50 protein-coding genes and 5 pseudogenes (1 of these 55 running past the window's edge) are annotated in these 57,072 nt (G+C 71.0%); 30 read left to right on the top strand and 25 right to left on the bottom strand.

The features are described 5' to 3' along the window. Window positions 1-111: 111 nt before the first annotated feature. Both OHB56_RS38280 and OHB56_RS38285 read left to right on the top strand, forming a co-directional pair. A complete protein-coding gene (locus OHB56_RS38280; RefSeq protein ID WP_406358486.1) occupies window positions 112-1,035 on the top strand; it encodes an integrase in 924 nt (307 codons plus the stop codon). Continuing rightward, window positions 923-1,249 carry a tyrosine-type recombinase/integrase gene (locus OHB56_RS38285; RefSeq protein ID WP_406359299.1) on the top strand — a complete coding sequence of 109 codons (327 nt, stop codon included), beginning with the start codon at window positions 923-925 and terminating at the stop codon, window positions 1,247-1,249. Before OHB56_RS38280 ends, OHB56_RS38285 begins: the two co-directional genes overlap by 113 nt. 211 nt (window positions 1,250-1,460) lie before the next feature. Here the strand turns inward: OHB56_RS38285 and OHB56_RS38290 are convergent, their stop codons facing one another. Continuing rightward, on the bottom strand, window positions 1,461-2,849 hold the full coding sequence (locus tag OHB56_RS38290; RefSeq protein ID WP_406358488.1) for an HNH endonuclease: 1,389 nt from the start codon (window positions 2,847-2,849) through the stop codon (window positions 1,461-1,463). A gap of 124 nt (window positions 2,850-2,973) precedes the next feature. Here OHB56_RS38290 and OHB56_RS38295 point away from each other — a divergent pair. Next, window positions 2,974-3,321, top strand: a pseudogene (locus OHB56_RS38295) (contact-dependent growth inhibition system immunity protein); the annotation flags it as partial. Between the two features lie 45 nt (window positions 3,322-3,366). Here OHB56_RS38295 and OHB56_RS38300 read toward each other — a convergent pair. Continuing rightward, window positions 3,367-4,260: an IS5 family transposase gene (locus OHB56_RS38300; protein WP_406359014.1), complete on the bottom strand. Its 894-nt coding sequence runs from the start codon at window positions 4,258-4,260 to the stop codon at window positions 3,367-3,369. A 313-nt stretch (window positions 4,261-4,573) separates the two neighbouring features. Here OHB56_RS38300 and OHB56_RS38305 point away from each other — a divergent pair. Continuing rightward, a pseudogene (locus OHB56_RS38305) lies at window positions 4,574-4,678 on the top strand (hypothetical protein); the annotation flags it as partial. Window positions 4,679-4,724: 46 nt separating this feature from the next. Continuing rightward, a pseudogene (locus tag OHB56_RS38310) lies at window positions 4,725-5,885 on the top strand (IS3 family transposase). Between the two features lie 187 nt (window positions 5,886-6,072). On the opposite strand, the gene OHB56_RS38315 reads toward OHB56_RS38310, so the two are convergent. Further along, on the bottom strand, window positions 6,073-6,336 hold the full coding sequence (locus OHB56_RS38315; protein WP_406358490.1) for a hypothetical protein: 264 nt from the start codon (window positions 6,334-6,336) through the stop codon (window positions 6,073-6,075). Between the two features lie 184 nt (window positions 6,337-6,520). Here OHB56_RS38315 and OHB56_RS38320 point away from each other — a divergent pair, with 184 nt between their 5' ends. Next, window positions 6,521-7,249 (top strand): hypothetical protein, encoded by a 729-nt coding sequence (locus OHB56_RS38320; RefSeq protein ID WP_406358492.1) that lies wholly within the window; start codon window positions 6,521-6,523, stop codon window positions 7,247-7,249. A gap of 276 nt (window positions 7,250-7,525) precedes the next feature. On the opposite strand, the pseudogene OHB56_RS38325 reads toward OHB56_RS38320, so the two are convergent. The 3 genes and pseudogenes from OHB56_RS38325 to OHB56_RS38335 all read right to left on the bottom strand — a co-directional run. Then, window positions 7,526-7,636 (bottom strand): annotated as a pseudogene (locus OHB56_RS38325) (IS5/IS1182 family transposase); the annotation flags it as partial. 47 nt (window positions 7,637-7,683) lie between these two features. After that, window positions 7,684-8,751 (bottom strand): tyrosine-type recombinase/integrase, encoded by a 1,068-nt coding sequence (locus OHB56_RS38330; protein ID WP_406358494.1) that lies wholly within the window; start codon window positions 8,749-8,751, stop codon window positions 7,684-7,686. Window positions 8,752-8,871: 120 nt separating this feature from the next. After that, window positions 8,872-9,846 carry a YafY family protein gene (locus tag OHB56_RS38335; RefSeq protein WP_326751139.1) on the bottom strand — a complete coding sequence of 325 codons (975 nt, stop codon included), beginning with the start codon at window positions 9,844-9,846 and terminating at the stop codon, window positions 8,872-8,874. A 79-nt stretch (window positions 9,847-9,925) separates the two neighbouring features. Between OHB56_RS38335 and OHB56_RS38340 the strand changes: the two genes are divergently transcribed. Next, entirely contained in the window at window positions 9,926-10,660 is a 735-nt protein-coding gene (locus OHB56_RS38340; protein ID WP_326751138.1) for an alpha/beta fold hydrolase, read from the top strand. A 26-nt stretch (window positions 10,661-10,686) separates the two neighbouring features. Then, window positions 10,687-11,763: a winged helix DNA-binding domain-containing protein gene (locus OHB56_RS38345; RefSeq protein WP_406358497.1), complete on the top strand. Its 1,077-nt coding sequence runs from the start codon at window positions 10,687-10,689 to the stop codon at window positions 11,761-11,763. 54 nt (window positions 11,764-11,817) lie between these two features. Here the strand turns inward: OHB56_RS38345 and OHB56_RS38350 are convergent, their stop codons facing one another. Continuing rightward, entirely contained in the window at window positions 11,818-13,890 is a 2,073-nt protein-coding gene (locus OHB56_RS38350; protein WP_406358499.1) for a transposase, read from the bottom strand. Continuing rightward, window positions 13,887-15,038: a DUF4158 domain-containing protein gene (locus tag OHB56_RS38355; RefSeq protein ID WP_406358501.1), complete on the bottom strand. Its 1,152-nt coding sequence runs from the start codon at window positions 15,036-15,038 to the stop codon at window positions 13,887-13,889. The genes OHB56_RS38350 and OHB56_RS38355 overlap by 4 nt, the downstream gene beginning before the upstream one ends. A gap of 133 nt (window positions 15,039-15,171) precedes the next feature. On the opposite strand from OHB56_RS38355, the pseudogene OHB56_RS38360 reads away from it, so the two are divergent. Continuing rightward, a pseudogene (locus OHB56_RS38360) lies at window positions 15,172-15,594 on the top strand (AMP-binding enzyme); the annotation flags it as partial. Window positions 15,595-15,628: 34 nt separating this feature from the next. Here OHB56_RS38360 and paaK read toward each other — a convergent pair. Next, entirely contained in the window at window positions 15,629-16,924 is a 1,296-nt protein-coding gene (gene paaK / locus OHB56_RS38365) for a phenylacetate--CoA ligase PaaK (protein WP_326756895.1), read from the bottom strand. Between the two features lie 218 nt (window positions 16,925-17,142). Further along, window positions 17,143-18,981 (bottom strand): sulfatase, encoded by a 1,839-nt coding sequence (locus OHB56_RS38370; protein ID WP_406358503.1) that lies wholly within the window; start codon window positions 18,979-18,981, stop codon window positions 17,143-17,145. Window positions 18,982-19,330: 349 nt separating this feature from the next. Here OHB56_RS38370 and OHB56_RS38375 point away from each other — a divergent pair, with 349 nt between their 5' ends. The 3 genes from OHB56_RS38375 to OHB56_RS38385 all read left to right on the top strand — a co-directional run bounded on the left by OHB56_RS38375 (window position 19,331) and on the right by OHB56_RS38385 (window position 21,303). Beyond that, window positions 19,331-19,573: a DUF397 domain-containing protein gene (locus tag OHB56_RS38375; RefSeq protein ID WP_042172421.1), complete on the top strand. Its 243-nt coding sequence runs from the start codon at window positions 19,331-19,333 to the stop codon at window positions 19,571-19,573. Between the two features lie 186 nt (window positions 19,574-19,759). Continuing rightward, window positions 19,760-20,665, top strand: a complete 906-nt coding sequence (locus tag OHB56_RS38380; protein WP_406358505.1) for a universal stress protein — start codon at window positions 19,760-19,762, stop codon at window positions 20,663-20,665. Window positions 20,666-20,805: 140 nt separating this feature from the next. Next, entirely contained in the window at window positions 20,806-21,303 is a 498-nt protein-coding gene (locus tag OHB56_RS38385; protein WP_055597009.1) for a hypothetical protein, read from the top strand. Between the two features lie 83 nt (window positions 21,304-21,386). On the opposite strand, the gene OHB56_RS38390 is transcribed toward OHB56_RS38385, so the two are convergent. Together OHB56_RS38390 and OHB56_RS38395 are read right to left on the bottom strand one after the other, a co-directional pair. Then, on the bottom strand, window positions 21,387-23,375 hold the full coding sequence (locus tag OHB56_RS38390; protein ID WP_406358508.1) for an N-acetylmuramoyl-L-alanine amidase: 1,989 nt from the start codon (window positions 23,373-23,375) through the stop codon (window positions 21,387-21,389). A 340-nt stretch (window positions 23,376-23,715) separates the two neighbouring features. Beyond that, complete coding sequence (locus tag OHB56_RS38395) at window positions 23,716-24,855, bottom strand: aminoglycoside phosphotransferase family protein (protein ID WP_055597007.1); 1,140 nt, start codon at window positions 24,853-24,855, stop codon at window positions 23,716-23,718. Window positions 24,856-25,089: 234 nt separating this feature from the next. Between OHB56_RS38395 and OHB56_RS38400 the strand changes: the two genes are divergently transcribed. Beyond that, a complete protein-coding gene (locus tag OHB56_RS38400) occupies window positions 25,090-26,583 on the top strand; it encodes a hypothetical protein (protein WP_406358510.1) in 1,494 nt (497 codons plus the stop codon). Window positions 26,584-26,690: 107 nt separating this feature from the next. Here the strand turns inward: OHB56_RS38400 and OHB56_RS38405 are convergent, their stop codons facing one another. The 4 genes from OHB56_RS38405 to OHB56_RS38420 form a co-directional block, all read right to left on the bottom strand. Next, complete coding sequence (locus tag OHB56_RS38405; RefSeq protein ID WP_406358512.1) at window positions 26,691-28,133, bottom strand: PP2C family protein-serine/threonine phosphatase; 1,443 nt, start codon at window positions 28,131-28,133, stop codon at window positions 26,691-26,693. Window positions 28,134-28,530: 397 nt separating this feature from the next. After that, a complete protein-coding gene (locus OHB56_RS38410; RefSeq protein ID WP_326751131.1) occupies window positions 28,531-29,625 on the bottom strand; it encodes a chemotaxis protein in 1,095 nt (364 codons plus the stop codon). Window positions 29,626-29,693: 68 nt separating this feature from the next. Continuing rightward, window positions 29,694-31,274, bottom strand: coding sequence for an alpha/beta hydrolase (locus tag OHB56_RS38415; RefSeq protein ID WP_406358515.1), 1,581 nt, complete (start codon window positions 31,272-31,274; stop codon window positions 29,694-29,696). Between the two features lie 475 nt (window positions 31,275-31,749). Beyond that, window positions 31,750-32,235, bottom strand: a complete 486-nt coding sequence (locus tag OHB56_RS38420) for a nucleoside deaminase (protein WP_055597060.1) — start codon at window positions 32,233-32,235, stop codon at window positions 31,750-31,752. Between the two features lie 117 nt (window positions 32,236-32,352). On the opposite strand from OHB56_RS38420, the gene OHB56_RS38425 reads away from it, so the two are divergent. Continuing rightward, window positions 32,353-33,177 carry a GNAT family N-acetyltransferase gene (locus OHB56_RS38425; protein WP_406358517.1) on the top strand — a complete coding sequence of 275 codons (825 nt, stop codon included), beginning with the start codon at window positions 32,353-32,355 and terminating at the stop codon, window positions 33,175-33,177. A 198-nt stretch (window positions 33,178-33,375) separates the two neighbouring features. Here OHB56_RS38425 and OHB56_RS38430 read toward each other — a convergent pair whose 3' ends face one another. From OHB56_RS38430 to OHB56_RS38440, 3 genes are all read right to left on the bottom strand, one after another. Further along, window positions 33,376-33,639: a GlsB/YeaQ/YmgE family stress response membrane protein gene (locus OHB56_RS38430; protein ID WP_326751128.1), complete on the bottom strand. Its 264-nt coding sequence runs from the start codon at window positions 33,637-33,639 to the stop codon at window positions 33,376-33,378. Window positions 33,640-33,798: 159 nt separating this feature from the next. Continuing rightward, window positions 33,799-34,239 (bottom strand): SPW repeat protein, encoded by a 441-nt coding sequence (locus OHB56_RS38435; protein WP_326751127.1) that lies wholly within the window; start codon window positions 34,237-34,239, stop codon window positions 33,799-33,801. An 82-nt stretch (window positions 34,240-34,321) separates the two neighbouring features. Then, entirely contained in the window at window positions 34,322-35,305 is a 984-nt protein-coding gene (locus OHB56_RS38440; protein ID WP_326751126.1) for a LysR family transcriptional regulator, read from the bottom strand. Window positions 35,306-35,442: 137 nt separating this feature from the next. On the opposite strand from OHB56_RS38440, the gene OHB56_RS38445 reads away from it, so the two are divergent. From OHB56_RS38445 to OHB56_RS38480, 8 genes are all read left to right on the top strand, one after another. After that, window positions 35,443-35,526 carry a putative leader peptide gene (locus tag OHB56_RS38445; RefSeq protein WP_350851021.1) on the top strand — a complete coding sequence of 28 codons (84 nt, stop codon included), beginning with the start codon at window positions 35,443-35,445 and terminating at the stop codon, window positions 35,524-35,526. Between the two features lie 177 nt (window positions 35,527-35,703). Beyond that, entirely contained in the window at window positions 35,704-36,822 is a 1,119-nt protein-coding gene (gene sfnG, locus OHB56_RS38450; RefSeq protein WP_326751125.1) for a dimethylsulfone monooxygenase SfnG, read from the top strand. A gap of 77 nt (window positions 36,823-36,899) precedes the next feature. Beyond that, window positions 36,900-38,117, top strand: a complete 1,218-nt coding sequence (locus tag OHB56_RS38455) for an acyl-CoA dehydrogenase family protein (RefSeq protein WP_326751124.1) — start codon at window positions 36,900-36,902, stop codon at window positions 38,115-38,117. Window positions 38,118-38,294: 177 nt separating this feature from the next. Continuing rightward, window positions 38,295-38,855 carry an NADPH-dependent FMN reductase gene (gene ssuE / locus OHB56_RS38460; protein ID WP_326751123.1) on the top strand — a complete coding sequence of 187 codons (561 nt, stop codon included), beginning with the start codon at window positions 38,295-38,297 and terminating at the stop codon, window positions 38,853-38,855. Continuing rightward, entirely contained in the window at window positions 38,852-40,045 is a 1,194-nt protein-coding gene (locus OHB56_RS38465) for an SfnB family sulfur acquisition oxidoreductase (RefSeq protein ID WP_406358521.1), read from the top strand. The genes ssuE and OHB56_RS38465 overlap by 4 nt, the downstream gene beginning before the upstream one ends. A gap of 26 nt (window positions 40,046-40,071) precedes the next feature. Further along, complete coding sequence (locus OHB56_RS38470) at window positions 40,072-41,220, top strand: LLM class flavin-dependent oxidoreductase (protein WP_406358523.1); 1,149 nt, start codon at window positions 40,072-40,074, stop codon at window positions 41,218-41,220. 236 nt (window positions 41,221-41,456) lie between these two features. Beyond that, window positions 41,457-42,365, top strand: coding sequence for a glycoside hydrolase family 19 protein (locus OHB56_RS38475; RefSeq protein ID WP_326751121.1), 909 nt, complete (start codon window positions 41,457-41,459; stop codon window positions 42,363-42,365). A gap of 98 nt (window positions 42,366-42,463) precedes the next feature. Further along, window positions 42,464-43,846, top strand: a complete 1,383-nt coding sequence (locus tag OHB56_RS38480) for a phospholipase (protein ID WP_406358526.1) — start codon at window positions 42,464-42,466, stop codon at window positions 43,844-43,846. Between the two features lie 55 nt (window positions 43,847-43,901). Here OHB56_RS38480 and OHB56_RS38485 read toward each other — a convergent pair whose 3' ends face one another. Next, window positions 43,902-44,363 (bottom strand): pyridoxamine 5'-phosphate oxidase family protein, encoded by a 462-nt coding sequence (locus OHB56_RS38485; RefSeq protein ID WP_406358528.1) that lies wholly within the window; start codon window positions 44,361-44,363, stop codon window positions 43,902-43,904. Between the two features lie 153 nt (window positions 44,364-44,516). On the opposite strand from OHB56_RS38485, the gene OHB56_RS38490 reads away from it, so the two are divergent. Next, window positions 44,517-44,909 carry a VOC family protein gene (locus tag OHB56_RS38490; RefSeq protein WP_406358530.1) on the top strand — a complete coding sequence of 131 codons (393 nt, stop codon included), beginning with the start codon at window positions 44,517-44,519 and terminating at the stop codon, window positions 44,907-44,909. A gap of 87 nt (window positions 44,910-44,996) precedes the next feature. Then, window positions 44,997-46,073, top strand: a complete 1,077-nt coding sequence (locus OHB56_RS38495; protein ID WP_326751117.1) for an adenosine deaminase — start codon at window positions 44,997-44,999, stop codon at window positions 46,071-46,073. Here OHB56_RS38495 and OHB56_RS38500 read toward each other — a convergent pair. Both OHB56_RS38500 and OHB56_RS38505 read right to left on the bottom strand, forming a co-directional pair. Then, window positions 46,055-46,570, bottom strand: coding sequence for a mycothiol transferase (locus OHB56_RS38500; RefSeq protein WP_326751116.1), 516 nt, complete (start codon window positions 46,568-46,570; stop codon window positions 46,055-46,057). The genes OHB56_RS38495 and OHB56_RS38500 overlap by 19 nt on opposite strands. A gap of 94 nt (window positions 46,571-46,664) precedes the next feature. Beyond that, window positions 46,665-47,549, bottom strand: a complete 885-nt coding sequence (locus tag OHB56_RS38505) for a LysR substrate-binding domain-containing protein (protein ID WP_326751115.1) — start codon at window positions 47,547-47,549, stop codon at window positions 46,665-46,667. Between the two features lie 145 nt (window positions 47,550-47,694). Between OHB56_RS38505 and mgrA the strand changes: the two genes are divergently transcribed. The 5 genes from mgrA to OHB56_RS38530 all read left to right on the top strand — a co-directional run bounded on the left by mgrA (window position 47,695) and on the right by OHB56_RS38530 (window position 53,542). Then, a complete protein-coding gene (gene mgrA / locus OHB56_RS38510) occupies window positions 47,695-48,687 on the top strand; it encodes an L-glyceraldehyde 3-phosphate reductase (RefSeq protein WP_406358533.1) in 993 nt (330 codons plus the stop codon). Window positions 48,688-48,985: 298 nt separating this feature from the next. After that, window positions 48,986-49,396 carry a hypothetical protein gene (locus OHB56_RS38515; protein WP_326751113.1) on the top strand — a complete coding sequence of 137 codons (411 nt, stop codon included), beginning with the start codon at window positions 48,986-48,988 and terminating at the stop codon, window positions 49,394-49,396. Window positions 49,397-49,459: 63 nt separating this feature from the next. Then, window positions 49,460-51,793, top strand: a complete 2,334-nt coding sequence (locus tag OHB56_RS38520) for an FHA domain-containing protein (protein ID WP_406358535.1) — start codon at window positions 49,460-49,462, stop codon at window positions 51,791-51,793. 7 nt (window positions 51,794-51,800) lie between these two features. Further along, complete coding sequence (locus OHB56_RS38525; protein WP_406358537.1) at window positions 51,801-52,460, top strand: hypothetical protein; 660 nt, start codon at window positions 51,801-51,803, stop codon at window positions 52,458-52,460. Next, window positions 52,457-53,542 (top strand): serine/threonine-protein kinase, encoded by a 1,086-nt coding sequence (locus tag OHB56_RS38530; protein ID WP_406358539.1) that lies wholly within the window; start codon window positions 52,457-52,459, stop codon window positions 53,540-53,542. The genes OHB56_RS38525 and OHB56_RS38530 overlap by 4 nt, the downstream gene beginning before the upstream one ends. 57 nt (window positions 53,543-53,599) lie before the next feature. On the opposite strand, the gene OHB56_RS38535 is transcribed toward OHB56_RS38530, so the two are convergent. Continuing rightward, on the bottom strand, window positions 53,600-54,883 hold the full coding sequence (locus OHB56_RS38535) for a streptophobe family protein (RefSeq protein ID WP_406358541.1): 1,284 nt from the start codon (window positions 54,881-54,883) through the stop codon (window positions 53,600-53,602). Window positions 54,884-55,051: 168 nt separating this feature from the next. Between OHB56_RS38535 and OHB56_RS38540 the strand changes: the two genes are divergently transcribed. Continuing rightward, on the top strand, window positions 55,052-56,302 hold the full coding sequence (locus OHB56_RS38540; protein ID WP_406358543.1) for a DUF6777 domain-containing protein: 1,251 nt from the start codon (window positions 55,052-55,054) through the stop codon (window positions 56,300-56,302). 19 nt (window positions 56,303-56,321) lie between these two features. On the opposite strand, the gene OHB56_RS38545 is transcribed toward OHB56_RS38540, so the two are convergent. Beyond that, a complete protein-coding gene (locus OHB56_RS38545; RefSeq protein WP_406358545.1) occupies window positions 56,322-56,777 on the bottom strand; it encodes a PRC-barrel domain-containing protein in 456 nt (151 codons plus the stop codon). Beyond that, window positions 56,777-57,072, bottom strand: the 3' portion of a protein-coding gene (locus OHB56_RS38550) for a PRC-barrel domain-containing protein (RefSeq protein ID WP_326751106.1). Its footprint extends 289 nt past the window's final position; 296 of the gene's 585 nt are visible here — the last part of the coding sequence; its start codon lies off the right edge, out of view; the stop codon is at window positions 56,777-56,779. Before OHB56_RS38550 ends, OHB56_RS38545 begins: the two co-directional genes overlap by 1 nt.

Raw genomic sequence — 57,072 nt, forward strand, 5'->3', positions numbered from 1 at the left:
TCCAGGTCAGCAAACGGTCAGCATCGAGTCGGACGGTGTCCGGCTTGCTGACCTGCACGTACGACGTGGGTCTGCCGGGCCGCCCATCGCCCTGCCCGGAAGGCTTGACACGTGGCTCGACAGCTCGCTCGTGGAATGGGGTCGTTCTTCAAGGAGTGCGGTTGTTCCAGGCCGACCCGTTGCCCGCACCCGTACACGATTCGGTTCCGGGACGCTCTCGGCAAGCAGCGTGAAGAGGCCGGCTACGACACGCAGGACGACGCGATCGAGCGCCTCACGCAGATTTACGCGGAGAAAAAGAAGACGGCGCCGTCCGTTGCCGAGGCCCGCCGGGAACTCGGCCAGCAGACGGTCGCGGAATACGCGAAGCAGTGGCGGCCGCGGCAGCGGAGGATGACGGAGTACTCCACGGGCTGGCACGTGGACAGCTCCATCAACGTGCACATCATCCCCCGTCTCGGATCAAGAAAGCTGAACTCGGTCACGCCGATCGTGGTCGAGCGTTTCCTGGACGAGTTGGAGGCCGATGGGGTGGGCCGCGGAAACCAGGTGAACATCTTCCGCACTCTGAAGGCGATCTTGCGGGACGCCTATGGCAAGGGGGCCATGGCGGACGATCCTGTGAAGGGGGTCCAGGAGCCGGAGTACGTCCGCCAGAAGGTGGTCATCCCGCCCCTCGCCTACGTAAAGAAGGCGCTGACTGCCGCTGATGAGTATCTCGCGCTGGAGATCGTCATGATGGTGGGCTGCGGTTTGCGAAACGGGGAAGCCCGGGCAGTGAACGTCAACAACGTTGTGGCGGACGACGTCTACCGAGTGCATGAGCAGATCCACTCCAACACGCACAGGCCGGCGAAGCTGAAGCACCGCAAGGCGGGGGGAGTTCCGCGAGGTCCCTCTGCCGCGCTCGGTGCGGGAAGCTATCGAGCGGCACGAGGAGAAGCACGGCACCACGCAGGATGGCTATCTCCTGCGCGGCCCAAGCGGCTACTACACGGAACCGATGGAACGCCGCCGTGTGCAGAAGCTCTTTAGGAACCTCCCCGCGGCGGACGGTGTCGGCATGTACAGCTTCCGGCACTACTTCGCCTCGAACGCGCTCGGGAACGGAATACCGATCACCGACGTGGCCGAATGGATGGGGCACAAGTCCATTGAGGAGACGTATCGGACCTACAGGCACCTGATGCCGGGCAGCATCGCCAAGGCCGCCCGCATCTTGGATGCCAGTCTGTGGGAAGCCGCCTGATCGGATTACGGCGGACAACAGGTCCTTCGTCTGCTGGTGGTACATCTGCCCACACGACTCTGACCGGCACGAACAGGCGGTTGAAATTCCAGACTCAGAGCCAGCGGCCCGCCTATGGTCCGGATTTTGGTTTCTGGGGCGCCCTCAGCGAGTTCCGCTAGGCACCGCACACACCATCAGCCAGCTTGTCGGTGCCGATGAAGGGGCAGGTTCATCGAGCCGCGGCGAGCAGTTGCTGGTGCCTGGCGAGGGCCGTAGCGCGAAGGAGAGCACGGAACTCGTCGGTCACCGTCCCACGGGTCTTCAAGGCATGGCAGTTCGGGCATAGAGCGATCATGGCCTTGGGAAGGTCCGCGCCCCCCTTAGCGTGATCGTCTATGTGATCCACTTCCAACAGGTAGGAGCCATTTCGGCTGAGCGTTGAGGTGTACCGGGGATCAGGGCAGCGGGGGTTCTCGCAGCCCCCTTGGCTGCGCTCGAGCACCGCATGCCGGGATGCGGCGATGCGGCTCAGCCGCTGACCACCTTGGGGTCGGCGGCGGTGGCTCTTGCCGTCCTGTACGGCGCGCTCCGCCCGGGCGTTCAGTTCCGCGTAGCGCAGAGCCGGATCTGCCATGCGGCGCAGCAGGGCAACGGTCATTCGGCAGCGGTCGAGTGCGTCGGTGGCCGGCTCCTCGGCTGGCAGTGCGAAGTGACCGGCGGCCAAGTCCCAGTCGCTGTTGAACTCGCTGTAGCGCAGACGCGCGCACTCCCAGCGGCTGCGGTTCAACTTCGTGAGTGTGATCGCTGTCTCCGGCCACAGGGCACCGTAGGGGATGCCGTCCCGCAGCCAGGCGTACTCCAGCCCCGCGTAGATCGCGGCGTACTGGAGGTTGCGTCCGTAGGCGACGACGCGCTTGCCCTGGAGTCTGCGCAGCAGGGTGTCAGCTACCTCGCGGAAACGGGGAGCGGCTTCGAGTTCCGCAGGGCTGACATGGCCGAGTTGAAGCTGCTGCAGGCAGGTCGTTTCCCATTCAGGGTTGATGAATTGGTGCCATCTTTTGCGGCCGCCAGCCGAGGTGAGTGCTATCTCATAGGGCACGGCCCGTTCCAGGGGCGAGGTGGACGGAGCAGGTGATCCGATGGCGCTGACGGCCAGAATGACCGTATCAGGGTCGTCGAGGACGTCCTGTGCCCAACGGATCGCAGCATGGCGGATGGCTTGGGCTTCGGCGGCATCGGGTGGCGCGGAGAAGGGGACAGCTTGATCCGCGCGGTAAACAGGCGACGGCGGATATACGGTCTCTTCCCATTCCGGCGTCGTCCGCCCGGTACTCGTCGGCGTTCCGGGGATAGCAATCAGCTGCGGAGGCCCGAGTACGTAGGCGTCGGGACGGAACAAGTTCGACGCGCGCAGCCCTGCGGCCCTGAGCTGGCCGGCGGGCTTCAACCCCTTCGGCAACCGCGGGTAGCGCTGAAGCAGGCTCCTCAAGACGTCATTCGGCTGTGCTTCCGGATTCTGGACGTAGACCGGCGCGCCGAACCCGGCGGGGGTGGCACCGCATACCACATGTTGTTCACCCACGGGGCTGAACGAGACGGTATCGAACTCTGCGAACATGTGAGGCTGCTGACTCCATAGCAACGAACGAGGACCTGAGACCGCGTTTGAGATCTCGTCGTAGGACAATCGAGCGGTGACGTGACCCCCGAACTGTGACCGCTCCCTTGAAGAGCTTGAACGTGACCGCTGGCCAGCCCCGTCGGCCGACGCCACCCGTCTTGTCGCTACTGCACACGCCTTGCGGCGTCGGCCGATCGGCGAGCTGACAGTCGAGGACATGCGTCTGTTGATCGGGCAGGACATAGGACTGCCCTACCTCCTGCCGCTGGCCCTCAAGGTGCTGCGGGACAACCCGATGGCAGAGGGTGTCATGTACGAAGGCGATCTGCTGTCCGCGGTCCTCACCAGGAACCCAGCGGTCTGGACCGAGTCTTCCGGACTCGGCCGAGAGCTTCGCGCGATCGTCTCGGAGTTGACCGACCTGCCACCTGACCTGCAACAGAAGGTTGAACGGTTCCTGACTCCGTAGCGCGCTGACGCGGAATGTTACCCATGGGCGGGCGGACCGGCGTGTCTATGGAACCTTTCGCGCAAGCGGGCGCGGGCCCTGCCGTGTCGCCGGCCGACCGCGGGTGAGGCGGCGGACCATGAGGCCGATCATTGCCCAGCGGATCATGGTTTCGGAACGGGCCGGGCTGGTCTCGTAGTCCCTGGCGAGGCGGCGGTGGGCGGTGAGCCACGAGAAGGTGCGCTCGATCGCCCAGCGCTTGGGCTGGACCTGGAAGCCGCGCTGGCCAGGATCCTTGCGGACGATGTCCAGCTCGCGGCCGAGCACCTGGGTGGTCCAGTCGACCAGGCGACCGGCGAAGCCCTGATCCGCCCAGATCTTCCGAATCTGCGGATGGTCGAGTCGAGTCCACAGCAGCGGCCGCTTCGCGCCATCCCGATCCTGGACACTGGCCGCGACGACATGGATCGCGACGAGCAGGCCGAGGGTGTCGGTGACCAGGAACCTCTTGCGGCCCTTGACCTTCTTGCCCGCGTCGAAGCCCCTGGTGGCCGCCGGGACGGTGTCGGCGGTGCGGACAGACTGCGAGTCGATCAGCCCTGCACTCGGCTCTGCGTTTCGGCCGTCGGCCTCACGGACCCTGCCGCGCAGGACGTCGTGGACGTGCTCGACGGTGCCGTCGTCGTGCCACCAGGTGAAGTACCAGTACACAGTGGGCCAGGGCGGGAAGTCCTTCGGCAGCTGCCGCCAGGCGCACCCGGTCCGCACCACGTAGAAGATCGCGTCCACGGTCCGCCGACGTGGGTGCTTCTCCCGACGCCCACCCCTCGGCCCTACTCGCGCTGGCGGCAGCAACGGCTCCACCAACACCCACTGTTCGTCCGTCAGATCCGACGGATAGCCGCCCCCAACACCACTCACGCAGAGTTCAACGACCGCTCCATCGCACAGGCACGGCAGATCTCAAACGCGGTCTGAGTGAATCTAACCCGACAGGCTCGTGGCCTGAGCTGTTGCGGCCAAGTTCAGCGGCGACGTCGACGCCATCACCTACGCTGCGCGGTTATGGGCGTGCACCTACTCGGTTGGGCGGCGATTGAGATGAGCGGGACGCCGGACCATGAGGTCCCACCTCTCGCATGAGCCCGGACGCCGACCCCGGCGCCGCGGCTGGCGACGCCGCTTTCGTCTTCGGATATGGCGTAGCGACCGTAGGCGGCGTGCGCGGCTCGGATAGCCGCCCCGCGTCGAGCCCACCGCTACCAGCCCCGAGGCACTGCGCAAGCAGGTCGAACAGACCTGCACCAAGCTCGGGAAGACGGTCGAGGCGCTCGCCGCGAAGACCGCCGTCAAAGGGGTCTGCCGTACGATCGGGTGACATCTGAACCGGCTTGCCCTGCGGGGCGGGTGGCAAGGATGTCGCTGTGCCCAAGCCTTATCCGGAAGAGTTCCGCCAGGACGTCGTGCGGGTCGCGAGAAACCGTGGCCCGGGTGTGACGGTCGAGCAGGTGGCCACCGACTTCGGAGTCCATCCGATGACGTTGTGGAAGTGGAGGCGTCGCGCGGACATCGACGACGGGAGCAAGCCCGGAACGACCAGCCAGGAGAGCGCAGAGCTTCGGGAAGCGCGTCGGCGGATCAAGCTGCTGGAGCAGGAGAACGAGGTCCTGCGGCGGGCCGCGGCTTGTCTGTCGCAGGCGCATCTGCCGGGAAAAGGATCTACCCGCTCGTGAAGGAGTCGGCCGGGGACGGGGTGCCCGTCACGGTCGCGTGCCGGGTGCTGAAGCTCGCCAGACAGCCCTACTACCGCCGGCTGGACCAGCCGGTGACCGATGCCATGCTGGAGGAGGCGTATCGCGCGAACGCGCTGTTCGACGCGCACCGTGACGACCCGGAGTTCGGCTACCGCTTCCTGGCCGACGAAGCACGCGGCGCCGGGGCCGTGATGGCGGACGGACTGCCTGGCGGATCTGCCGGGACAACCGCTGGTGGAGCGTGTTCGGCAAGAAGCGCGGCAAGGGCAAGAAGGTTCGCCCGCCGGTGCACGACGACCTGGTCCGCCGTGACTTCACCGCGACCTGTGCGAACCGGCTGTGGCTCGCCGACAGCACCGAGCACGCCACCGGCGAAGGCAAGTTCTATCTCTGCGCGATCAAGGACGCCTTCAGCAACAGGATCGTGGGCTACTCCATCGATGCGCGGATGGAGTCCCGCCTGGCCGGGGCCACCCTGGACAACGCCGTGGCCCGGCGGGGAGACGTCGACCGGTGCATTCTGCACAGCGATCGTGGATCGCGGTTCCGCTCCCGGAAGTTCGTCCGGGCGCTCGACCGCCACCGGATGGCCGGATCAATAGGGAGGGTGGGAGCTGCCAGCGACAACGCGGCCATGGAGTCCTTCTTCAGCCTGCTGCAGAAGAACGCCTCGACCGCCGTGTCTGGGCCACCCGTGAAGAACTGCGGATCGCGATCGTGACCTGGATCGAGCGGACCTGCCACCGACGCCACAGACAAGCCTCACTCGGCCGACTGACCCCCGTCGAATTCGAGACCGTCATGACCACTCCGGCCCTCCAGGCCGCGTGACCGAACCTGTCATCCGAACCTGCATCAGACCCCTTATCCGTGCAGCAGTCCCACGCACGGGGCCACAAGCCTGTCGGCGGGCAGCTCACCCGCGTGCTTACCAATGCCCACCTGGGGATCCCTTGATCACCATCCGGGGCCCCACCGGCGGGTAACAGCCGCTTGCACGGATTAGCCGGGCCGGCGGTCACTCTGCGTGGATCTTCGGTCGGACCTCCACGATGATGTCCGCGTCCGCCATGTCACCCTCCTCGTCGCGCCAGAGGAGGACCCGCACGTGCCGCGCCTGGGGAAGGCCGCGCATCTTCCACTCGCTCATCAGGTCGGTGACGACGAGGGCGACGGCGTATTGAGGGCCCTCGCTCGAATCATCGGCGGTGATCGAGCCCCGCCACCGTTCGGAATCGCTGCCGTACGGGCGCCATCCCTCCGAGCCGTGCGGCTCGAACACCCGGTACACCCAGTCCGTCTCGGTGCCGATAGCACCGATCCTGTCACTGCAAGGGGTCCCATGCGCCGCATCGGATCGACTTCAGCGCGGCCAGGCCGCTGGCAGTACCACGCTCGCGAAGGCCTGTAGGGTGCTAATACCCACGCACAGCCCCTGAGCAGGCACTTTGCTGCCTCAGGTGATCATGGCAAGCTCGGACTGCATGGCGTTGCGCATGCTCTACCTGATCTTCCTCCGACTCCTCGCACCGCTCGTGCTGCTCTCCCGCTCGGCGGAGGCCAAGGACATCGAACTACTCGCGCTGCGCCACGACAATGCGGTGCTGCGCCGCCGGCTTGGCGTCCGGCCACGCCTTACCCGGCCAGACCGCGCGGCACTCGCCGCCCTCGCCCGGCACCTGCCGAGCAGGCTGCGCCGAAACCGCCTGGTCACCCCCGAAACCCTGCTGTCCTGGTACCGCCGGCTGACCCGCTGCAAATGGGAGCAGAAACCCGCGTGCACCGGGCGGCCGCCGATCTTCGCGGAACTCACCGCCCTGATCCTGCGCCTGGCCCGCGAGAACCCGACTTGGGGCCATACCTGCATCCAGGGCGAACTGCGCCGCCTGGGCCCCGCACCCCGGCGCAGCCCCAGCGGAGGTCCGACCTGGCGCGAGTTCCTGCGCACTCAGGCCTCCGGCCTGGCCGCGGACTTCCTCCACGTCGACACCGTTCGTCTGCCGATCTGTAACGAGCAGCACCTGCGACACGTCCTCGCCGAGTACGCCGAGCACTACAACTCCAGCCGGCCGCACAGAGCCCTGGACCTGCGCGCTCCAGCCGACGACGCGGACGTCATCCCCTTCCCCGCGCAGCGGATCCAGCGCCACGACGTCCTCAGCGGGCTCATCCACGAGTACCGCAACGCCGCCTGACGAAGATCACGAGAGCTGGCGAAGCCGCAGGTAAGCATGCATACAGGACTTTTGGAACCCTGCGCGCTTCCCACCCTCACCGGCGTCCCCCGGATCAGGCTGCCCTCAGCTTCAACCGGACTGCTGTGACAGCCCGGTTGCGGGGTCCTTTCACCCCCACCCGGTCTTCAAGCGCCTTGTGGCGCACGGTGCCGTCGAGGATTACGTGCGCTTTCGTACGAGCCGTCACCATCGCCTCGTCGAACGTTGGGGGTGCCCCCGGCCGGAGGCTGGGGGAGTGTCACCGCATCTCAGGTGGGCCAGGGCGAGCAGAGCCTGACGTCCCACAGTCAGTCGCCGCCATCGGGTCCCGATCTGCCGGCGTCGAGTCGCCAGTTCACGGCTCAGGTAGGGGTGCCGGTAAGAACGCTGTCACCAGCCGCAAACGACGGGTGTCACGTGTGGCGACGTGCGGCTGGGTCGCGTTCCGCGACATGTCGGGCGACCGCGTCGACACCGGGACGGGCGTAGCGCTCCAGGGAGCGGACGGAGGCGTGGCGGGAGCGGGCCAGCAGCATCGGGGTGGAGGTGCCACCCTCCGCATCGTGGGTGAGCGCGGAGTGCCGTAGCCGGTGAAGTGTCCAGCCGTCCAGGTTCTCGATGTCCTCGGGTGAGGCGAGCGGGTTGGCCAGCAGCCGGGTGTTCTCCTCGAAGATCTCCTTGGCCCTGCGGTAGGAGAGCCGGGCTCGACCGGTCTCCGGGCACACGTCGAGCGTCGGTGTCCCGGCCGGGGCCTTGCGGTCGGTGAGGAACAGCGGGCCGCGGGTGCGGCGGGCGATGAGGCGGGGCAGGAGCTGGGCGGTACCGGACTGCCAGTGAATCCACTCCGTCGCGCCGCCCTTGGCGGTGATCTTCCCGCGTTCGTCCTGCGGGTAGAGGTCCTCCACGTTCAGGCACAGCAGCTCATCGGCCCGCGCGGCGGACTCATAGAGCATCTTCCAGAACGTCTTCTCCCGCAGGGCGACGTCCAGGCGCCACAGGACGGCGATGTGATTCTCGGCCAGGGCCTTGGTGCGGTCCGGCGGCGCCGGCCGCCGCTCGATCCCGATCGTCGGGTCGTAGGTGATCCAGCCCTGGCGCTGCCACCAGCCGATCGCCTTGCGCGCGATGGACAGTTCGCGGTTGACGGTGTCGGCGTCCATCGCGTCCGCCCGCGCCGCCGCCAGTTCGGCCAGCACCTCGGGCAGCGCCGGGTCGCCGATCGCGGCGACGGGGAAGACGGGCGGCTTCGCGCCCCGGCGGGCGGGCCCGGTCGGCGCCGGTTCGCCGGCGAGCATCCACCCCCATGTTGTCAGCGAGATGCGGTAGATCCGCGCCGAGGACTTCGCGATGCCCGCACCGGTGAGGTACCGCTCGACCGCGGCGGTGTACGACGAGGGCGGGGCAGGCAGGGGGACGCCTCGGGCGCGCGGCAGACGGAGCGCGCCCCTGCTCCCGAGTTCGGTCACCGGTTCGATCGCCATGCCAGGCCCGCCCTTCCGGCACTGCCGCAGTAAATGCGTACACCTCACCTGCGGCGGCCGGAGGGCCCGCCGCAGGTAGAACTGATCACGATAGAGGGTCTGCCGCAGTAAATCCGGCATTTACTGCGGTAGTTCTTCCGGTCTCCGCTGGGCGGCTGCGGTGAGCTGGGCGGCCAGATTCTTGAGCGCCTGCCGTAGTTCGTCGGGATGGTGGATGGTGAAGGGCCACTCCAGGGAGGCGAGCATGTGGGCCATGCCGTCCAGCCGTTCTGCCCGTGCGTGCATGAGAACGCCGGTGGGCTGGGCGGTGAGGGTCACCGCTGAGCGAGGTAGCCGGCGAGCGATCTCATCGAGGGGGCCATGGATCGTCACCTCGACCTGCCAGCGGTAGGGCCCCTGAGCGAGGGTCGAGGTCAGGTGGGCCACGGGGTCGAAGCCGTCGGGTGCGGTGAAGCTGTCGGCTCGGGAGGTGACGGAGGCGATGCGGTCGATGCGGAAGGTACGCAGGCTGTCGCGGAGGTGGTCGTGGCCGACGACGTACCAGCGGCCGGTGTGGAAGACCACGCCATATGGGTCGATGTCGCGTTCGGTGTGTTCCTGGCGCCAGGACTGGTGGCTGATACCGACGGTCGTGTGGGCGCGGGAGGCCTGGGCCAGTGCCAGCAGAACGCCGGTTCCGGGTGCCTGCCCGATCACGGCGTTGGCGGTGAAGGACAGGGTCTCCCGCATGGCGGCGAGCGGTTCGCGCAGGGCGTGCGGAAGCACCCGCTCGATCTTGGCCAAGGCGCCGGCACTGGCCGGCGCGGCAGTGCCCATGCCCAGACGTTCTGCCGCGAGCAGGCCAAGAACGACGGCGAGGGCCTCGTCATTGGTGAGGACCAGAGGTGGCATGCGGTAGCCGCGGGCCAGTCGGTAGCCGCCGTAGCGGCCGCGTTCGGCCTCCACGGGGATGCCCAAGTCGCGAAGGTGGGCCGTGTAGCGGCGCACGGTGCGGACGTCGGTGTCCAGGCGGTCTGCCAGCTCCGCCCCGGTGAGCCGGACGTTGGACTGGAGGAGTTCCAGCAGGGTCAGCACGCGGGTGAGGGGATGCGACATGGATCACTCGGCATTTCAGGGCGGATTCTGTCCTGTATCGACCTTACGCTCCCCGCAGCACCTACTTCTGGGAGATCACATGACCACCTTCGTACTCGTTCCCGGTGCCTGGCTCGGGGCGTGGGCCTGGGAAGACACCGCCCGCGCTCTGCGCGAGCGCGGCCACGCGGCGCTGCCGCTGACACTGACGGGCCTGGCCGAGCACGCAGACCAGGGCGGACCCGAGACGGACCTGGACACGCACATCGCGGACATCACCGGCTTCGTCGAGCGGAACGATCTGCGCGACGTCACGCTGGTCGCCCACAGCTATGCGGCTGCTCCGGTGACCGGGGCAGCCGGACGTCTCGACGACCGGCTGGAGCGCGTGGTCTATGTGGACAGCGCCCCGTTCGCCGCGGGCATGTGCATGCTGGACCTCATGCCACCGCAGGCAGCGGACCAGCTGCGTCACCAGGTCTCCGCTTCCGGTGACGGGTGGCGGCTGCCGATGCCGCCGTTTGAGGTCCTGGGCTTGTCCAGCAGCCTCGACGGGCTCGATGAGGGCCAGCGGGACGCTCTGCGCTCGCGTGCCACCCCTCAGCCGTTCGGCACCTACGCCCAGCGTCTTACCGGCCCGGCCGAGCCCGGTCCCGGTGTGGACCGTGTCCTGGTCGCGTGCCATGACTTCACGGGGCTGCTGGATGCCGGGGTGCCGATGCTGGCCTACCTGAACCAGCCGCCGTGGCGGCGCTTCGACCTGCCCACCGGGCACTGGCCGATGCTGTCCGCGCCCACCGAACTCGCCGACATCCTCGACAAGGCCGTCTCCTGACCGCGCCGGCTGAGAGGCACAGCCCGATGCTTGACCACGAGAGCGTCCGCCGGCTGCGGGCCCACGCCCAGGCCCTGGCCGGCGGAGCACGGGAGGACTCTGCCGAGGCGGTCGTCCAACGGGTCTTCGCCATCCAGGCCCAGGACGCCACAGCCTCCGACCTGGGCATCCGCGTACGCGGCCGGGACATCACCACCCAGGCCATCCGCACGGCATACGAGAAAGAGCGGAGCATTGTCCGCGGCTGGTACATGCGCGGCACCCTGCACACCATTCCCAGCGACGACGCCCGCTGGGTGTTGCCGTTGCTGTCCCCGCGGATCCTTGCCGCAACCAACCGCCGCTACCAGCAGCTGGGCCTGGACGACGATCTGCGCCAGCGCGCCGACCATCTCATCCGGCGCGCTCTTGCCTCGCACGGCCCACTCACCCGGGCCGAGCTGACCGAGCACCTCACCACCCTCGGTATTCCGCCGGACGGGCAGGCGCCGTTCCACCTGATCCGCCACGCAGCACTCACCGGCATCCTCTGCCACGGCCCACAGCGCACCGGTGAGGCCACCTATGTACTGCTCAACGACTGGCTGCCCACCATGGGGCGTTTCCGGTGGGAGGGCGACGCTGTCCTCGCCGAGCTGGCCCGCCGCTACCTGGCCGCGTACGCCCCCGCCACCTTGGAGGACTTCGCCGCCTGGTCCGGGCTGCCGGTCACCTGGGCCCGCAGGGCCTGGAAAATGCTGGCGGAATCGGGCGCGATCACCGAGTACGGCACGTTGACCATGCTCGCCGGGCGGGTGAAAGAACTCCCAGGCTCGTCTGACACCCCGGACGTTCGCATGCTGCCTGCCTACGACAACTACCTGATCGGCTACCGCACCCGCGAGGTGTCCGTCCCCGCTCTCCACCAGGCCCGCGTCTGGCCAGGAGGCGGCCTCATCCGGCCCACCGTCATCGCCGACGGCCTGGCCATCGCCACCTGGACCCGTGGCTCCGGCTCGCGCTCCATCCAGGTGGATGCGTTCGAACCTGTCCGGCCTCAGATCGAGCAGGGTATCGACATGGAGAAGGAGGCTGTCGTCGGCTTTCTGCGGCCCACCTCATAGCCGACCCGCATCCCGATCCAAAAATAGGGCGGCCGCGTAGGCGAGAACGTCGGGTCAAGCGGCCTGGCCGAGGCCGGTGGCGATCAGACCCTGCTCACGGAGCGGGGTGAAGTCGACGTCAAGCTTCGGGTCGTACGCTTCCGGCTGGATGCCGAGTTCGTGGGTGCTGTACTTGCCGAACCGGTTGATGTGTTCGGTCAGGTACGGCGAAATGTGCGCCAGGTCTTCCGGGTCGATCTCCCGTCCCTCCTCCAGCAGTTGGCGGACGATCTCCGCGATGTCCAGGGCGTTGTGGAAGATCACCGCGTTCGTGAGCAGGGCGTTGAACTTCATCGCCTTCTCCTGCTCGATGGGGTCGTTGTCGGCGATGACGCCGCGGTTGCCGAAGCCGATCCACTGGGAAAACCGGTTGAACGACTCGACCTTGTTGGTCGCAGCGGTCACCCGCCGGCGCAGCGGCGCGTCCGAGAGGTAGCGCAGGAGCCGGACGGTGCGGATCACGCGGCCGACCTCGCGGAAGGCGGCGTAGGTGGCGTTCTTCCGCGACCCCGACCGCAGGCGCTTGAGCAGCGTGGAAGAGGAGATGGTGCCCTCGCGTACGGAGACGGCCACGCGCATCAGGTGGCGGAACTGGGACTCGATCAGGGCGAAGTCGATTGTGTTCTTGCCCGGCTCGCCGAACAGGGCGTCGATGTGCACGTACTCCGTCTGCTTGGAGGGCCGGTAGAAGGTCAGTTCCTTCCAGTTCCTGATCCTGGGCATCAGGTCGAAACCCAGGAGGTGGGCGAGCGCAAAGACAGGGAAGCTCTGGCCCTGCGTATCCGCGTGCACCGTGGTCGGCTGCACCTCGGAGGTGTTCTTCAGCAAGCCCTCGATGATGTGGACGGCCTCCCACACGCCGCACGGGATGAAGTGCGTGAACAGCGCGATGTAGGTGTCCGAGACGTGGTGGTAGGCGATGCCGCCCGGCTTGCCGTACCTCACGCTCGTCTCGGAGAGCAGGTTGTCGAGACAGGTGTCCATGTGGGTGCCGTCCGCCGCCACCACGGTCCCGTCACCCCACGCCTGCGAGATGTCCAGGCGGGCGTGCGCGTTCACCAGGTCGGCGACCGCCTCGTTCAGCAGCACGATCGAGAAGTGCTTGTTGGCGACGTACGACAGATCGTGCCCGCTCACGCCGGGGATGTGCCGGGCGGCCTCGTACGGGCCCATGTTGGTGCCCTCGACGAACGTGACGATCACGTAGCGGCCCCGGGGGTCGGTGAGCTTGGGCTCGTTGCCGGACGGCGGGCCGAAACGGCGCCGCCACTCCACCCCGTACGCGGTCCGGGCCACGATCCCCATCATGGAACGCTCCGGCATCCTCGCCTTGATCTCCTGCTCCAGCCGCTTCGCCGAGGGCCGCTGACCGTCAGCCCGGAATGCCTTCAACGACGGGATGCCCGTCTCCGGATCGATGACCAAGCCCTCGTTCTCCGGGTACCCGGCGTCCGCCACCGCGGCGGCGCCTCGCAGCTTGCCCTCCAGCTGCCGGCGGAAGAACTTCGCGTCGAACTCGGCGCTCTCGCCCGCTTCGGCGAAACCGACCTCCACCAGGTAGGACCCCAGAGTCTCCTGGACGACCCCCCAGTCCAGCAGCTGCTCGGACCAGTCGGCGTACTCCTCCGAGCCGACCACCGCGACGTCGCCGGTGCGCAGTTCCTCGGCGAGGGCGGTGAAGACCATCGCCTCGAAGTGCTTGCGGACGAACTGCCCAGGCCGGGTCTTGTCGAGGACGGCCTTGCGCCAATTCTGGGTGGCGAAGGAGATGTCGACCTCCTTGCCCTCCTCGTCGAAGGCGGTGATGTACTCGACGCGGGCCGCCTGGTGCCTCTGGGCGTGCTCGAGCGCATCCAGCACCCGACTGTCTTCGCTGGTCGCAGTGAACTTCAGCTTGTTGTTGTCGGCCAAGTCGAACATCACCGCCCGGTCCCGGCCGATCTGCCCGTACAGCAGCACTTCCCAGAAGTTGCCGTGGTGGGCAGAGACCTTCTCAATCTGCTCGTACTGCTTCGTGAATCCACCGAAGCCCTCCACCGCGCGGGTGACCGCACCGAACCCGCCGGCCTGCACCACCTGGGCCTTCACCAGGGCGAGGACCGCCGGGAGACCCTGCCCTCCAGCCGCGTCGCGACCTCGTCCACCGACGCCTCCTCGTCCAGGCCATCCAGGGCCTGGCGGACCTCGGCGGTCATGACCGCGGCCCTCGTGAGCGCCTCCTGTGCCGGGCCGCGCTCGTCGATGTGCTTGAGCACGGTGCGGTAGTTCCCGATCAGGGCCTCGACGATCTCCCGCTCCGCGAGCCGAATCTCCTCCAGCTCCGCCTTGGCCTTCTTGATCTTCGTCGCCACACGCTTGCAGAACATCGTCGCCAGGTCGTCCCGCACCCGCATCCGCGCCTTGTGCGTCAGGGCCGCGACCAGCGCGATGCGCTTGACAGGGACGAAGGCCCGCAGCTCCGAGGCGTCCGCCGCGTCCGCTTCTCCGGCGAAGTCGGTGACCTTCCCCGCGGCGACACCCTCCATCCACACATCGGTGTCGCCCAGCTCGTCCAGCCATTCCAAACGTCTGCTCAGGTTCTTGAAGTGCGACCAGGTCGGGCCCTTGGCGGGCTTCTTCAGCCGGTTGAACAGCGTCGTCCCGTCGCTGTCACGGTCCTCCAGCAGCCGCATGAGCCCCGCCCTCTGAGCAGCGCTCATGCGATCGTGGATGCCTGCGCAGATCGAGGCGTTCACCTCGGCGCGGATCTTCGAGGCCATCTTGTCGAAGGTCGAGAACCTCGGCAGCTCCAGAGCGGCCTCCACCACCTTCTCCAGCGCGATGTTGATCAGGTCCGCCGGGCGATTCTTCGCCACGGCCTCCTTTCGGATCGACTGCTCGATGATCCCCCGGGCCTTGGCCTGGTCGTACGTCACGCCGGCCTGCTTGCGGACCAGGCCCCGGTGGTGCTTGGCGGTCCGTTGCGCCCGGTACACCGGCAGCGTGCCCTCCGGCAGCTCCACCGCCCGCCGGACGAAGTCCACCACCCTCTCCGGGACGTCCTCCAGCGCCGGGAAGCACCCCATACGCCGGTACGACTTCAGCATCAGCAGCAGGGCCAGCAGATGCTCATCGCAGTCCGTGGCATTGGCCGCCCACTCCAACTCATCGCGACTCGGGGAGAAGAACAGATGCAGCTCATGCGCGGTGATGAGCCGCTTGAACCGGGGATACGCGGTCCGTTCAATCGATGTCACAACCCACCCCAGGCCCCAGACGACGCTCAACATCACCACCAACGACACTGGACCGAATGGGTGACGGGCGACTGGCGCTCAGGGCTTCAAGACCATCCTGTTGCCCCTTTGACGCGTATCTCGGTCACACCCCTGCGAGGGGTACTGGGACAAGCCCGAGGGGACCACCGAGGCCTTCCGCGACGGCTGGTTCCGCTCCGGGGACCTCGCGGTGCGGGACGCCCACGGCTACTTCACGATCGTCGACCGGGTCAAGGACGTCATCAACTCCGGCGGTGTCCTGGTCGCCTCACGGCAGGTCGAGGACGCGCTGTACACGCACGGGGCGGTCGCCGAGGCGGCCGTGATCGGCCTTCCCGACGACCGCTGGGTGGAGGCCGTCACGGCGGTCGTCGTCGCGCGCGGCGAGACGACGGAGGAGGAGCTGATCGCGCACGCGCGCGAGCGGCTCTCCTCCTTCAAGGCGCCGAAGAGGGTGCTGTTCGTGGACGAGCTGCCGCGCAACGCCAGCGGGAAGATCCTCAAACGGGAGCTGCGCGACCGCTTCACCGGGTGAGCGCGGTACCCGACCCGGGGTGGGCCGGCGCGATTCAGCGCGGACGCAGGTCCACGATCCTCCGGATCTTGCCCACCGACCGCTCCAGCGTCTCCGGATCGACGATCTCCACCCCGACCGACACCCCGATGCCGTCCTTCACGGCCGCCTCGACGGACCGCGCCGCCGCCGCGCGGGTGGCGGCGTCCGCGTCCGGCCGGGCCTCGGCGCGCACCGTGAGGGCGTCCATACGGCCCTCCCGGGTGAGCCGGAGCTGGAAGTGCGGCGCCACGCCCGGTGTGCGCAGCACGATCTCCTCGATCTGGGTGGGGAAGAGGTTCACCCCGCGCAGGATCACCATGTCGTCGCTGCGGCCGGTGATCTTCTCCATCCGCCGGAACGTCCGGGCCGTCCCCGGCAGCAGCCGGGTCAGGTCCCGCGTCCGGTAGCGGACGACCGGCATCGCCTCCTTGGTGAGCGAGGTGAAGACCAGTTCGCCCCGCTCGCCCTCCGGCAACACTTCGCCGGTGAGCGGGTCGACGACCTCCGGGAGGAAGTGGTCCTCCCAGATGTGCAGCCCGTCCTTGGTCTCCACGCACTCCTGCGCCACACCCGGTCCGATGACCTCCGACAGCCCGTATATGTCGACCGCGTCGATCGCGAACCGCTCCTCGATCTCCTGCCGCATCCGCTCCGTCCAGGGCTCGGCGCCGAAGATCCCCACGCGCAGGGAGGTGCCGCGCGGATCGACGCCCTGCCGCTCGAACTCGTCCAGCAGGGTGAGCATGTAGGACGGCGTCACCATGATCACCGCCGGCTCCAGGTCCTGGATCAGCTGCACCTGCCGGGCCGTCATGCCACCGGAGGCGGGAATCACCGTACAGCCCAGCCGCTCGGCGCCGTAGTGGGCGCCCAGGCCGCCGGTGAACAGCCCGTAGCCGTACCCCACGTGCACCGTGTCCCCGGGCCGTCCGCCCGCCGCACGGATCGAACGGGCCACCATGTCCGCCCACATGGACAGGTCGCCCTCGGTGTAGCCGACGACCGTGGGGCGCCCGGTGGTCCCGCTGGAGGCGTGCAGCCGGCGGATCCGTTCGCGCGGCACGGCGAACATCCCGTACGGGTAGTTCTCCCGCAGGTCCGCCTTGGTGGTGAACGGGAACCGGGACAGGTCGGCGAGGGAGCGGCAGTCGTCCGGGTGGACGCCTGCCGCGTCGAAGGACGCCCGGTAGAACGGCACATGGCCGTAGGCGTGCCGCAGTGAGGACCGCAGCCGATCCAGCTGGAGTGCCCGCAGCTCCTCCACGCCGAGCCGTTCCGCCGAGTCGAGCAGGTCCACCGCCTGAGCCATCAGGAACTTCCCCTCGCTCATCGCATCCGTCGCGTCAATCATGCCAATACGGGCGACCGATCATTCGGTCGCTGCCGTAGGCATCAGTAATCCAGCCCGACCCCGTCCAAGGCAAGGCCCGGGGCGCACTTCTTCCGCGCGCCGGGGGTGCCGTGAACGGGGGAGAGGGAGGAGGGCAGCGGGAGGAGGGGAGCGGGGCGGGGCCGGGAGGTCTCCGCTCAGCCGGTGGCGCCGGACGCGCCGCCGTGCTTGCCTCCCTGCGGCCCGTACGCGGTCATGAAGCGGTCGCGGAACTCGTCCATGCCCCAGCGCGGGGCGTCGGGCGCGGGCTTGAGGCCGTCGGTCCAGTTCCAGTCCGCCACCCGGTCCAGGACCTTCTCGTCGCGGGCGACGATCGTGATCGGCACGTCCTTGCCGGTGTCGCCGGCGGTGACGGTCGGGACGGGCTGGTGGTCGCCCAGGAAGACCAGGACCGTGTCCTCGTCGCCGTACCGCTCCATCCACTCGGTCAGGCTGCGCAGCGAGTACTCGATGGACTTGCGGTACTCGGTGCGTACCTTCTCCGGGTCCTGCCAGACCTCGGCGGGGTCGGTGCCCTCCTTCTTGATCTCGTGGAACACGGAGCCGTCGCCGAGGTCGTCCCAGTCGATCATGCGGGCGTTGGGGGACCACGGGTTGTGGCTGGAGGCGAGGATGATCTCCGCCATGATCGGATCGCGGTTCTCCCTGCCGTGCTCCAGACGCTCGAAGGCCTCCATGGTGAACTGGTCGGGCACCGGCGTCCAGCTGAAGTACGGGCCCTGGTAGCCGAGGTGCTCGGAGTCGTAGATGTGGTCCAGGCCGAAGTACTTGCCCTCCGGCCAGGCCCGCCGCACCCCGGGCACGATGCCGACGGTGCGCCAGTCGCCGGTCTTGCGGAAGTAGTTGGTGAGGGTCATGCGGTCGCTGGTGGTGAGGCTGCGGTAGCGCTGCTGGTTCTTGATCCACAGGCCGGACAGGAAGGTGGAGTGGGCGAGCCAGCTGCCCGCGCCCGTCACCGGCGACCTGAGCCAGCCGCTGCGCGACTCGAAACCGGCGGCCTTCAGGGTGCCGGTGCCCTCCTTCAGTACCGCGTCGATCGGCTCCGCCATCGCCGGATCGTCGATCGCGACCCGGCCGTAGCTCTCGATGAAGGTGAACAGGACGTCCTTGCCGCGCAGCCCGGTGAACAACTGGTCCGGTGGAGTGTCGGCGAAGGCGTCGACGGCGGCCTGCCGCTCGAAGACCCGTGCGTCCTTGAGCCCCGCGCGCACCTGCTCCATGCGGTTGCCCAGCATCTCCGCGGTGCCCTTGGTGGCGAGCGGGACGCCGGTGATCTGCACGCCCAGGGTGACGCAGGTGATCCACACGACGCCGAGGACCAGGGTGGTGCGGGCTGCGGTCGGACGGTGGCGGACCATCAGGTTCGTGATCCGCACCGCTGCCAGCGTCATCAGCACCAGCAGGGCGGCGAACAGGACGATCACACCGATCACGGCGAGGATCTGCCCGCCCCGGCCGAACGACTCCCGGACGAACTCGGCCGCGTCGTCGAACAGGATCCAGTCGAGCACCAGGTCGAACGGGCGGGCCAGTACCTGGTAGAACCCCATGTCCACCATCTTCAGGACGGTGAGCAGACCGAGCAGGACACCCGATACCACCGCCGTGATCCGCCGGGGCTTCGGCGGCAGCGCGAGCAGCAGCGTCGCCAGCAGGACGCCCTCGGCCGGGATGCGGAGGAACGTCTCGAGCGAGAGCCGCTCCACGCGGTTCGGCACGAGGAGCGCGAACAGCAGCAGCGCTCCGGCCAGGACGGTCGTCCCCACGGTGATGCCACGGGCGGCGCGGGGGTGGCGCTGCCGCCAGCGGTCCGGTCGGGTGGGTGCCGGGCCGTCGGGGGTCTCCTCGCGGGGCTCGGGCTCGGGCGTGCCGGCGGGGGCGGGGGGAGGGGCAGTGGTGCCGGCCGGGCCGTCGTCCGGGTCCGCTCCGCTCTCGGTGGGGTCCGACAGCTGACGGGAGCGTGTGAAGAGCTGCACCCGGGGGTCCTTCCGTGCGGTACTGCGAGGGCATGGCACACCGGGCCCGTGAACGGGCCTGCCACCACCAGTACGTTCGTATGTCGTCCCGCGTTCAATCGCGTGGTCCGAAGTCCGCGGTCCGAACTCCCGTGCTTCGGAGCCCGCCGTCGGGCGTCCGCCGGCGGGGCGCCGGCGGTCCCGGCGCGCGCGTCGCCCGCGCCTCGCTCCGGCCGGCCCCGCCTCCCGCCCCGCGTCCGCGCCGAACCCGTGCCACCTCTGTGGAAAGGCACCCCTGACATGACCTGTCGGCGGCCGGAACCGATCGCTAGGCTGGCCGCGGACGAAGGACATCGGGAGGAGCACGGACGTGGCCGAAAGCACCACCCAGCAGCGACCGCTCACCGGCTGGGACAAGCCCGACCTGGACCTGAGCAACGCCCAGTGGCAGTCCAGCAGCCGAGGCCTGGGGGATGTACAGATCGCCTTCGTGGAGGGCTTCATCGCCATGCGGAACAGTGGGCGTCCTCAGAGCCCTTCCCTGATCTTCACCCCGGCCGAATGGGGCGCCTTCGTGTCCGGAGCCCGTGAGGGGGAGTTCGACCTGACGTGAGCAGGGCGGGTGTGCCCCGGGGCGCACCCGCCGGGGCCTGCCGGCCGGTGAGCGGAAGGACCGCCGGGCAGGTGTCGCCGCCGATCTTCTGGACACACGACCAGGGAGACTCTTCCGGGACCAGGGCCGGGCCGGGCCGGGCCGGCCCCGGAAAGTGAGCGCCGTAGTCCGGAAGTGAGGAACCCCATGAGCACTCAGCCGGTCGTCGCGGCGGTCGACGGTTCGGACGACAGTCTGCGCGCCCTGGAGTGGGCCCTCGACGCCGCACACCGGCGCGAGGCCCCACTGAGGGTGGCACACGTACGTCAGTACGCTCTCTGGGGGCGGCCCGACACGGCGCCCGCCGGACTTCCCGCAGCCGAGGACGACCCGGTCCTCGGTCTGGTCCGGGGCCGGCTGGAGGGCCGGACCGGCCTCCCCGCCGTCGACTTCGTCGCCCTGGACGGCGCTCCCGGCGCCGTCCTGCCCGAACTGGGGGCCACGGCGCAGTTGCTGGTGCTCGGCTCCCGAGGCCGCGGCGGTTTCAGCAGCCTGCTGCTCGGCTCCAACTCCCTTGCCGCGGCCCGGGATGCCGAATGCCCCGTCGTCGTGGTCCCCCGGCCCGGCCGGGACACCGGCACGTCCGCCGAGGGCGCCGGAGCAGGCCCCGGGGTCGTCGTCGGCGTGAACGTCGACAGCCCCGACGAGGCCACCCTCGCCTTCGCCTTCCGCGAGGCCGCCCTGCGCGGCACCGGGCTCCGCGTCCTGGCCGCCTATCCGTGGCCCCCGCAGACCTGGATGCTGCCGGGTGAGATGCCTGCGCCGCAGATCGACCAGAGCGCCGTCGAGCACGAGATCCGCGTCCTCGCCGACGGCTTCCTCGCCCCGCACCGCACACGGCACCCCGAGGTCACCGCCGAGATCCGGGTGCTGCCCGGAGACGCCGCCGGGCACCTGGTCGCGGCCTCCGAGGACGCCGGGCCGGTCGTCGTGGGACGCCACCGGCGACGCCTGCTGGCACCGGCCCGCATGATGGGCTCCGTCACCCAGGCCGTCCTGCTCCACGCGGCGAGCCCCGTCGTCGTGGTCCCGCCGGCGCCGCCGGAGGAGTAGCCCTCGAAACAAAGCCGCGGGTCGTCCACACGGCCGTCCCCGAGGACTGTCCGCAGGGCCGGCGACAACGGCGGCCCGGGTGGGCGTGGCGGGCGTCGCCCGGCCGTCCGCCCGCGGGCCCGGGCACGTACCATGGCGGCATGTCGTTCCTCCGCCGCCGCAGCGCCACTCCCGCCGGACCCGACTTCGACGTCCTGGCCATGGACCCGGGCGACTGGCCCGGGAATCTGGGCGCCGGGCTGCTGCCCGCCCCCGACGGCACCTGCCAGGGCGTCTTCCTGCGCTACGACCTGTTCGGCGGCCGCGGCCCCGCAATGATCATCGGCAATCTGCCGGAGGGCTCCCCGGCCCGAGAGGTCCCCGAGGGCGAGGTCCCCTTCGAGGTCGGACAGCTGCTGCTGGCGCTGGAGAACGACGAGGAGGTGACCGTGGTCGGCACCGAGGACGTGCCCGTGATGCAGGGCGACAACCTGCTCATCGTGCGCCGCGTGAAGCTCTCCGAGAGCCGGATCTCCTGCGTGCAGTTCGACCGCAGCGACCATGTGCTGGTCACCATCGCCGCCTGGGACCGTCCCATCACCGACGACCTGTACACCCTCCTCAAGCCGCTGCCCGCCGAACTGTTCCAGCAGGGCTGACCGGCCCGGACCGGCCCCCGGTCCCCGGCCGGGAACAAGGGCCGGGAACAAGGGCCGGGACCGAACGCCAGGGACGGCCGCCGCTACACCGTTCTCACCGTCACGTCCGCCGCCCGCACGAACGCGACCCGGTGGCCGAACTGGATCTGGTAGTACGGCTCCTTGCCCCGGACCACTTGGTGCGAGGACCGGTCGAAGGTCACCGCGTACAGGTACTCACCGGATACCTTGCCGCCGGTGACGTACTGCTGGCCCTTCAGCAGTGTGTACGGCAGCGGGGACACCTCCTGCGCGGGCACCCCCTCCGGGTAGGCGGCCTTCTCCGGGTAGGCGCGCCCGTACACCGGCACGGAGTCCAGGCCCTTCCTCGGGGTCACCACCCGGCCCGCGGCGGGCACCGCGGTGGGCCGCTCCTCCGGGTTCCTGAACCAGGCCTTCTGCCCCAGGTACCAGATAGCGGTCCAGTCGCCCCACCGGCCGGCGGCCGCGTACTGCTGGCCGGTCGACACCCGTGAGGACAGGTCGTTCACCCCGGTCGTCGGGTTCGAACCCAGGCCGATGTCCCTGATCAGGGCGGACTTCTCGTCGTGGTCGGAGTACAGCCGCACCGCACTGGACCCGTGCACCGCGCACGGCTCGCCCGCGGTCTCGCAGCCCGTGAACACCGGGCCGTGGGTGGCGTAGTCGGGGCGGATCGTCACCAGGCCGCCGTTCTTCCCGGCCGTGGCCTCGAACGGGCTGCCCAGCAGCTCGAAGTAGTGGGCCCAGTCCCAGTAGGGGCCGGGGTCCGTGTGCATGCCGGGCACGGTCGCCGCGGTCGTACCCGGCACGGTGTCGTGGCCGAGGATGTGCTGCCGGTCCAGAGGGATGTCGTACTTCGCGGAGAGATACCGCACCAGACGGGCCGAGGAACGGTACATCGCCTCGGTGTACCAGGCGTCCGGTTCCGCCAGGAAGCCCTCGTGCTCCAGCCCGATCGACCCGGCGTTGACGTACCAGTTGCCCGCGTGCCAGGCCACGTCCTTCGCCTTCACATGCTGGGCGATGTGACCGTCGGTCGAGCGCAGACTGTAGTGCCACGACACATAGGTGGGGTCCTGGACCATGTCGAGAACACCCTCCCAGGCGCCCTCGGTGTCATGGACGACGATGTACCGGATCGGCTGCGAGGCAGGACGGTCCGACAGGTCGTGGTTGCCGTAGTCGCCGTCCCCGAACTCCTCGTACGGCGCCGGGATCCACTCGCAGGACACCGTCACGGGACACTCCGGGGTGGTGGCGGAGCCGGTGGACACGGCCCGCGGACCGGTGCCGGGCAGTGCCGACCGGTCCGGGACGAGTTCCGGACGGGCGGCCAGGACGACCGGCTCTCCCGTGTCCGTGACCCGGTGCGCACCGGCGCGGATCACCTCGTAGACCTCGTCCGCGTACGCCGCCGCCGACGCGGCGTCGTCCGTGCCGGAGAAGCGGGCCACCGCGCCGTACCAGTCCGCCGGGTCCTCGCTCGGCGCCCCGCCGAGCTCCCGCTGGGCCTCGGCCAGCAGCGCGGCGCCGCCCGCCACGTTCGCGGCCGGATCGTCGCGCAGCCGCCCGGCGCTCAGCCCGGTCAGCTCGGCCGCCCTCGGCAGGGTGGCCAGCCGGTCCGGGAGGGACCCGGTGTGCGGCGTGCGGGCTTTTGGACGCAGCGGAGGCCGGGCGTCGTCGCCCCGGGGATCCTCCGTCCCCCCGTCGTGATGCGACATCGCCGCCAGCGCGGTGCGGGCGTCCGTGAGGTGCATCGGGCCGTAACCGCCGGTCACACTCGGCGCGCCGTCGTGCGTGTCCCAGCGGGACTGGAGGTAGGAGACGCCCAGCAGCACGCTCCGCGGCACCTCGTACGCGGCGGCCGCGGCGCCGAAAGCTTTCTGCAACCGGGTTCCGTCGGACGGGACGGCATCCGGCGGGGCAGCGGACGGGGCCGCGCCGAGCAGCGGCAGGGTGAGCGCCGCCGCGGCCAGGGCGCCGGCCGTACGGCGGGCAGGGCGGGCACCGGCGACCGGCGCACGGCCGGGTCGGGTGGGGGATCCTCGCAACGCGGTCTCCTGGGACGATCGGGCGGGACGGTCCGTACGAGCCACAGGGCCGTACGGGGGCCTGCGGTGCGTCTGTGCTACCGGCTGGCCGATGATCCGTCAATCATGCCCAGGAGAGGTGCGATTCCCCTGTCACCCGGGGGGCACGGGACTTTCGTGGCGGCGGCCCGGAGACCTGCGGTACGTCAGTGGCGTACACCGGTGGCGCCGGGAACGGGCCGTGAAATTCCGGGAACGTGCCGAACCGTGCCGAGACCCGTGGGGGAACGCACCGGGACGTGCGAAGGCCCGCGGCGCCTCCCCACCGGGAAGCACCGCGGGCCTTCGCACGTCCTGTGGGTCAGCGCGTACCGACCGCCGCGCGCACGGCCTTGCGGGCCAGCTGACAGTCGTCGTGCAGCCGCCGCAGCAGCAGCCGCTGCTCCTCGCCGGACGGCAGCGCGCCCGGCCGGGCCGCGTTCGGCGCCGCCGGGGGTGCGTCGTGCATCGAACGCTGCACGGCCGTCTCGTAGGTACGGATCTCACGCGTCAGCACCAGCATCAGGTTCACCAGGAAAGCGTCGCGTGAGGCATGGCCCGCCGACTGCGCGATCTGGCTGATCTGCCGCCGCGCCGCCGGCGCGTCCCCGAGGACCGCCCACAGCGTCGCCAGGTCGTACCCCGGCAGGTACCAGCCCGCGTGCTCCCAGTCCACCAGCACGGGACCGGCCGGTGAGATCAGGATGTTGGAGAGCAGCGCGTCGCCGTGACAGAACTGACCCATGCCGTGGCGCCCCGCCGCGTGCGCGATGCCGTGCAGCAGCTTCTGCAGATCGTCCATGTCCCGGTCGGTGAGCAGACCCAGCTCGTGATAGCGGGCGAGCCGCGCCGCGTAGTCCAGCGGGGTGTCGAACGTGCCGGCGGGCGGGCGCCATGTGTTCAGCCGGCAGATCGCGCCGAGCGCGGCCCTGATGTCCGCCCGTGGTGGTGCCTCCACCGGGTGCCGCTGCAGTGCCGCCACCCGGCCGGGCATCCGCTCGATCACCAGGGTGCAGTTGTCCGGGTCCGCCGCGATCAGCCGGGGCGCCCGCGTGGGCGGGCGGTGCCGGACGAACGAGCGGTAGACCGCTATCTCGTGCCGGAACCGCTCGGACCAGGCGGGCGAGTGATCCGTTAAGCACTTGGCCACCGCGGTGCTCCGGCCGGTCGTGCCGACCAGGAGAACGGACCGGCCGTTGCGGCGCAGCACCTGGACCGGCGCGAACTCCGGACAGATGCGGTGCACCGACGCGAGCGCCGAGCGCAACTGGGCGCCCTGGGGACCGGACAGGTCGAGCCGGCCGCTCAGCTGCTGAGGGCCGGAACCCGGAGCGCGCCGTGGCTTGCCCGCACCGAGCACGGGAGCCGCCTGGCGAGCGGGGGCGAGGTAGGGGCCGCTGTCCGCCGGACGCGGACGGAGCGGCCGGGGCGGGGCGGACACGGAGGACGATGCTGCGTACATGGGTGATACAGATCCCTTCGTGTGCCTGTGACGTCAGCGCACCACACGGCCCGGTCGCCCAGGCGCATCCTGGGGAATGCCCCGGCCGGGACCGGGTCGTGGTGGCGCATTCCTACTCGACACCCGATGACCCCTGGCACACCATCTGGCGCACCCTGGCGAACCCTGGCGAATAGTCGCTCGGCATCTTTCACCCGGCTACTGTCAACTCAGCCGAGAACCTGGGGGCTTGACGTGAGCGGACAACCCAACACCCGGCTCTCGGACCTGTTCGGCCTGGCCGGCTGGTCCAAGGGCGAACTCGCGAGGCTGGTCAACCGGCAGGCGGCGGCCATGGGCCATCCCCAGCTGGCGACCGACACCTCCCGAGTGCGGCGCTGGATCGACATGGGAGAAATCCCGCGCGATCCCGTCCCGCGGGTGCTGGCGGTCCTGTTCACCGAGCGTCTCGGCCGTGTCGTGACCATCGAGGATCTCGGTCTGGTCCGGCACGGGCGTACGGGGAAACGGCAGAGCGTCGGGAAGAGGGAACATCCCGACGGAGTGCCGTGGGCGCCCGAGCGGACAGCCGAGATCCTCACCGAATTCACGGGAATGGACCTCATGCTCAACCGACGCGGCTTGGTGGGCGCGGGCGCCGCGCTCGCCGCGGGATCCGCACTCACCGGCGCCATGCACGACTGGCTGCACACGGATCCCGCCCTGACCACCGACGCTTCCCGACTCGACCGTCCGCCGCACGCCGACTCCGCCGGGTTCGACCGGTACGAGGCCGCCCCCATCGGGTCCCAGGAGATCGAGGAACTCGAGCGTTCCGTGGAGGTGTTCCGTGCCTGGGACGCCGCCCGGGGCGGCGGCCTCCAGCGCAAGGCGGTGGTCGGCCAGCTCAACGAGGTGGGCGGCATGCTCGCCTACCACCACCCACCCCATCTCCAGCGGCGCCTGTGGGGCGTCGCCGCCAACCTCGCCGTCCTTGCCGGGTGGATGTCGCACGACGTCGGCCTGGAACCCACCGCGCAGAAGTACTTCGTCATCGCCGCGCACGCCGCCCGGGAGGGCGGCGACCGGCCGCGCGCGGGGGAGGCGCTGTCCCGCGCGGCCCGCCAGATGGTCCACCTGGGCCGGCCCGACGAGGCCCTGGACCTGCTGAAACTCGCCCACTCGGGCTCGGGCGAGGAGGCTCTGCCGCGCACCCGCGCGATGTTCCACACCATCGAGGCCTGGGCGCAGGCGTCCATGGGCAAGGGGCAGGCGATGCGCCGGACCCTGGGCCGGGCCGAGGACCTGTTCGTCTCCGACCGGGGGCCGGACCAGGAGCCGCCGGACTGGATGCAGACCTTCAAGGACGAGGATCTGTACGGCATGCACGCCCTGGCCTACCGCACGCTGGCCGAGTTCGAACCCGACGCGGCGGTGCACGCCCAGCACTACGCGGAGAAGGCTCTGTCCCTGCGCATCGACGGCCGGGAGCGGTCGAAGATCTTCGACCATCTCTCCATGGCCTCCGCCTGCTTCATCGCCGACGACCCGGAACAGGCCGACCGGTACGCGCGTCTCGCGCTGATGGCGATGGGCTCCAACTCCTCCCGCCGAACCTGGGACCGGCTGCGCGAGATGTACCGGCTCACCGCCGAGTACTCCTCGTATCCCAGGATCCAGGAACTGCGGGAGGAGATCAGGGCGGCCCTGCCCAGGCCGAGGGGCAAGGGGGACAGCGCCCGGGCGTAGCGGGGCCGGGGAGCACGGGAACGGCGGGGGAGCGCGGGTGCTTCGTCACGAGGCACGTGGTGTTTTCCGTACGAGGCCGCCGACGCCGGATCAGTGGCTCAGGAGCCCTACGAGGCAACCCGGGCGACGAGCACACAGGCGTCGTTCTCGCGTTGCCTGTCACCGAACTCCCGCAGGACGGCCAGCAGACATTCCTGCGCGGTACGGCTTTCCGCGAACTGCGGGGCCAGGCCGACCAGTCGGTGGGCGGATGCGGCTCCGGTCCGTCCGGGCACCAGCCCGTCGGTGTGCAGCAGCAGCAGGTCGCCGGCTTCGAGGGTCTTCTCGGCCTGCCCGTAGGAGGAGGCCGGGGCGGCGCCCAGCAGGACGCCGTCCGGAACGTCCAGTGCGTGCCCCGTCCCGCCGCGGAACAGCAGGGGGACGGGGTGCCCGGCCTGCGCCCACACCAGGGAGCGCGTCTCGGGCCGGTAGCTCAGGCAGAGGCCGCTGCCGAGGGCGGGCTGCCCGGTGGCGTCCAGTAACCGGTTGAGGCAGGTCATCAGGGGGCCGGGCTCGGTGCCGGACATCGCCATGCCCCGCATGGCGCCGATCAGCATCGCCATGCCCGAGGCCACGCCGACGCCCTGCCCGGTCAGCTCGCCGACACTGAGCAGGGTGGCGCCGTCGGGCAGTTCGAGGGCGTCGTACCACTCTCCGCCGGTCGCCGCACCCGTCGCCGACGGGAGGTGCCGGGCGGCGACGTCCAGGGTGCGGGGCCCCCTTCGCGGGAGCAGCAGGGAGCCGCGCCACGCCGGCAGCACGGCTTCCTGCAGCCCGACTGCGAGCCGTTGCCCGGTCCGCGGCGCGTCCTGCCCCCGGTGGTGCAGCGAGTCACGGGTCTCGCTGACCGCCCGTCGGCACCGGCGCAGTTCGCTGACGTCCCGCAGCACGGCCCACATCGAGGCGGTGCTGCCGTCGGTCCCGAGGACCGGTTCTCCCATCATGTGCACGGTCCGGACGCTGCCGTCCGGGCGTATCAGCCGGAACTCGCCGTCGATGGGACGGGCGTCGACGAGACAGCCCGTGACCATCGCCGTGAGTCTCGGCCGGTCCTCGTCGTGCACCAGCGACGGCAGCTCGTCGAGGGTGAGCGGCGGGGCGGCCGGGTCGCGGTCCAGGATGCGGTACAACTCCCCGGACCAACTGGCCTCGTCCGTCAGCAGGTTCCACTCGGCACTGCCGACCCGGCTGAGCAGGGGACCCTGCCCCGGCGTGGACTGCGTGGTGGGCGCGGGCCCGGCCGGCCCCGCGGGAGCGGCCGGCGCGGGTACGGGCAGCGGGCCGTCCCGCAGCTGGGCCAGGTGTTCGTCCAGGTCGTTGAGCTGGTGCAGTGCCAGGTCGTACAGTGCGCGCTGCCAGCGGCCTTGCGGGTCCGAGGTGTCCGCGGGGGTGCCGCGCCGTACGGCGTCCACGTCGCCCTTGAGCCGCCGGGTCTGCGAGATGAGAGCGTCGACCGGGCCGCGTCCTGGCGGCTGGGCTGTCGAGCGGTCCGCGGAGAGGTGGGGCGGCATGACGCACTCCGAATGTGGGACGGTTCGGGCCAGAGTCGGACGGGGGACCGTTACGACTGTGGCACAGCCCGCCACGCCCTGTAAGTGATTCGGCAAGACACCTCAAGGTCATGCCCATGGCACATGCCACGGTCTTCGCGGAGTTACTCGAGGGTATGTGCCGGATGCCGATCCGGCGGGCCAAATCCCTTGGTGCGCAAGTGACTTGATGAGGGTTCCGGTCGGCATCCGCTGCACGAGCACATGTTCGACGCGTAGGTGTTTGTTCACGGAAGCGACCCGTACCGACCTCGTCCCGGGGTGCCCGACCGGATTCCGGCCGGGCACCCCGGGACGGGACGGGCGCCTCGCGAGGGGACGCGCGGCAGCCCCTGGGAGCCCGCCCGCCCCGCCTCTCTCAGTACCGCAGTACGCCCGCGATCCGCTCCGCGTCCCCGAGGGCGCCGTCCGGGACGAAGCGGACCTCGGCGCCCGTCTCCAGGCACTGCTCGACCAGCTCGTCCACGATGTCCTCGCGGGCGTCCAGGTCGCCGGACTCGGCGGCGACCAGATGCTCCCCCGCTTCACGCACCGTCGCCCGGAAGTTCTCCTCGACGGCCAGCAACTGGACCCGCCCCTCTCTGGTGTTCTGCCACAGCTCGTCGACCCCGGCCGCGAACCTCTTGCGCCCGCGGGCCGTCTCCAGGGCCCGGCGGACGCCCTCGGTGCTCTTGCGGGCCTCGCTCTCGAGCACGGGGCGCAGGGCCTGCCACACCGCGTCGGGCGTGCCGTGCGCGAGACCGCCGTGCTGGACCTGCACCGCGTCCCGGGTCACACCGCCGGCCTCGCCCAGCAGGGACAGCGCGGCCGGCTCCCCGGTGATGTACAGAGGCCGCGGATGTTCACGCAGGATCGCGCCCATCGCGGTATCCGCCTCGCGCAGGAACCGGCGGGTGCCTTCGTCCCGGAAGGCGCTGGGCTGGTCGCCGACCTGCTCCAGGCGCTCGGGATCGAAGTTCTCCACGGCGCGGGTCAGCGGGAAGCCGCCGGCGTGCTCCTCGGTGACCCGGTCCGTGCCGCCGTTCCACAGCGTGACCCGGTCCGGGGAGACGGACAGCGCCCAGAAGGGGCGCTCCGCCGTGTGGGCGGAAACCAGGTTGCGGGTGAGGAAGGTGTCCGAGAGCACCACACGCTCCGGCACCGACCGGGCGAGCGACCACACCTGGTGCTCGCCCGGAGCGGCGAAGATGACCAGGCCGTCCTCGGCGTGCGCCAGGTCGACCTCGGCCAGGGCCCGGTCGAGCTGCAGCTCCACCTCTCCACGCCGGTCCCGGGTGACCGCCGGATCGGCCTCCAGCTGCTTCTTGGCCTCGGCCACCACATTGCGCAGCCGGACCGGATCCTGGGCGTTGAGAGGCTCGCGCCGGTGCGTCGGCGTCAGCACCGACACCGCGGGGTAGGGGCGCGGGCGGCGAAGCTCGGCAAGGGTTGCGGGACTCAGATCGTGCTCCATGACAGCACCATAGAGCCGAATCGCAGATCGGGCATTTGGGGCATCGGTTGCGCCGTCCGGGTGCGGACTCATGGGCGGGCGCCGTCCTCGGCGCCGCAGGAGCTGCCGCTGGGCGGCAGAGTTCCGTAGAGGAGGAAGTCATCGATCGCCCGGTGGACGCAGTCGGACGACCCGTAGCCGGTGTGGCCCTCGGCCCGGTTGTCCAGCACCACGGCCGACGGGCCGAGCCGTTCGGCCGTCTCCACCGTCCACCGGTACGGCGTGGCCGGGTCGCCCCGGGTGCCGACCAGCAGCATCTTCGGAGTGTCGACGTCCTTGACCTTCTCGCGGATGAAGTCGGTCCCCTTGGGACGGCCGTGACACATCAGCACCTGGGCGAGCCGGTGGCGCCCGAAGACCGGGGAGGCCTCCTCGTAGGCGGTGCGCAGCCGGCCGAGGTCCCGGGTCACCTGCTCGGCGGCCGGGCGGTCGGGATCGTCCGCGCAGTTCACCGCCATCAGCGCGGCCGGCAGATTGTCCAGCGGCACCTGCTCCTCGTCGACGAGCGGATCGTCGGCGCGATGCGGCAGGGGGAGTGTGACCCCACCGGTGGCGAAGGCCTCCACCCCGCGGGTGTCCCCGTCCTCCATCAGCGCCGCGAGTGCCCGTTGCAGTAAGGGCCACAGTTCCCTGCTGTAGAGGCCCTGGCCCAGGGCGACCACGAGGTCCTGACCGGTGAACGCGTAGCCGAAATCGGTCGGTACGGGGTTCTCGTCGAGCGAGTCGACCAGCTTCACGGCCGATTTCCTGGCCTTGCGCGGGTCCTGGCCGAACGGACAGGCGATGTCCTCGGTGCACCAGGTCAGGAAGTGCTCGAGCGCGGTCTGCTGGCCCCGTACGCTCGCCAGTCCCTGTTCGGCCAGCGGTTCGGTCAGCGTGTCCACCCCGTCCAGCACCAACCGGCCCACCTTCTCGGGGAACTGGGCCGCGTACACCGCCGCCAGCCGGGTTCCGTAGGAGAAGCCCAGGTAGTTGAGCTTTTTGTCGCCGAGCACCTGCCGCATGACGTCCAGGTCCCGTGCGACGTTCACGGTGCCGATGTGCGGCAGGACCGGGCCCGAGTGCTCGGCGCACTCGGCGGCCACCTCGCGCAGTTGGGCCAGCGTTTTCCTCGGATCGGAGATGTCCTTGCCGCCGGTGGCCTCCAGCGCCCGACCCGTGGCCTCCGTGCCGCAGCTGACCGGTGCGGATCGGCCGACCCCGCGCGGGTCGAAGGACACCACGTCGTATTCGTCGGTGAGACCCATGAACTCCTTGCCGCCGTGGGCGAGTCCGAGGACGCCCGAGCCGCCCGGCCCGCCGAAGTTCAGCACCACCGAGCCGCGGGGGTTCCCCGTGCCGGGGTAACGGGCGAGGGCCAGTTCGAGGGTGCCCCTGCCGGGTTCGGCGTAGTCGACCGGGACGGTGATCTTCCCGCACTGCAGGTCCTCGGGCAGGTCCGCGCCCTCGCAGGCCGACCACGTGATCCTCTGGTCGTAGAACCGGTCGAGGCCGGGACCGGGGCCTTCGGTGGCGGCCGCCGGGAGACCTGTGCCCAGCAGGGCCAGTCCGGCCGCCCCGATGACCGCGCAGCGCCGGACCGGGAGTCGCATGGAGAGCTTGGCCAGCATCGATGCCTCCAGGGGCGCCCCACAGCGGACCGGGAACCGGCGCCCTCGATCACGATACGGGGACCCCATCGGCCCCGCCTGTCGGCCGGACCGCACCCTGCCGTGCCCGGCCCGGCGCCCTGGGGTCCGTCACCCCCTGTGTCTGTGCGGCAGCCGGTGCCGGAGTTCGAGCGACGGGCGCTCCACGGAGTGAACGGTGTGCGACTTTCGGACAAGCCATGACCCGGTCGACGCACCCGCGTTCTCTCCGCCCCGGGACCCGAGGCGCACGCCGCCGCGCCGGCCGCCCCCGCCGGCTCGGCCGCCCTCGCCGAAACGGGCGGGGACCAGACCCTCCCGGTCCTCGCCACCGGAGTGGCGCTCTCCCTCGGCGGGAGCGCCCTGTACCGCCGCTCCCGCCCGGGAGCGGAAGCGGGCGCGCAGGCCTGAGGCCGACGGGGACAGGAGCCTTGGGGCGGCGACGCCCCGCGCCGGGTCAGCCGCCCGCGCGGTGGAACCTGTGGTGCAACTCCCGCACGGCCTCCGTCAACCCGGGGACCGGCCCCTCCACGGTCACACCGGGGGCGATCTCGCGCACGGGCAGCGTCCGCACCGGCGGTGCGGGCACGCCCAGCTCGGTGAGCCAGGACGCCAGCTGGGCGGAGGAGGCGACGTACACGATCCGGCCGAGGCCCACCCAGGCGTGCGCGGCGGCGCACATCGGGCAGTGCTCGCCGGAGGTGTACACCGTGGCGGCGGCCCGCTCACCGGGCGTCATCCGGGCCGCCGCCCAGCGCGCCAGCTCGAACTCGGGGTGCCGGGTACGGTCCCCGGAGGCCACCCGGTTGTGGTCCTCGGCGAGTACGGTGCCGTCACCGCCCACCAGGACCGAACCGAACGGCTCGTCCCCGGCCTCCAGTGCCTCGGTGGCCAGCTCCACGCAGCGACGCAGATACGGCAGTTCGGTGTCCTTCACGGCCATGGGGCGAGGCCTCTCTCCCGGGGAATGGGTCGACGGCAACCCTATGCGCGGTCGTCGGGCCGACGCGATGCCGAATCCTGTTGCCCGGCCGGGTGGGCCCGTGCTGGGGTGTGCCGTATGGATCACGCCGCGGTACTCGCCCTGTTCGACCGTGAGCTGCGCGAAGGCGCGCGGCCGGACGGCCCCGGCGCCCGCGTCGAACGCATCGGCCCGGTGGTGCGCCAGACCGCCCCGCGGCACGGCTGGAACGGCGTCGTCTGGTCCGGCCTGGGCGGGGCGGCGGAGACGGGGGAGCGGCACGAGGGCGGCCCGGACCCGCGCGGGACGGATGCGGACGGGGTGATCGCCGCGCAGATCGCGTACTTCACCGGACTGAACCGCGCGTTCGAGTGGAAGCTGTACGGCCATGATCTGCCCGCGGACCTGGGGCAGCGGCTCGTGGCGGCGGGGTTCACGCCCGGACCCGAGGAGACGCTGATGATCGGCGAGATCTCCGGGCTGCGCCTCGACGCCGAGCCTCCTGAGGGCGTCCGGATCGTACCCGTCACCGACCGGGCGGGCGTCGACCTGGTGGCCGACGTGCACGAGAAGGCTTTCCGGGGCGACGCCTCCCGGCTGCGGCACCAACTGCTCGACCGGCTCACCGCGGCGCCCGGCACCGTGGTCGCCGTGGTGGCCCTGGCCGGCCGGGAGCCGGTGAGCGCGGCCCGGATGGAACTCGTGCCCGGCACCCGGTTCGCCGGTCTGTGGGGCGGGGGCACCGTCGATGCCTGGAGGGGCAGGGGCATCTACCGCACGCTGGTGGCCCACCGGGCACGGGTCGCCGCCGAGCGCGGGTACCGCTACCTCCAGGTCGACGCCTCCAGCCAGAGCCGCCCGATCCTGGAACGCCTCGGCTTCGCCCCGCTCACCACGACGATTCCGTACGTGTACGGCCCGTAGCCGCACGTCGCACGTCGCACGCCCTGGTCACCCCGGGCCTCGCACGGACGCCCCTGGGGCGCACACGAACGGGTCCGGTGGGCCGCACCCTCGAGGTGCTCCCACCGGACCCGTTCCGGACCCGTTGTCCGTCATCCGTCCGCGTGCGTCCGTTCGTGCGTGTCCGTCCGGGCTTGTCCGCGCCGACGGCCCTCGCCGTCAGCGGCGCGCCTTCGCCCGGTCCAGCGCGGCCACACCGAACGCGGCGAGGCCGATCTGGATGAGCCATTCGACCCAGTCGACGCCCTTGGTGTCGGCCACCCCGAACGCCGAGGCGATCGCCGAGCCGATGAGCGCGGCGACGATGCCGACGAGGATCGTCCACAGAATGCCGATGCGCTGGCGGCCCGGGACCACGAGACGGCCCAGGACGCCGATGACTACGCCGATGATGATGGCACTGATGATGCCGCCGATCTCCATCTCGCCCCTCCTTTTCGGAACCTCCGCTGCAGCACTTGTGCCCGCGGACGGCCGGGGCAGTCCTCCCGCGGCCCGGCCTTTCCCGGTCCGGACAGGGGAAGGCCGGGCCGCGGGGACGCGGACCGGCCTGCGCTCGAGGGTTTCCTCCCGGGGTGCCCCCTAGGTCCTCGAGGTGCTCCTGGACGCCGTGCCGACGCACATGATACCGAGCAGCAGGGTCAGGGCGCCGATGACGATGTTGTTCCAGACGATGCCCGCGTCCGGGTTGGTGCCGACGATCCACGGGGACACGATCATCCACACGCCGAGGGCGCACATGGCTCCGCTGAGGCCGTACATGCGCGCCGGCGCGGCGGTGAAGCCGAGGGCGAGCAGACCGATCGCAATGCCGACGATCAGGTTGTGGGGCACGAGCGCGGGCTGGCTCGTCGTGTAGTGGAGTATCCAGGGGGACACCGCACAGTAGAGGCCGAGCAGGAAGACCGGCCCGTCCACCAGGACCACGTCACGACCGCCGAGCATGCGGTCGTACCGTGCCCGCATTTCTGGAGCATCGGGGTGGCTCGTGATGTCACCGCGGGGATGCGAGACGTTGGCCATGAGTCGTCTCCTTCGGCTAGCGGGCTTGACCTCTTCTGGGGTGGTATGCGGCAAGCGTCGCTTTGGCCCATTCTGCTCTTATTCAGCCTTTATGTGTAGAGGTCGGAGCGGGGGACCCGCCCCGAGCCGCCCCGTCCCCCTCCGCCCCGTGGGCCCGGCCGATACCGCCGCCCAGTCGCCGGGCCCGGCGCACGAAGGTGTCGTGCAGGGCGCGGGCCGCCAGCGGTACGGCTTCCGACCTGCGCCTTCGCAGCATGAGCAGCACCCGCGCCCGGTCGCCCGCCAGTGGCCGGCACACGATCGCACCCTGCCGCTCCAGCGGATCCCCGACGACGCTGAACTCCGGCAGGACCGTCACGCCGAGCCCTTCGGCGACCATCAGCTTGCCCATCTCCGCGCCGTCGGTGGAGTACGCGAACGCCGGTGAACGGCCCTCCAGAAGCCGGTGCACATAGCGGTGCATCACATAGCCCGAGCGCATCGCGATCAGGGGCTCGGTGAGCAGCTCGTCCGTCGACACCTCCGCCCGTGCCGCCAGCGGGCTGTCCGCCCGCAGACACACCACGGGCCGACCGCGCAGCAGCTCGACGGACTCGAACTCGGCCGGCATGTCGTCGCCCTCCAGATGGTTCACCAGCCCGAGGTCGAAACCGCCCTCCAGCAGCGCCCGGTGGATGTCCGACTGCTGCGCGCCGACCACCTCGACCTGGGTGAGCGGATGCTCGGTCCGGAACTCCCGCACGACCGGCATCAACAGGGACACGGTCGCCGCGTTGACCGTGCCGACGCGCACCATCCGCCGGATGCGGTGCTGTTCGCCCGCTGCCGCGCGCAGCCGGTCCACGGCGTCCAGGATGTCGACGATGTGGGGCAGCAGCTCCTGCCCCGCCGCGCTCATCGTCGCTCCGGAGCGCTTGCGTTCCAGGAGATCCACACCCAGTTCGCGTTCCAGATTCCGTACGGTCTCGCTCAACGCGGGTTGGGAGAGCCGCAGTTCCTCCGCCGCCCGGCGCAGCGAACCCAGCCGGGTCACGGCCGCGATGTATTCCAGCTGTTCCGTTCGCATGGCGACAGAATGGGGATGCATTACCGGCCTGTTCAAGGGTTTCCCTGTCACATGTTCGTGAAATTCAATGGTCCGTCATGCGAGAACGGTCGGGTTTTCCTTGACGGTGGCGACCGAGGGCTGCCACGATCGACGGCATGACGAAGCGACTGGACCTCACGCGGCGACGCCACGTCGACCTCGCGCGCGTTTCCAGCGCCTCCTGTCGCGTCGCGGCCTGATCCACCCGATCCGCCGCCCGTTCCGCACGTCGTAGCCGCCTTCGGGCCACCGGGCGTGCTCTTCCCCCCGCACCGTCCGGACTCCGCGCACTTTCGCGCCGAGTGAATTCGGCGTGCTCGCACACCTGCCTCACACCCTGACTTGCACATCTCTGCATTTCGCAACAGGAGTTCCGCATGCCCGCAGATCCCGTGAAATTCGCCTACTGGGTCCCCAATGTCAGCGGCGGCCTGGTCACCAGCACCATCGAGCAACGTACCGACTGGGGATACGAGTACAACCGGGAACTCGCTGTCCTCGCCGAGAACAACGGCTTCGACTACGCCCTCAGCCAGGTGCGTTACATGGCCAGTTACGGTGCCGAATACCAGCACGAGTCCACCGGTTTCAGCCTCGCGCTGCTGCTGGCCACCGAGCGTCTGAAAGTCATCGCCGCCGTCCACCCCGGGCTCTGGCACCCGGGTGTCCTGGCGAAGTTCGGTGCGACCGCCGACCATCTGTCGAACGGCCGCTTCGCGGTCAACGTGGTCAGCGGCTGGTTCAAAGGCGAGTTCACCGCCCTCGGCGAGCCCTGGCTGGAGCACGACGAACGCTACCGCCGCTCCGAGGAGTTCATCCGCGCCCTGCGCACCATCTGGACCGAGGAACACGCCGAACTCGCCGGTGACTTCTACAGGTTGCGCGACTTCTCGCTCAAACCCAAGCCGCTGAGCACACCGGGGCGTCCGCACCCGGAGATCTTCCAGGGCGGCAACTCCACCGCCGCCCGCGCCATGGCCGGCCGGGTCTCCGACTGGTACTTCTCCAACGGCCGGAACCACGACGGGGTCGTCGAACAGATCACGGACGTCCACCGGGCCGCTGCCCTGGCCGGCCGCAGGCCCCCGAAGTTCGGCCTCAACGGATTCCTCATCGCCCGCGACACCGAGGCAGAGGCCCGCGACACCCTCCGGGAGATCGTCGCCAAGGCCGACTCCGAGGCCGTCGAAGGCTTCGGAGCCGCCGTCAAGCAGGCCGGCAGGTCCACGGCCGACGGCAAGGGCATGTGGCAGGACTCCACGTTCGAGGACCTGGTCCAGTACAACGACGGCTTCCGCACCGGGCTGATCGGCACCCCGGAGCAGATCGCCGAGCGGATCGTCGCCTACAAGCGGCTCGGCGTGGACCTCTTTCTCCTCGGCTTCCTGCACTACCACGAGGAGGTCGAGTACTTCGGCCGCCGCGTCCTGCCCCTGGTGCGCGAACTGGAGGCGACCCTTCCCGCCGTCACCGGCTCCGTGCCCGTACGCGCCTGACCGTCCCCGCGCACAACCCCCGCGCACAACCCCCACGCACACCCCCCGAGAACACGCCGACGAGAAAGGCCGAACCGATGAGCACCACCACACCCGCCGACTGGCACGTCCGCCCCGCTCCGCGCACCGCCGAGGACTGGATCGCCCGCGCCGCGGCCGTCGCCGCCGTCCTCGCCACGGATGCCGCCGCCCGCGACCGTGCGGGCGACACTCCGTACGAGGAGATCAGGCTGCTGAAGGACTCCGGCCTCGTCACCCTGCTCGGCCCCGTCGAGCACGGCGGCGGAGGTCAGAACTGGATCACCGCCTACCGGGTGATCCGGGAGATCGCCAAAGCCGACGGTTCCCTCGGCCAGCTCCTCGGCTACCACTACCTGTGGAACTGGGCGGCCCGGCTGGTCGGCACCCGTGAGCAGTGGGAGCACGTGGAGGCGGAGGCCGCCCGGAACCGCTGGTTCTTCGGCGGCGCCGTCAACCCGCGCGACCGGGACGTCGTGGTCACCGAGGACGGCGACGACCTGGTCTTCACCGGCCGCAAGTCCTTCTCCACCGGCAGCAAGGTCTCCGACGTCACCGTTCTGGAGGGTGTCCTGGAGGGGACCGACCGGCACGTCTTCGCGATCGTGCCCTCGGACAGCGCGGGACTGACCTTCCACGACGACTGGGACAACATCGGCCAGCGGCTCACCGAGAGCGGCAGCGTCACCATCGACGGGGTCCGCACCCCCTGGACGTCCGCGGCCGGATACGTCGACAAGCAGTTCCGGCCGCGCGTCTACAACACCCTCAACGTCCCCACCATCCAACTGGTCTTCGTCAGCTTCTACCTCGGCATCGCGGCCGGCGCGCTGGAGACGGCGGCCACCTACACCCGTACCAGGACCCGGCCCTGGCTGCACGGCGGCCACGACCGCGCGGTCGACGAGCCGTACGTCGTCGACACCTACGGCGACCTCACCGCGAAGCTGTGGGCGGTCGAGGCCCTGGCCGACGCCGTCGCCGCCGAGGGACAGAGGCTGCACGACGACCCCGACGCGGTCACGGAGCAGGCGCGCGGCGACTTCGAGGTGCGGGTCGCCGCGGTCAAGGCCCGCGCCACCGATACCGCCCTGGAGATCGCGAGCCGCGTCTTCGAGGTGACCGGCGCCCGCTCCACCACCACGGCCGAGGGACTCGACCGGTTCTGGCGCGACATCCGCACCCACACGCTGCACGACCCGGTCGCCTACAAGCGCCGGGAGGTCGGACGCTGGGTCCTCGAGGGCGAACTGCCCGAACCCACCTGGTACTCCTGACGCTCCGGGGCGCCCGCGGGTCGCGGGCGCCCCGCGCCTCCCGGCCCCCGCGCCTCCCGGCCCCCGCGCCTCCGCACCTCGTGGTCTCCGGGTCCACCGAAAACCTCACGGGCCTGCGTGAGCCCAGAGTCGTGAGCCCCGAGCCTTCCGCATCCCGAGCCTTCCGAAAGAGGACCCATGGCCACCGTCCTGTCCGTCTCCGGCAGTCCCTCCGCCTCCTCCCGTACCAACAGGCTGCTGCGCCACCTGGACCAGCGGCTGACCGCGCAGGGGCACGAGGTGATCCCGCTCGACGTGCGCACCCTCCCCGCCGAGGCGCTGCTCGGCGCGGACTTCCGTCACCCGGCCGTCGTCGAGGCCGCCGAACTGTTCGCCCGTGCCGACGGCGTGGTCGTCGGCACTCCCGTCTACAAGGCGTCGTACTCCGGTGTCCTCAAGGCGCTCCTCGACCTGCTGCCGCAGTACGCGCTGACCGGCAAGACGGTGCTGCCGCTGGCCACCGGCGGTACCACCGCCCACGTCCTGGCCATCGACTACGCCCTGCGCCCGGTCCTGAACTCCATGGGCGCGGCCCACATCGTGCAGGGCTGGTTCACCCTGGACAAGGACATCACCGTGCACGACGACGGCTCGCCGGCCGTCGCCCAGGGCGCCGCCGAGGCACTCGCCCAGGTGGTCGACCAGTTCTCGGCGGCCCTGCGCTCCGCCGCCCCGGCGACGCTGGCGGTCGCGAGTTGACCGGGGGCACCGCACACGTCGTCGCCGACGACGCGGAAGCGCTCGCCGTCGCCGCCGCGCTGGCCGAGGAGTTCCGTGCGGAGGCCTCCGCGCGCGATGCCGAACGCCGGCTGCCGCGTGCGGAGGTGGACCGGCTCGCCTCGTCCGGTCTGCTCGCCGTCACCGTCCCGGCCGAGTACGGCGGGGCGGACGTGAGCCAGGAGACCCTGACGGAGATCTTCCGGCTGCTGGCCGCGGCGGACGCCAGCCTCTCCCAGATCCCGCAGAGCCACTTCGTCTACGTGAATGTGATCCGTCGACAGGGAACCGGTTCGCAGCGCGCGTTCTTCTTCGCGGAGCTGCTCGCGGGCCGGCGCCTCGGCAACGCCCAGTCAGAGGCGGGCACCCGGCACGTCCAGGACATCCGCACCCGCCTGGAGCCCCGGCCGGACGGTTCGTACGTCCTCAAGGGCGTCAAGCACTACGCCACCGGGGCCCTCTACGCCGACTGGATCCCCGTCCTGGCCCGCGCCGAGGACGACCATCTGCACGTCGCCTTCGTCCCGCGGGACGCACCGGGCCTCACCGTGACCGACGACTGGGACGGCATGGGGCAGCGGACCACGGCCAGCGGCACCGTGCGCCTGGACGGTGTCCCGGTGGCCGCCGATCGGATCTTTCCGCACCATCTCACCTTCCAGGGCCCGCAACTGCACGGAGCAGTGGCCCAGTTGCTGCACGCCGCGATCGACGCGGGAATCGCCGGGGGAGCACTGGCGGAGGCCGCCGAGTTCGTCCGGACGAAGAGCCGTCCCTGGTTCGAGAGCGGCTTCCACGCCGCGGCCGAAGATCCCCTGCTCATCCAGCGGTTCGGTGAACTCGCCGTACGCGTACGCGCGTCGGAGGCGCTGCTGCGGGAGGCCGCCCGCGCCGTGGACACCGCCCGCTCCGGTCTCACCGACGCCTCGGCCGCCGAGGCGTCCATCGCGGTGGCCGCCGCGAAGGCGCACGCCGCCGACACCGCGGTCGAGGTGGCCGGCGCGCTCTTCGAGGTCGCCGGCACCCGTGCGGCCCTCGACTCCCTGAACCTGCACCGGCACTGGCGCGACGCCCGCACCCACACCCTGCACGACCCGGTGCGCTGGAAGATCCAGCACATAGGCCGGTACGTGCTGAGCGGAACCCCGCCGCCCCGCCACGGCCTCCTCTGACGAACGCACTTGATCGGAGCCCCCTCGTGTCCCTCACCTTCCACTGGTTCCTGCCCACCAACGGCGACAGCCGCCATGTCGTCGGCGGCGGCCACGGCACCCCGGCGTCGGTCTCGGGCCGGGACCGGCCACCGACCGTCGCCTATCTGAGCCGGATCGCCGGTGCCGCGGAGCAGCTCGGTTTCGTGGGTGCCCTGACCCCCACCGGCGCCTGGTGCGAGGACGCCTGGCTGACCACCGCCATGGTCAGCCGGCACACCGAACGGCTGAAGTTCCTGGTCGCCTTCCGGCCCGGGTTCGTCTCGCCCACACTCGCCGCGCAGATGGCCTCCACCTTCCAGCGGCAGACCGGCGGACGCCTCCTGCTCAACGTCGTCACCGGCGGCGAGAGCCATGAGCAGCGCGCCTACGGCGACTTCCTCGACAAGGACGCCCGTTACCGCCGTACCGACGAATTCCTCCGGATCGTAAGGGACTTGTGGGATGGTGAGACCGTCAGTCTGGACGGGGAGCACCTGAATGTGCAGGACGCGTCCCTGGTCCGGGTGCCCGACCCGGTGCCCGAGGTGTATTTCGGCGGGTCCTCGCCCGCCGCCGTGGAGGTGGCCGCCCGGCACGCCGACGTCTACCTCACCTGGGGCGAGCCGCCCGCGCAGGTCGCCGAGAAGATCGAACGGGTGCGGTCGGCCGCCGCCCGCGAGGGCCGCACCCCGCGGTTCGGCATCCGGCTGCACGTCATCACCCGCGACACCGCCGAACAGGCCTGGTCCGAGGCGTTCCGGCTGCTCGACGGATTTGACCGGGAGACCGTGCGCTCCGTCCAGGCCGGGCTCGCCCGGAGCGAGTCCGAGGGGCAGCGGCGCATGCTCGCCCTGCACGGCGGCAGCCGGGACGGGCTGGAGATCCACCCCAACCTCTGGGCGGGTATCGGGCTGGTGCGCGGCGGCGCGGGCACCGCCCTGGTCGGCGGCCACGACGAGGTCGTCGAGCGGATCAAGGAGTATCACGCCCTGGGCATAGAGGAATTCATCCTCTCCGGCTATCCGCACCTGGAGGAGGCGTACTGGTTCGGCGAGGGCGTCCTGCCCCGCCTCGCCGCACAGGGACTGTGGCGGCACCCCTTCCAGGAGGGTGCGGAACCCGCGGTATCCACTCAAGTGCCCTTCATGAGGTAGGAGTTGACGTGCGGGGTGCGCGTGACGGGAGGTCGGTGGGCCTTCCTGGACGGGGCGGAAAGGCCGGCCGGTCCATAGCTTGACTGGTACAGACCAATACGATTAAGTGTGCCCGACACCCCCCACCACGGCCGCCCCCCACACCGTGGCCGGCTCAGCCGGCGCGCGTGCGGCGACAGTTCGCTCAGGCATGTCCCCGCCCGGGAGCGGCCGTGTCCCGCAGAGGAGTTGATCCCTTGTCGAGACGCCGCATGTCCGCCGTGCTGGCCGCAGTCGTCATCGCCGGCAGCGCACCGGTGCTGCTCCCGGCCGCGACCGCTTCCGCCGCTCCCGTGTCGGCCGCCGCCGCGTGCTCCAGCTATCCGAACTGGGTGGCCGGGCAGTGGTACAACGCCGGTGACATCGTCCGCTACACCGACGGCCGCGCCTACATCGCCGAGCACGCCAACCCGGGCTACGACCCGATCATCAGTACCTGGTACTGGGAGCCGTACTCCTGTGACAACGGCCCCGGAACACCGGTCGGGAACTTCGTCGTGACCGAGGCGCAGTTCAACCAGATGTTCCCGAACCGGAACTCCTTCTACACCTACAGCGGGCTGAAGGCGGCCCTGAGCGCCTACCCCGGCTTCGCCAACACGGGCAGCGACACGGTGAAGAAGCAGGAGGCCGCCGCCTTCCTGGCCAACGTCAGCCACGAGACCGGCGGTCTGGTGCATGTGGTCGAGCAGAACACGGCCAACTACTCGCACTACTGCGACTGGGGGCAGCCGTACGGCTGCCCGGCCGGTCAGTCCGGCTACTACGGGCGCGGGCCGATCCAGCTGAGCTGGAACTTCAACTACAAGGCCGCGGGCGACGCGCTCGGCATCGACCTGCTGAACAACCCCTGGTTGGTGCAGAACGACGCGTCCGTCGCCTGGAAGACGGCCCTGTGGTACTGGAACACCCAGACCGGCCCCGGCAGCATGACGGGGCACAACGCCATGGTCAACCAGGCCGGTTTCGGCCAGACGATCCGCAGCATCAACGGCTCCCTGGAGTGCGACGGCCGCAACCCGGCGCAGGTGCAGAGCAGGGTGACCAAGTACCAGCAGTTCACCCAGATCCTCGGGACGTCACCCGGCGGCAACCTGTACTGCTGACGCAGGACCGCGGGGCATGGTGTCATGCTCCTGACCATCCGTGACCTGGCCGCGTGCCCTCGCGCACGCGGCCATCCTTCGGACGAAGGGCACCCGCCATGCGCACCCCCCACGCCTTGCTCGCCACGGCCGTCACGACCACCGCGCTGGTCGCGGCGGTCGTGGCGCCGACTCCCGCGGCGGGGGCCGAGGCGGTTCCGCCGCCCGGCACCACCCACTACGTGCAGAGCGCCACCACCGGACTCAACGCGGCCGACAGCGCCGGAGCGGTCGAGCAGCACCGGCCGCGCGGCAACGAGGACCGCCAGCAGTGGACGCTGCGGGTGAACGGCGCCTCGTACCTCCTGGAGAACACCGACACCCCCGGCAACTGCCTCGGCCGTGCCGGCGACCTGGCCAGGACCGTTCCCTGTACGAGCGCGGACGCGGCCTGGGAGATCACTCCCGTCGGCGCCGACCGGTACACCCTCGGCGTCCCCGGCACCGACCGCCGCCTCACCGTCGCCCCCATACCCGCGGGGGCCAACCACCCCGCCGGACTCGCCGTCGCCGGCGGCTCCGGGGGCCTCGCCGACTGGTATCTCACCCCCGTCACCCCCGCCACCCGGCCCATGCCGCCCCAGGACACCCGCACCCTGGACCAGGTCACCTTCCTCACCTCGCACAACGCCTACGCCAACGGAGTCGACGGCGGTTTCGCCCCGCCCTTCGTCAACCTCTTCCCCAACCAGACGCGCGGCATCGAACGCCAACTCGCCGACGGCGTGCGCGGATTCATGCTGGACATCCACCAGACCCCGGACGGCGCGATCCTCTGCCACAACAGCTGCACCCTGGTCAGCAGGCCCGTCGCGCTCTGGGTCGACCTCCAGCGCATGGTCGACTTCCTCCAGGCCCACCCCGACCAGGTCGTCACCGTGTTCCTGGAGGACTACGTCGACCCCGGCGTACTGCGCGCCGAACTCGCCCGCGTCAACGGCCTGTCGGACGTGCTCCACCGGCCGGACCGCACCGGCGTACGGGAGAACGGCTGGCCGACGATGGCGGACCTGACCGCCTCCGGGGAACGACTGCTGATCTTCAGTGACCACAGCCGCTCCGCCGACCAGTCCGCAGGGCTGACCCGGGACAGCTTCGGCGTCATGTACCAGCGCGAATGGACCGTCGAGAACCACTGGTCCATGGGGTCCGGCGCCGGTGCCTCCGACTGGTCCTGTTACAGCCGCTGGTACGACGCCGGCACCAACGTCCCGCTCACCCGCACCGAGCCGGGCTTCCGTCCCCTCTTCGTCATGAACCACTTCCGGGACACCCCGATCGCCGGCACGGCGGGCACGGACAACGGCAAACTCGCCGACCGCGCCCGCCGGTTCTGCCAGCCCGCCGCCCGCAAGAAGCCCAACTTCCTTGCCGTGGACCGCTACGACCTCGGCAACCCGGCGGCCGCCGTCGACGCCCTCAACACGTACACGTACCCGTAGCCCGGTGCGGAGCACGGAGGGCCGACGGGGCGCGGGTCCGGCGCCGTGACGCGCCCTACACCAGCCAGATTCCGTCTCGCATGAGGTGCCGCTTCGGCAGTTCGTGCTGCTCGCACCAGGCCTGGACCGCCCGGGGGCGTACCCGGAAGAACGCGTAGGCGGCCCGGTCCGCCCGCGGATCCCAGCCGGTCTTCTCCCGGAACGCCTCCGCCGCTGCCGGCGGCACCCCCCGCGCGTCGTACGTCTCCACCACGCCGTCGATCAGGACGACGTCCCGCGTGTCGCCGAACGCCAGCCGGGTCCGGCCGTTCTCCCTCAGGTTGCGGCCGGTGGGGTTGGCGGGCCGGGTCGCCAGCCAGACGGCCTCGCCGTCCCACACGAACCACAGCGCGACCAGGCAGGGCAGCCCCTCGGTGTCCGCCGAGGCCACCCAGATGTCCGTCTCCCGCTCCAGGCGGCCCAGGACATCGCTTCTGCGCTGTTCCCGGCTCCGCTGTGGTCTCTCGGTGATCTCCATGCGCGGACGGTAGCCGAGCGATCCACCCGGACGCCTCGGGCCGGCGTCGTAGGTCTTCGGGCCCAGGCCCGGGCGCTGCCGGGAGGAGAACTGGCGCCCACGCACGTTTTACGTATAACCTCTGCCGATCGATCCCACCCCGGAGAGGTCCCGATGAGACGTGTCGCCCTGGTCGCCCTGGTCGTCGACGACTACGACGAGGCGATCCGCTTCTACATTGAAGCCCTCGGCTTCCGGCTCGCCGAGGACACCCCCCGGCCCGACGGATCCCGCTGGGTCGTCGTCGAACCGGACGCGGGCAGCACCGGCACCGGCCTGTTGCTGGCCCGCGCCAAGGGCGACGGCCAGCGCGCCCGGGTCGGCGACCAGACCGGCGGGCGCGTCGGCTTCTTCCTGCACACCGACGACTTCGCACGCGACCACGCCCGGATGACGGCCGCGGGCGTGACCTTCCTGGAGAGTCCGCGCCACGAACCGTACGGCTCGGTCGCCGTCTTCCAGGACCTGTACGGCAACCGCTGGGACCTGCTCCAGCCCGCCGACTGATCCCGCACCCCGGCATCGCCACCGATTCCGCTTCCCCTTCCGCCATCGATTCCGCCCCGACACCGAACCGCTGAGGAACGCCCGCCCATGACCGCGCCCCGCATCACCCCCGACACCGAAACCCTCCGCCGGCTGCCCAAGGCCGTGCTGCACGACCACCTCGACGGCGGACTGCGGCCGGCCACCGTGGTGGAACTCGCGGACACGGTCGGCCACACCCTGCCCACCACCGACCCGGACGAGCTCGCCGCCTGGTACGTCGAGGCCGCCGACTCCGGTGACCTGGTGCGCTACATAGCCACCTTCGAGCACACCCTCGCCGTCATGCAGACCCGCGAGGGACTGCTGCGCACCGCCGAGGAGTACGTGCTCGACCTCGCCGCCGACGGTGTCGTCTACGGCGAGGTCCGCTACGCCCCCGAGCTGATGACGAAGGGCGGACTGGCCCTGCCCGAGGTGGTCGAGGCCGTGCAGGAGGGCCTGGCGGCCGGTATGGCCAAGGCCGCCGCCGCGGGGACGCCGGTACGGGTCGGAACGCTGCTGTGCGGCATGCGGATGTTCGACCGGACGCGGGAGATCGCCGACCTGGTGGTGGCGTTCCGGGACGCGGGCGTCGTGGGCTTCGACATCGCCGGCGCCGAGGACGGCTTCCCCGCCGCCGATCACCTCGACGCCTTCGAGCACCTGCGCCGCGAGAGCGTGCCGTTCACCATCCACGCCGGCGAGGCCCACGGCCTGCCCAGCATCCACCAGGCCGTCCAGTTGTGCGGCGCCCAGCGCATCGGTCACGGCGTGCGGATCACCGAGGACATCGTCGACGGCAAGCTCGGCCGGCTCGCGGGCTGGGTCCGCGACCGCCGTGTCGCGCTGGAGATGTGCCCCACCTCCAACCTCCAGACCGGGGCCGCCGGTTCGATCGCCACGCACCCCATCACCGCGCTCAAGGACCTCGGCTTCCGCGTCACCCTCAACACGGACAACCGACTGGTGTCCGGCACCACGATGACCCGTGAGATGTCCCTGCTGGTGGAGCAGGCCGGCTGGACCGTCGAGGACCTGCGGACCGTCACGGTGAACGCCGTCAAGAGCGCGTTCCTCCCGTTCGACGAGCGCAACGCCCTGCTCAGGGACGTGGTCCTGCCCGGCTACGACTCCGTGCGCTGAAGCAGTCCCCTTACGTAGGCGGCCTGTCCGGCGTGCTGGAGATCGTCGGACAGGACGCTGACCAGGCGCACCCCCAGGCTCACCGGCGGGTCCCAGCGCTCGTCCACGACGCGCTCCAGGTCCTTGGCGGCCAGCGCGCGCAGGGCGTCCAGGGTCTGCTCGTGCACCGCGTCGTAGTAGCCGGTGAGGAGGTCGCCCGAGCCGACCCGTACCCCGGCGACCTGCTCCGGGGTGTGGCCGTACCCGGTGTCGCGGCGGGGCAGGCCGAGCGCGAACCGCTTCTCGAAGCCCTGGGCGAGCCACACCTGGTCGAGTCCGAAGGCGTCCGCGACGTGGTCGTCCTGGACCCGGGTGAGGTGCCAGACCAGCCAGGCGACGGAGTTGGCGCCCGGGGCCGGCACAGTGTTCAGGGCGTCGGGTCCGAGCCCGGTCACGGCGGCGTGGACCTCTTCGCGAATTCTGCCGTAGCCGTCGATGAGGATGTCCTTGGCAAGCATGAGACCAACCCTCGCGCATCCCGCCGTCGTACGCGCCCTGTCTGCCCCTGCGCGCCCCGCCGGACGTGCGCCGTCCTTCTCCGCCCGCCGGCCGCTACGCCTCCCCGCCGTCCAGCAGGGCCATCAGCGCCCGCGCCGCCGGGCTGGTCGCCTCCTCGGGCGGGACCAGCACCACACTCTCGTACACCGGCTCGCCGGTGTCCTTCAGCGGCAGCGCGGTCAGCGCCGCGCGCTTGTGCCGGAAATGCTGGGGGACGACGGCGATGCCGAGGTTCTCGTCCACCAGGTCCAGCAGACTGTGCACGTCGTTCACCTCCAGCGCCACCGTGCGCCGTACGCCGGCGGTGGCGAACGCGGTGTCGGTGGCGCGGCGCGGGCCCCAGTCGGGATGGAAGTCCACGAACACCTCGCCGCCCAGATCGTGCGGGGTCAGCGGCGCCCCGGCCCGCGCCAGGCGGTGATCGGGATGGCAGAGCACGGTCATCGGCTCGCTGGTGAGGGCCACCGACCGCAACTGGTCGGGGTCCGTGTGGGTCCGGTAGGCGAAGGCCAGATCGAGGCGTCCCGCCGCGACCTCCTCCGCCAGTGCCGCCGAGCCCCCTTGCCGCAGCCGGATCTCCACGTCCGGATGGCGCCGCCGGAAATCGGCCAGCAGTTCCGCCGGATGCACCCCGGCGATGCACTGCTCGGCGCCCAGAGCGAGCGTGCCGCGCAGCACTCCCTGTACCGCGGCCACCGCCTCGTGCGCCGCCCGCACCTGCGCCAGGATCCGCTCGGCCTCCACCAGCAGCGCCCGGCCGGCCTCCGTGAGCGTCACCCTCCGGGTCGTCCGTACGAACAACGGTGTCTGCAGCTCGCGCTCCAGGGAGCGGATCGACGCCGAAAGGCCCGACTGGGAGACCAGCAGCCGCTCCGCCGCACGGGTGAAGTGCTGGTCCTCGGCGACGGCGACGAAATGCTGAAGATGACGCAGTTCCATGATTGAGAAGCGTATTCGCTGAATTCCATCGGATTCTTCTGTTGGACCGCTGCCCGCGGACCGCGACAGAGTGGAACCCGGTTCTGGTTCCACGGAACCGGACGCCCGTGTACCCCCCTCTGCGCACCAACCCCCTGGAGTCACGTTGTACACCCCGCACCCCGACCGTTACGCGGATCTGCCCTACCGGCGCACCGGACGCAGCGGGCTCATGCTTCCCGCGCTCTCGCTCGGCCTGTGGCACAACTTCGGTCCCGACCGCCCCGCCGAGACCCAGCGCGCCATCCTGCGCCGCGCCTTCGACCTCGGTGTCACCCACTTCGACCTCGCCAACAACTACGGCCCGCCCCCCGGTGCCGCCGAGTCCGCCCTCGGCGAGGCCCTGCGGGCGGACTTCGCGCCGTACCGCGACGAGCTGGTGATCTCCACCAAGGCCGGCTACCTGATGTGGCCCGGTCCGTACGGCGAATGGGGCTCCCGCAAGTACCTGCTGTCCTCGCTCGACCAGAGCCTCGGCCGCATGGGCCTCGACTACGTCGACGTCTTCTACTCGCACCGCTTCGACCCGGAGACTCCGCTGGAGGAGACGATGGGAGCCCTGCATTCGGCGGTCCAGCAGGGCAAGGCGCTCTACGTCGGCGTCTCCAACTACTCCGCGGAGCAGACCCGCGAGGCCGCCCGCATCCTGGGCGAGCTGGGCACCCCGCTGCTGATCCACCAGCCCCGCTACTCGATGCTCGACCGGCGCCCGGAGGACGAAGGGCTGCTGGACGCCCTGGGCGAGCTCCAGGTCGGCTCCATCGCCTACTCCCCGCTGGAGCAGGGTCTGCTGACCGCCCGCTACCTCGACGGCATCCCCGAGGACTCCCGGGCCGCGAGCGACAGCCCGTTCCTGGACACCGACGCCGTCACCGGTGAGCTGGTGGAGCGGCTGCGCACGCTGAACGGGATCGCCGAGTCCCGCGGCCAGACCCTCGCGCAGATGGCGCTCGCCTGGGTGCTGCGCGGCGGACGTGTGACCTCGGCCCTGGTCGGGGCGAGCAGCCCGCGGCAGCTGGAGGACAGCGTCGCGGCCACCCGCAACCTCAACTTCGACGCGGACGAACTGGCCCGCATCGACGCCGTCGTCAAGCAGTAGGGCCGGCGTCCGGCAGATCGTTTCCGGCCGTGTCGTCGACGTCATGACGGCACGGCCGGCGCCGCGCCGGGTCCGCTTCGTGCCGTACCGGGCACCGCAAACACACCATTCCGGCCAACCTGGGGGGCGAATATGCCAGGAGAGTGGCCGGAAAGGCGTGGTGACAGTGATTCAGTGGTGAACATACTCGACAACGAGAGCGCTTCACCCCGCGCAACGGCGCCCTCACGCACAGCACGCGACCCACCGGAGAGCGAGCCCGGTCGGCCGACGGGCAACGCAACCGGGGGAGGGAATCGTGCACGACGAGTTCCTGTGCCACGTCACGGCGTACGGAGTCTGCGACGGCCGCCGCATCGGTGTACCCCTCGGCACGTACCGCGCTCCCACCCTGGCCCTCGCCCTGTGGTGGCTGCGCGACCGTGCCTCCTGGATCGCCGAGCGCCTCGACCCGCAGCCGGAGGCCGAGCACTTACCCACGGGCGCGCTCGTCCCCGTCGCCGACGGGGTGCCCGACGTGCCCGCCGTGCTGCGTGCCTGGTGCGGCGACGTCGCCCACCAGGAGGAAATGGCCGAGGCCCTGGCCGCCGGACAGATGGTGCGCCTCGCCACTGGTGACGACACCACCGAGTACGAGCTCCTGGCCGAGTCAGTGGACGCCCTGCGGATGCAGCGCGCGGCCCCGGTCCTGGGCGTCCCCGTCGCCTGATCCCCGCCCCCGTCCCACCCGCCACGCCAGGCACTCGAACGGGCCAATCGGTAGAATCCAGGCATGGTCGAGCGGCCGGTGGCACCGGAGCTCCTCGTGGAGACCGACAGCGGCTCCACCCTGATGAGCCCGGTCCGCGACTACCACGTCGGACGCGACCCGTTGAGCGACATCGTCATGGACGACGCCCGGGTCTCCTGGCACCACGCGGTGCTCCACCCCGGCGACGGCCGCTGGACCATCGAGGACGAGAGCAGCACCAACGGCACCTACACCGACGGCCACCGCGTGCACGTGAGGGACGTGGGCCCCGGCAGTGTCATCCGCTTCGGCAGCCCTCACGACGGACCGAGCGCCGTCCTGATCGACCGGCCGCCGCCGCCCGCCCCCGAACGCCTCTCCGCCGTGTCGAACCCCGCCCTGACCGGCACCTACCGGCGGCCCACCACGGTACGGCCGCTGCCCACCCGCACCGTCCGCATCGGCCGCGCCGCCGACAACGACCTCGTCATCGACGATCTCGTGGTCTCCCGCCGGCACGCCGAACTGAGGGCGCTGCCCGACGGGACGTACGAGATCGCCGACCTCGGCAGCCACAACGGCACCTACCTCAACGGCGGACCCGTCACCAGTGGCCCGGTCGGCCCCGGCGACATCGTCGGCATCGGCCACTCCGCGCTCTGCCTCGTCGGCGACGAACTCCAGGAGTACGTCGACACCGGCGAGATCTCCCTCGACGTGCAGGACCTCACCGTCGCCGTCGACCACGGCCGCAGGACCCTGCTCGACCGGGTGTCGTTCCCGGTGGGGGAGAAGTGCCTGCTCGCCGTGGTCGGCCCGAGCGGCGCGGGCAAGTCCACCCTCCTCAACGCCCTCACCGGACAGCGCCCCGCCGACCGCGGCACCGTCCTCTACGACGGCCGCGACCTCTACCGCGACTACGCCGAACTGCGCCAGCGCATCGGTCTCGTCCCGCAGGACGACATCCTGCACGTCCAGCTCACCGTCCGCAGCGCCCTGTCCTACGCCGCCGAACTCCGCTTCCCGCAGGACACCGCCAAGGCCGAGCGCCGCTCCCGGGTCGACGAGGTCATCCGCGAACTCGGCCTGGAACAGCGGGCGCAACAGCCCGTGCACAGCCTCTCCGGCGGTCAGCGCAAACGTGTCAGCGTGGCCCTGGAACTCCTCACCAAGCCGTCCCTGCTGTTCCTCGACGAGCCGACCTCGGGTCTGGACCCGGGGATGGACCGCTCGGTGATGCACATGCTGCGCGCCCTGGCCGACGACGGCCGCACCGTCATCGTCGTCACCCACAGCGTGCTCAGCCTGGACGTGTGCGACCGGCTCCTCGTGCTCGCCCCCGGAGGACGCGTCGCCTACTACGGACCGCCCGAGGACGCCCTCGCGTTCTTCGGATTCGAGCAGTGGCCGGAGGCCTTCGAAGCCTTCGAACGCGACCGGGACCGCGACTGGGCGGGCGACTACCGCGCCTCGCCCTTCCACGGCAGGTACATCGCCGACGCCACCGCCCAGCCCCGGCAGCGGACGGCCGGCCCGGTCGCCGTCGCCCCGCCGCCCCGGCCGCGCAGCCGCACCGCGCAACTCGGCACCCTCGTACGCCGTTACGCCGCCGCGCTCAGCGCGGACCGCACGTTCCTCGCCATCATGATCGCGCTGCCCTTCGTGATGGGGGCGATGGCCCGTGCCCTGGCCGGCGGCACCCTGACCCGGAGCACCGCGATGAACGCCTTGCTCATCCTGTGCGTCGGTGCCGTCCTCACGGGCGCGGCCAACGCCGTGCGGGAACTCGTCAAGGAACGCCCGATCCACCGGCGGGAACGGGCCGTCGGCCTGTCCAGATCGGCGTACCTGATGTCGAAGATCATCGTGCTGGGCACGGTCACCGTGCTGCAGGCGGTGGTGCTCACCCTGGTCGCCCTGCTCGGGGTCGACCTCGACGCACCAGGTGGTGAAGGCGTGTTGATGCCTCCCCTGGTGGAGGTCACGGTGGCCGTGGCCCTGCTCGGCTTCACCGCCATGATGCTCGGCCTGCTCGTCTCCGCGCTGGTGCGCAAGGAGGAGGTGACGATGCCGCTCCTGGTGCTGCTGGCCATCGTCCAGGTCGTCTTCTGCGGTGCCCTGCTGACCCTGGACGGTGTGCCCGTCCTGGAGCAGTTGTCCTGGCTGGTGCCCTCGCGCTGGGCGTTCGGCGCGATGGCCGGCACCGTCGACCTGGCCGGGATCGCCCTGGGGGAGACCACCGCGGACCCGCTCTTCCGGCACTCCCCGGGAGTGTGGCTGCTCGATGTGGCGATGCTGCTGGTCCTTTCGGCGCTGTTCGCGTTCGCCGTGTCGCGGCTGCTGCGCCGCCACGAACCCGCCGTGATGCGGAGGTAGCCGGCTCATGACGACCCCGTCCACGTCCGGATTCCGTCCCACCCATGTCGTACCGGGCGACGGCATGCGGGCCTGGGAGGCGCCCGACCCCGTCGGGCCCACCGTCGGCCTCGACCCGCTGCTGCCGGTACGGCTGGTCGAGCGGCGCGGGGACTGGGGCCAGGTGCTGTGCTCCAACGGCTGGTCGGCCTGGGTCGACGGCCGCCTGCTGGTCGCGGTGCCCCAGGGCCCGCCCGCCCCCGAAGCACCCCTGGCCCGCACCGTCGACCCCCGGCCGTTGCTGACCCGGGCCGAGGAGGCCCTGGCCGGCTACCGGGCGGCCGTCGAGGCACTGGCCGACGGCCGCCTCGACGGCGAGGGGTTCCGCGTACACACCCGGGGGCTGCGCGTCGGCCTCGTCGTCGACGGGGAGTCCCTGTGGCTCTACGACTCCGACCACGGCCGCTGGGTCTACACCGACGGCACCCGGCTGCACACCTACGCCGCCGACGACCCGCCCGCCGACGGTCCACCGCGCGTCCCCGGCATCTCCGGGGCCCCCGACACCTCCGCATCCCCCGGACACGCCCCCACCCGGGCCGTGCCCGGCGAACCCACCGGAGCCGTGCCCGGCGAACCCACCCGCGTCGTCGCCCCGGGGCCCTCCCCGGACCGTGACGTCCGATGACCCGCGACACCGGCCTGTTCGCCGGCCACCCCTCCGAGCTGACGGGGCGGCAGGTCGCCGGGTACCGCATCGAGCGCGAGATCGGCCGCGGCGGCATGGCCGTCGTCTACCGCGCCCGGGACCTGCGCCTGGACCGCACCGTCGCCCTGAAACTGCTCGCCCCGGAACTCGCCCGCAACGACGTCTTCCGCCGCCGCTTCACCCACGAGTCCCGCACCGCCGCCGCCATCGACCACCCGCACATCGTCCCCGTCTTCGAGGCCGGGGAGGCGGACGGCATCCTCTACATCGCCATGCGGTACGTCGAGGGCAGCGACCTGCGGCACCTCCTAGACCGCGAGGGACCCCTGCCGTCCCGCACCGCGCTGCGCATCGCCGTGCAGGTGGCCTCGGCACTCGACGCCGCCCACGAGCACGGCCTGGTCCACCGGGACGTCAAGCCCGGCAACATCCTGGTCGCCCGCGGCACCGACAGCTACCACCCCGAGCACGTCTACCTCACCGACTTCGGCCTGACCAAGAAGTCCCTGTCCCTGACGGGGTTCACCACCGTCGGCCAGTTCGTCGGCACGCTCGACTACGTGGCCCCGGAACAGATCTCCGGGCGTCCGGTCGACGCCCGCTGCGACGTCTACGGGTTCGCCTGCGTCGTCCACGAGACCCTCGCCGGCCATCCGCCCTTCCGCCGGGACGACGACATGGCCCTGCTCTGGGCCCACCAGTACGACGAGCCGCCGCCCCTGACCGCCGTACGTCCCGGTCTTCCCCCGCAGACCGACGCCGTCCTCGCCAAGGCGCTGGCGAAGAGCCCCGACGACCGGTACGCGTCCTGCCTGGACTTCGTCGCCGCCCTGCGCACCGCAATCACGGGGGGCGGCACCACGACCGCACCCGAGGGGCAGCACCCCGCCACCCGCGTGGACCTGCGCGGAAGCCGGAACGGGAGCACGGGTGAAGACGGGAGCGGAGACGCCGTCGAGGGCCGGAGCGGATCCGCGCCGGCGGAAGGAGAGAGGGAGCGGGACGCGCCACGGCCCCCACCGGCCTGGGCACGACCGGTGTTCGGGCCGACGCGGACCTAGGGTCTTTCGGGAGTGCCCGTCCGACCCCGGCTGACCCCGTCCGGCGCCGTCAGCCCGTCAGCCCCCGGCCCCCGGCAGCCGGTCCGACCGGCTGCGGCGGCGCGTCCTTTGGGCCAGCAGCGCGCCCGCGAAGCCGGCGACCAGACCCCACAGGAGGGCCAGCCCCAGCGCGACCGGCAGACGCGGTTTCAGCAGGACCTGACCGGAGAGCCCCGTGTCCAGGTCGCCGATGCCGAGCACGGACAGGCCGAGCCGGGCGGAGATCCGGCCGACCAGGCAGATCATCAGAACCGTCAGTGCGAGCGCCACCGCCAGGTGCACGGCGTGCTGCCAGGCCCGGACCCGGGCCGGTGACAGGGCCGCCATCACGAACGCCACGGCCAGCAGCAGGACCGCGTCGGCCACCAGCAGCCACCACACCCTGCCGTCGTGCCCGGCGAGCGTGCTCAGGTTCAGCGCCGAGACGTCCTCGGTCCGCAGCACCTCGTCGAGGGCGTGCGGCACGGGCAGTGCGAAGGGCCCTTCCACCCTGCCGTCCCAGGTGGCGCCCAGCCCGATGGTCAGCGCGAGCCAGGCCACGTTGGGCAGGCCGAGCAGGAGCACGGCGAACGTCTCCGCCGGGCGCCCCCGCGTCGCCGCGACGGCCAGGGCGATCACGGCACCGATGACGACGGAGGCGAGCAGCAGTTGCAGCATCGCGTGCGCCGCGGGCCGTACCGCCGACTGGAACCGGAGCAGCCGGCCCGGCAGCGGGGCGCCGCGCGACACCAGCAGGGCCAGCACCAGGACGCCCGTCAGCCAGAGCAGGCCGACGAGAAGGGTCAGCGGCACGTCGGCGGCGAAGCCGACCTCGGGGGAGACCCCGAACAGATCACCGAGATCCCCCAGGGCGCCTTCCCCGAGGGAGATCTCGAACGTGTGCCGGGCGGCGAACGCCAGGCAGAGCAGGGCGATCAGCCACAGGGCGGCGATCCTCGCGGCCCACCCCGCGAGCTCCAACGCCCCGGCGACGGCCCGGTGGCGCAACGGGCGCAGAAAGCTCCAGCCGATGAACAGGGCGCCGGTGAGAGTGACGGACAGCGGCATGACGGTCAGGCCGCCCTCCGCGCCGGCCAGGCCGCTCGCGTCGCCGGACAGGTTCACCGACCCGCCGACGGCCGTGACGACGGTCGCAGCGAGCACCCCGGGGAACGAACCGTCCGGGAGGTCCGTGGCACCGGCCGCGCACAGTCCGAGCGCGGCCACGAGGCCCATGCCGATCAGCCCGCCCAGCACCGTGACGAGGGCCTGCGCCCAGCCGTGGCGGGGGACCGCCAGGTCGGAGAGGGTGCGTGAACTCACCACTGCACGCTAAGCAGCCTTCGCACGGGGCGCCCGCCGGGAGGTCCGTCCGCGTCGGCTTGCGGCGGGCGCACCACCGGGGCGCACAATGAACCCATAACGGGAGAATCCTCATGCCGATATCGGCCTGGTGGTCATCTCCTCAAGCCGCGGTGGGAGGAAGGGCTCGTGACCGTCGAACCGCCGTCCTCCGGCCGGCCCACCGGGCCCCCCTCCGGGCCTCTGTCGGGCTCCTCCCCGCCTCCGTCCTCGGGCCCGCCCCCGCCGCCACCGCCGGGCGGGGCGGGCAGGGGGGACGGTGGCGGCGGCACGGGACCGTCCGGGCGGGGCCGACGGCCGTGGTGGAGGTCCGTGCCCGGTCTCGGGGCGCTCGTCGCGGCCATGGCGGTGGCCGTGGTCCTCGCCGTGGTGCTCACCCGAACCGAAAGCGGGTCCGAGGCGGGCGGCGGAGAGATCTTCCTGCAGGCCGCGAACGCGGCCGGCCCCGACCCGTTCACCGAGTCGACGGCCGAGGACGGCTCCGCTCCCCCCACGGCCTCCGCCCCGTCCACCACTTCCGCCCCGTCCACCGGTTCGGCGTCCGAGTCCTCTCCGGCCACCGCGGTGCGCGGGGTCCGCGGTGGCGAACCCGGCCTGTACGGCGGCACCCGCGACGTCTCCAGCTGCGACGTGGAGCAGCAGATCAAGTACCTCCGGGAGGTGCCGGCGAAGAACGAGGCGTTCGCCTCGGTGGCCGGCGTCGAGTCCTCCGAGGTCCCCTCGTACCTGCGCTCGCTGACCCCGCTGCAACTCCGGCTGGACACCAGGGTCACCAACCACGGATACCGCGACGGCGCCGCCACGGACTACCAGGCCGTCCTCCAGGCGGGCACGGCCGTGCTCGTCGACGACCGCGGCGTCCCCAAGGTCCGCTGCGCCTGCGGCAACCCGCTGACCAAGCCGGTCGAACAGTCCGACCCCCGTTACACCGGCGCCCCCTGGCCGGGCTACTCCCCCTCGAAGGTCGTCGTGGTCGACCCCGCTCCGCGGGACATCGAGAAGTTCGTGGTCCGCGACACCGACGGCGGCTGGTTCGAGCGGAAGCAGGGCGACACGGGCGGCAAGGACCACCCCACGAAGCCACCGGAGGGGCAGAGCCCGTCGCCGGGTGACACGCCCCCCTCCCCGCCGTCGCCGGACACGTCCCCGTCGGCCCCGCCGGCCACCCCCGACTCCGGGCCGACGACGGGCGAGAACGATACCCCCGGGGAGTCACCGTCGAGCGATCCCGGGAACAGCGGCCCGACGACCGGCGAGCCGCCGTCCGACCCCCAGGCGCCGCCACCGGTCGGGTCCGGCACCCCGAACGGCGCGCCGAACGGCACCGCCGACAACGGCACGGGCGGCCTCACGGGCGATGCCCCGGGTGGTGCCACCTAGGGATTCATCAAGGGATCCATCAGGGGAGCGATCGGCCGGACCGGCCCTGGTCGCGCGCCGTCCTGCGCCCCCGTACCACCAGGGCGTGGCCGCCCAGTCCCAGCAGCCGCTCGGCCGGCAGCTCGCCGATCGTCGTCAGGATCGCCTCGATACGGGCGGTGAGCGGGTCGAACGCCGCGTCGAGCACGGTGCCGCGCTCCTCGCCGTCCTCGGTGAGCACCCTGCGGCCGAGCAGATCGTGATGCGGCGGGGCCACGGCCAGGACGGAGGACGGGGCCGCGATCAGCATGTCCGGGGCGACGGCGTCCAGGGCGTCCCAGGCCAGGGCGGCGTCCCCGCGCAGCCGCCCGCGCCGTACCCGTACGTGGGTGACGGTGCCGGACGCCGCGTCGACCGTCAGCGCCCGTACGACACCCAGACGGACCCCCTCGCCCGGGGTCAGCACCGGAAGCCCGCGCAGCCGGGAGAACAGCATCACGGCAGCGCGCCCGTCCGCCGGGCGTGGAACGCACCGACCCGTGCCATGAAGTCCGGCAGGTCGTCGGTGACGTAGGTGGTGGCCTGCGCGGGGATGACCAGCGACCGGCCGGAGACGGACACCGCCTCACCGCGCGGCACGTACATCCGGTGCCGCCGGTGCCTCGAACCCGGCACCAACTCCCGGTGCGCGGCGAACCGGAAGGCGACGATCCGGCCGCTGGTGCCGCCCTCGACCAGGACGTCGAGCACCGTGCCGAGCCGGTCGCCCTCGTCGGTGAGGACCTGCGCGC

It is taken from the genome of Streptomyces sp. NBC_01635 (genome assembly GCF_045209715.1).
GTDB classification, from domain to species: Bacteria; Actinomycetota; Actinomycetes; order Streptomycetales; family Streptomycetaceae; genus Streptomyces; species Streptomyces hirsutus.

Bases quoted from the DNA above. Each gene is read 5' to 3' on its own strand.
- OHB56_RS38290 (WP_406358488.1), bottom strand. From the start codon at position 2,849: ATGTTCGCAGAGTTCGATACCGTCTCGTTCAGCCCCGTGGGTGAACAA.
- OHB56_RS38320 (WP_406358492.1), top strand. From the start codon at position 6,521: ATGGCAAGCTCGGACTGCATGGCGTTGCGCATGCTCTACCTGATCTTC.
- OHB56_RS38330 (WP_406358494.1), bottom strand. From the start codon at position 8,751: ATGGCGATCGAACCGGTGACCGAACTCGGGAGCAGGGGCGCGCTCCGT.
- OHB56_RS38335 (WP_326751139.1), bottom strand. From the start codon at position 9,846: ATGTCGCATCCCCTCACCCGCGTGCTGACCCTGCTGGAACTCCTCCAG.
- OHB56_RS38340 (WP_326751138.1), top strand. From the start codon at position 9,926: ATGACCACCTTCGTACTCGTTCCCGGTGCCTGGCTCGGGGCGTGGGCC.
- OHB56_RS38345 (WP_406358497.1), top strand. From the start codon at position 10,687: ATGCTTGACCACGAGAGCGTCCGCCGGCTGCGGGCCCACGCCCAGGCC.
- paaK (WP_326756895.1), bottom strand. From the start codon at position 16,924: ATGGCTCAGGCGGTGGACCTGCTCGACTCGGCGGAACGGCTCGGCGTG.
- OHB56_RS38380 (WP_406358505.1), top strand. From the start codon at position 19,760: ATGAGCACTCAGCCGGTCGTCGCGGCGGTCGACGGTTCGGACGACAGT.
- OHB56_RS38385 (WP_055597009.1), top strand. From the start codon at position 20,806: ATGTCGTTCCTCCGCCGCCGCAGCGCCACTCCCGCCGGACCCGACTTC.
- OHB56_RS38395 (WP_055597007.1), bottom strand. From the start codon at position 24,855: ATGTACGCAGCATCGTCCTCCGTGTCCGCCCCGCCCCGGCCGCTCCGT.
- OHB56_RS38405 (WP_406358512.1), bottom strand. From the start codon at position 28,133: ATGCCGCCCCACCTCTCCGCGGACCGCTCGACAGCCCAGCCGCCAGGA.
- OHB56_RS38410 (WP_326751131.1), bottom strand. From the start codon at position 29,625: ATGGAGCACGATCTGAGTCCCGCAACCCTTGCCGAGCTTCGCCGCCCG.
- OHB56_RS38415 (WP_406358515.1), bottom strand. From the start codon at position 31,274: ATGCTGGCCAAGCTCTCCATGCGACTCCCGGTCCGGCGCTGCGCGGTC.
- OHB56_RS38420 (WP_055597060.1), bottom strand. From the start codon at position 32,235: ATGGCCGTGAAGGACACCGAACTGCCGTATCTGCGTCGCTGCGTGGAG.
- OHB56_RS38425 (WP_406358517.1), top strand. From the start codon at position 32,353: ATGGATCACGCCGCGGTACTCGCCCTGTTCGACCGTGAGCTGCGCGAA.
- OHB56_RS38430 (WP_326751128.1), bottom strand. From the start codon at position 33,639: ATGGAGATCGGCGGCATCATCAGTGCCATCATCATCGGCGTAGTCATC.
- OHB56_RS38435 (WP_326751127.1), bottom strand. From the start codon at position 34,239: ATGGCCAACGTCTCGCATCCCCGCGGTGACATCACGAGCCACCCCGAT.
- OHB56_RS38440 (WP_326751126.1), bottom strand. From the start codon at position 35,305: ATGCGAACGGAACAGCTGGAATACATCGCGGCCGTGACCCGGCTGGGT.
- OHB56_RS38445 (WP_350851021.1), top strand. From the start codon at position 35,443: ATGACGAAGCGACTGGACCTCACGCGGCGACGCCACGTCGACCTCGCG.
- sfnG (WP_326751125.1), top strand. From the start codon at position 35,704: ATGCCCGCAGATCCCGTGAAATTCGCCTACTGGGTCCCCAATGTCAGC.
- OHB56_RS38455 (WP_326751124.1), top strand. From the start codon at position 36,900: ATGAGCACCACCACACCCGCCGACTGGCACGTCCGCCCCGCTCCGCGC.
- ssuE (WP_326751123.1), top strand. From the start codon at position 38,295: ATGGCCACCGTCCTGTCCGTCTCCGGCAGTCCCTCCGCCTCCTCCCGT.
- OHB56_RS38480 (WP_406358526.1), top strand. From the start codon at position 42,464: ATGCGCACCCCCCACGCCTTGCTCGCCACGGCCGTCACGACCACCGCG.
- OHB56_RS38485 (WP_406358528.1), bottom strand. From the start codon at position 44,363: ATGGAGATCACCGAGAGACCACAGCGGAGCCGGGAACAGCGCAGAAGC.
- OHB56_RS38490 (WP_406358530.1), top strand. From the start codon at position 44,517: ATGAGACGTGTCGCCCTGGTCGCCCTGGTCGTCGACGACTACGACGAG.
- OHB56_RS38495 (WP_326751117.1), top strand. From the start codon at position 44,997: ATGACCGCGCCCCGCATCACCCCCGACACCGAAACCCTCCGCCGGCTG.
- OHB56_RS38500 (WP_326751116.1), bottom strand. From the start codon at position 46,570: ATGCTTGCCAAGGACATCCTCATCGACGGCTACGGCAGAATTCGCGAA.
- OHB56_RS38505 (WP_326751115.1), bottom strand. From the start codon at position 47,549: ATGGAACTGCGTCATCTTCAGCATTTCGTCGCCGTCGCCGAGGACCAG.
- OHB56_RS38520 (WP_406358535.1), top strand. From the start codon at position 49,460: ATGGTCGAGCGGCCGGTGGCACCGGAGCTCCTCGTGGAGACCGACAGC.
- OHB56_RS38525 (WP_406358537.1), top strand. From the start codon at position 51,801: ATGACGACCCCGTCCACGTCCGGATTCCGTCCCACCCATGTCGTACCG.
- OHB56_RS38530 (WP_406358539.1), top strand. From the start codon at position 52,457: ATGACCCGCGACACCGGCCTGTTCGCCGGCCACCCCTCCGAGCTGACG.
- OHB56_RS38545 (WP_406358545.1), bottom strand. From the start codon at position 56,777: ATGCTGTTCTCCCGGCTGCGCGGGCTTCCGGTGCTGACCCCGGGCGAG.